Source organism: Pandoraea sp. E26 (assembly GCF_000681415.1).
Taxonomy (GTDB): domain Bacteria; phylum Pseudomonadota; class Gammaproteobacteria; order Burkholderiales; family Burkholderiaceae; genus Pandoraea; species Pandoraea pnomenusa.
In genome coordinates, this window is record NZ_AYXJ01000032.1 from 113,839 (window position 1) to 169,762 (window position 55,924).

56 protein-coding genes (2 of these 56 running past the window's edge) are annotated in these 55,924 nt (G+C 66.9%); 19 read left to right on the forward strand and 37 right to left on the reverse strand.

Going from position 1 to position 55,924, the window contains the following annotated elements; translation table 11 throughout:
- The 5 genes in view from W930_RS0120605 to W930_RS0120625 are tightly spaced (at most 50 nt apart) and all read left to right on the forward strand, a layout consistent with a single transcriptional unit that may run on beyond the window.
- Nucleotides 1-572 carry the 3' portion of an ABC transporter permease subunit gene (locus tag W930_RS0120605; RefSeq protein ID WP_023598030.1) on the forward strand. Its footprint begins 433 nt before the window's first position, so the window shows 572 of its 1,005 coding nt (coding positions 434-1,005); its start codon lies beyond the left edge, outside the window; it ends in the stop codon at nt 570-572.
- Nucleotides 573-584: 12 nt separating this feature from the next.
- A complete protein-coding gene (locus W930_RS0120610; protein ID WP_023598029.1) occupies nt 585-1,505 on the forward strand; it encodes an ABC transporter permease subunit in 921 nt (306 codons plus the stop codon).
- Complete coding sequence (locus tag W930_RS0120615) at nt 1,502-2,533, forward strand: ABC transporter ATP-binding protein (protein ID WP_023598028.1); 1,032 nt, start codon at nt 1,502-1,504, stop codon at nt 2,531-2,533. Before W930_RS0120610 ends, W930_RS0120615 begins: the two co-directional genes overlap by 4 nt.
- Nucleotides 2,530-3,558 (forward strand): peptide ABC transporter ATP-binding protein, encoded by a 1,029-nt coding sequence (locus W930_RS0120620; protein WP_024788408.1) that lies wholly within the window; start codon nt 2,530-2,532, stop codon nt 3,556-3,558. The genes W930_RS0120615 and W930_RS0120620 overlap by 4 nt, the downstream gene beginning before the upstream one ends.
- 50 nt (nt 3,559-3,608) lie before the next feature.
- Nucleotides 3,609-4,556: a TraB/GumN family protein gene (locus W930_RS0120625; protein WP_023598026.1), complete on the forward strand. Its 948-nt coding sequence runs from the start codon at nt 3,609-3,611 to the stop codon at nt 4,554-4,556.
- A gap of 57 nt (nt 4,557-4,613) precedes the next feature.
- Here W930_RS0120625 and ureG read toward each other — a convergent pair whose 3' ends face one another.
- The 17 genes from ureG to urtA form a co-directional block, all read right to left on the reverse strand.
- Nucleotides 4,614-5,252 carry an urease accessory protein UreG gene (gene ureG, locus W930_RS0120630; RefSeq protein ID WP_023598025.1) on the reverse strand — a complete coding sequence of 213 codons (639 nt, stop codon included), beginning with the start codon at nt 5,250-5,252 and terminating at the stop codon, nt 4,614-4,616.
- A gap of 187 nt (nt 5,253-5,439) precedes the next feature.
- Nucleotides 5,440-6,165 carry an urease accessory protein UreF gene (locus tag W930_RS0120635; RefSeq protein ID WP_023598024.1) on the reverse strand — a complete coding sequence of 242 codons (726 nt, stop codon included), beginning with the start codon at nt 6,163-6,165 and terminating at the stop codon, nt 5,440-5,442.
- Nucleotides 6,134-6,907 carry an urease accessory protein UreE gene (gene ureE / locus W930_RS28295; RefSeq protein WP_023872821.1) on the reverse strand — a complete coding sequence of 258 codons (774 nt, stop codon included), beginning with the start codon at nt 6,905-6,907 and terminating at the stop codon, nt 6,134-6,136. Before ureE ends, W930_RS0120635 begins: the two co-directional genes overlap by 32 nt.
- 64 nt (nt 6,908-6,971) lie before the next feature.
- Nucleotides 6,972-8,672, reverse strand: coding sequence for an urease subunit alpha (gene ureC / locus W930_RS0120645; protein ID WP_023598022.1), 1,701 nt, complete (start codon nt 8,670-8,672; stop codon nt 6,972-6,974).
- Nucleotides 8,669-8,974 carry an urease subunit beta gene (locus W930_RS0120650; RefSeq protein WP_023872822.1) on the reverse strand — a complete coding sequence of 102 codons (306 nt, stop codon included), beginning with the start codon at nt 8,972-8,974 and terminating at the stop codon, nt 8,669-8,671. Before W930_RS0120650 ends, ureC begins: the two co-directional genes overlap by 4 nt.
- A 41-nt stretch (nt 8,975-9,015) precedes the next feature.
- Nucleotides 9,016-9,666 carry a HupE/UreJ family protein gene (locus tag W930_RS0120655; protein WP_023872823.1) on the reverse strand — a complete coding sequence of 217 codons (651 nt, stop codon included), beginning with the start codon at nt 9,664-9,666 and terminating at the stop codon, nt 9,016-9,018.
- Between the two features lie 161 nt (nt 9,667-9,827).
- Nucleotides 9,828-10,130 carry an urease subunit gamma gene (locus W930_RS0120660; RefSeq protein ID WP_023598019.1) on the reverse strand — a complete coding sequence of 101 codons (303 nt, stop codon included), beginning with the start codon at nt 10,128-10,130 and terminating at the stop codon, nt 9,828-9,830.
- Between the two features lie 175 nt (nt 10,131-10,305).
- A complete protein-coding gene (locus W930_RS0120665) occupies nt 10,306-11,028 on the reverse strand; it encodes an amino acid ABC transporter ATP-binding protein (RefSeq protein ID WP_023598018.1) in 723 nt (240 codons plus the stop codon).
- Nucleotides 11,015-11,665, reverse strand: a complete 651-nt coding sequence (locus W930_RS0120670) for an amino acid ABC transporter permease (protein WP_023598017.1) — start codon at nt 11,663-11,665, stop codon at nt 11,015-11,017. Before W930_RS0120670 ends, W930_RS0120665 begins: the two co-directional genes overlap by 14 nt.
- Nucleotides 11,662-12,342, reverse strand: a complete 681-nt coding sequence (locus W930_RS0120675; protein WP_023598016.1) for an amino acid ABC transporter permease — start codon at nt 12,340-12,342, stop codon at nt 11,662-11,664. The genes W930_RS0120670 and W930_RS0120675 overlap by 4 nt, the downstream gene beginning before the upstream one ends.
- 40 nt (nt 12,343-12,382) lie before the next feature.
- A complete protein-coding gene (locus W930_RS0120680; protein ID WP_029754434.1) occupies nt 12,383-13,153 on the reverse strand; it encodes a transporter substrate-binding domain-containing protein in 771 nt (256 codons plus the stop codon).
- A 465-nt stretch (nt 13,154-13,618) separates the two neighbouring features.
- Nucleotides 13,619-14,476 carry an urease accessory protein UreD gene (locus W930_RS0120685; protein WP_024788409.1) on the reverse strand — a complete coding sequence of 286 codons (858 nt, stop codon included), beginning with the start codon at nt 14,474-14,476 and terminating at the stop codon, nt 13,619-13,621.
- A 142-nt stretch (nt 14,477-14,618) separates the two neighbouring features.
- On the reverse strand, nt 14,619-15,320 hold the full coding sequence (gene urtE, locus W930_RS0120690) for an urea ABC transporter ATP-binding subunit UrtE (RefSeq protein ID WP_023598013.1): 702 nt from the start codon (nt 15,318-15,320) through the stop codon (nt 14,619-14,621).
- Between the two features lie 2 nt (nt 15,321-15,322).
- Entirely contained in the window at nt 15,323-16,159 is an 837-nt protein-coding gene (gene urtD, locus W930_RS0120695) for an urea ABC transporter ATP-binding protein UrtD (RefSeq protein WP_028731276.1), read from the reverse strand.
- A 26-nt stretch (nt 16,160-16,185) separates the two neighbouring features.
- A complete protein-coding gene (urtC, locus tag W930_RS0120700) occupies nt 16,186-17,370 on the reverse strand; it encodes an urea ABC transporter permease subunit UrtC (RefSeq protein ID WP_023598011.1) in 1,185 nt (394 codons plus the stop codon).
- The gene (gene urtB / locus W930_RS0120705) at nt 17,371-18,993 is read right to left on the reverse strand and encodes an urea ABC transporter permease subunit UrtB (RefSeq protein ID WP_028731277.1); all 1,623 of its coding nucleotides are present in this window, start codon (nt 18,991-18,993) and stop codon (nt 17,371-17,373) included.
- 64 nt (nt 18,994-19,057) lie between these two features.
- Nucleotides 19,058-20,254, reverse strand: a complete 1,197-nt coding sequence (gene urtA / locus W930_RS0120710; protein WP_369798687.1) for an urea ABC transporter substrate-binding protein — start codon at nt 20,252-20,254, stop codon at nt 19,058-19,060.
- Between the two features lie 449 nt (nt 20,255-20,703).
- Here urtA and W930_RS0120715 point away from each other — a divergent pair, with 449 nt between their 5' ends.
- On the forward strand, nt 20,704-21,987 hold the full coding sequence (locus W930_RS0120715; protein ID WP_072619073.1) for an MFS transporter: 1,284 nt from the start codon (nt 20,704-20,706) through the stop codon (nt 21,985-21,987).
- A gap of 38 nt (nt 21,988-22,025) precedes the next feature.
- A complete protein-coding gene (locus W930_RS0120720; RefSeq protein WP_023598007.1) occupies nt 22,026-23,015 on the forward strand; it encodes a GlxA family transcriptional regulator in 990 nt (329 codons plus the stop codon).
- Between the two features lie 9 nt (nt 23,016-23,024).
- Here W930_RS0120720 and W930_RS0120725 read toward each other — a convergent pair whose 3' ends face one another.
- Complete coding sequence (locus W930_RS0120725; RefSeq protein ID WP_023598006.1) at nt 23,025-24,473, reverse strand: PLP-dependent aminotransferase family protein; 1,449 nt, start codon at nt 24,471-24,473, stop codon at nt 23,025-23,027.
- A gap of 179 nt (nt 24,474-24,652) precedes the next feature.
- Here W930_RS0120725 and W930_RS0120730 point away from each other — a divergent pair, with 179 nt between their 5' ends.
- Both W930_RS0120730 and W930_RS0120735 read left to right on the forward strand, forming a co-directional pair.
- The gene (locus tag W930_RS0120730) at nt 24,653-25,981 is read left to right on the forward strand and encodes an aspartate aminotransferase family protein (protein ID WP_023872831.1); all 1,329 of its coding nucleotides are present in this window, start codon (nt 24,653-24,655) and stop codon (nt 25,979-25,981) included.
- Nucleotides 25,982-26,106: 125 nt separating this feature from the next.
- On the forward strand, nt 26,107-27,633 hold the full coding sequence (locus W930_RS0120735; RefSeq protein WP_023598004.1) for a CoA-acylating methylmalonate-semialdehyde dehydrogenase: 1,527 nt from the start codon (nt 26,107-26,109) through the stop codon (nt 27,631-27,633).
- Between the two features lie 109 nt (nt 27,634-27,742).
- Here the strand turns inward: W930_RS0120735 and pxpA are convergent, their stop codons facing one another.
- Genes pxpA through W930_RS0120760 form a run of 4 tightly spaced genes read right to left on the reverse strand, consistent with a single transcriptional unit; the run spans nt 27,743 to nt 30,763 of the window.
- Nucleotides 27,743-28,483 carry a 5-oxoprolinase subunit PxpA gene (pxpA, locus tag W930_RS0120745; protein WP_023598003.1) on the reverse strand — a complete coding sequence of 247 codons (741 nt, stop codon included), beginning with the start codon at nt 28,481-28,483 and terminating at the stop codon, nt 27,743-27,745.
- A 58-nt stretch (nt 28,484-28,541) separates the two neighbouring features.
- The gene (locus tag W930_RS0120750) at nt 28,542-29,552 is read right to left on the reverse strand and encodes a biotin-dependent carboxyltransferase family protein (RefSeq protein ID WP_023598002.1); all 1,011 of its coding nucleotides are present in this window, start codon (nt 29,550-29,552) and stop codon (nt 28,542-28,544) included.
- Nucleotides 29,549-30,202, reverse strand: a complete 654-nt coding sequence (gene pxpB, locus W930_RS0120755; RefSeq protein ID WP_023872833.1) for a 5-oxoprolinase subunit PxpB — start codon at nt 30,200-30,202, stop codon at nt 29,549-29,551. The genes W930_RS0120750 and pxpB overlap by 4 nt, the downstream gene beginning before the upstream one ends.
- 3 nt (nt 30,203-30,205) lie before the next feature.
- Nucleotides 30,206-30,763, reverse strand: coding sequence for a 5-formyltetrahydrofolate cyclo-ligase (locus W930_RS0120760; protein ID WP_028731281.1), 558 nt, complete (start codon nt 30,761-30,763; stop codon nt 30,206-30,208).
- A gap of 110 nt (nt 30,764-30,873) precedes the next feature.
- On the opposite strand from W930_RS0120760, the gene W930_RS0120765 reads away from it, so the two are divergent.
- The 4 genes from W930_RS0120765 to W930_RS0120780 are packed head-to-tail and all read left to right on the forward strand — an operon-like array spanning nt 30,874 to nt 35,830.
- Entirely contained in the window at nt 30,874-32,880 is a 2,007-nt protein-coding gene (locus W930_RS0120765) for a lytic transglycosylase domain-containing protein (protein ID WP_023597999.1), read from the forward strand.
- Between the two features lie 51 nt (nt 32,881-32,931).
- Nucleotides 32,932-33,882 (forward strand): complex I NDUFA9 subunit family protein, encoded by a 951-nt coding sequence (locus tag W930_RS0120770; protein WP_023597998.1) that lies wholly within the window; start codon nt 32,932-32,934, stop codon nt 33,880-33,882.
- 56 nt (nt 33,883-33,938) lie between these two features.
- Entirely contained in the window at nt 33,939-34,583 is a 645-nt protein-coding gene (locus tag W930_RS0120775; protein WP_023597997.1) for a glutathione S-transferase family protein, read from the forward strand.
- Nucleotides 34,580-35,830: a multifunctional CCA addition/repair protein gene (locus W930_RS0120780; protein ID WP_023872835.1), complete on the forward strand. Its 1,251-nt coding sequence runs from the start codon at nt 34,580-34,582 to the stop codon at nt 35,828-35,830. Before W930_RS0120775 ends, W930_RS0120780 begins: the two co-directional genes overlap by 4 nt.
- Before the next feature lie 97 nt (nt 35,831-35,927).
- Here the strand turns inward: W930_RS0120780 and W930_RS0120785 are convergent, their stop codons facing one another.
- The 3 genes from W930_RS0120785 to W930_RS0120795 all read right to left on the reverse strand — a co-directional run bounded on the left by W930_RS0120785 (nt 35,928) and on the right by W930_RS0120795 (nt 38,573).
- Nucleotides 35,928-36,833, reverse strand: a complete 906-nt coding sequence (locus W930_RS0120785; RefSeq protein WP_023872836.1) for a glutamate/aspartate ABC transporter substrate-binding protein — start codon at nt 36,831-36,833, stop codon at nt 35,928-35,930.
- 277 nt (nt 36,834-37,110) lie between these two features.
- Complete coding sequence (locus tag W930_RS0120790) at nt 37,111-37,305, reverse strand: DUF2905 domain-containing protein (protein ID WP_023872838.1); 195 nt, start codon at nt 37,303-37,305, stop codon at nt 37,111-37,113.
- A 53-nt stretch (nt 37,306-37,358) separates the two neighbouring features.
- A complete protein-coding gene (locus W930_RS0120795) occupies nt 37,359-38,573 on the reverse strand; it encodes a class I SAM-dependent methyltransferase (RefSeq protein WP_023872839.1) in 1,215 nt (404 codons plus the stop codon).
- Nucleotides 38,574-38,831: 258 nt separating this feature from the next.
- Between W930_RS0120795 and W930_RS0120800 the strand changes: the two genes are divergently transcribed.
- From W930_RS0120800 to glmS, 5 genes are all read left to right on the forward strand, one after another.
- Nucleotides 38,832-39,671, forward strand: coding sequence for an SDR family oxidoreductase (locus W930_RS0120800; RefSeq protein ID WP_023597992.1), 840 nt, complete (start codon nt 38,832-38,834; stop codon nt 39,669-39,671).
- 21 nt (nt 39,672-39,692) lie between these two features.
- Complete coding sequence (locus tag W930_RS0120805; protein WP_023597991.1) at nt 39,693-40,088, forward strand: dihydroneopterin aldolase; 396 nt, start codon at nt 39,693-39,695, stop codon at nt 40,086-40,088.
- 13 nt (nt 40,089-40,101) lie between these two features.
- Nucleotides 40,102-41,046 carry a tRNA 2-thiocytidine(32) synthetase TtcA gene (gene ttcA, locus W930_RS0120810; protein ID WP_115344608.1) on the forward strand — a complete coding sequence of 315 codons (945 nt, stop codon included), beginning with the start codon at nt 40,102-40,104 and terminating at the stop codon, nt 41,044-41,046.
- A gap of 153 nt (nt 41,047-41,199) precedes the next feature.
- Nucleotides 41,200-42,561 carry a bifunctional UDP-N-acetylglucosamine diphosphorylase/glucosamine-1-phosphate N-acetyltransferase GlmU gene (gene glmU / locus W930_RS0120815; RefSeq protein WP_023597989.1) on the forward strand — a complete coding sequence of 454 codons (1,362 nt, stop codon included), beginning with the start codon at nt 41,200-41,202 and terminating at the stop codon, nt 42,559-42,561.
- Nucleotides 42,562-42,678: 117 nt separating this feature from the next.
- Entirely contained in the window at nt 42,679-44,508 is a 1,830-nt protein-coding gene (glmS, locus tag W930_RS0120820) for a glutamine--fructose-6-phosphate transaminase (isomerizing) (protein WP_023597988.1), read from the forward strand.
- Nucleotides 44,509-44,605: 97 nt separating this feature from the next.
- Here the strand turns inward: glmS and W930_RS0120825 are convergent, their stop codons facing one another.
- The 12 genes from W930_RS0120825 to gspG form a co-directional block, all read right to left on the reverse strand.
- Nucleotides 44,606-45,109: a type II secretion system protein gene (locus W930_RS0120825; RefSeq protein WP_023597987.1), complete on the reverse strand. Its 504-nt coding sequence runs from the start codon at nt 45,107-45,109 to the stop codon at nt 44,606-44,608.
- Nucleotides 45,096-45,506, reverse strand: coding sequence for a type II secretion system protein (locus W930_RS0120830; protein WP_023872843.1), 411 nt, complete (start codon nt 45,504-45,506; stop codon nt 45,096-45,098). Before W930_RS0120830 ends, W930_RS0120825 begins: the two co-directional genes overlap by 14 nt.
- Nucleotides 45,481-45,948, reverse strand: a complete 468-nt coding sequence (locus W930_RS0120835; RefSeq protein ID WP_023872844.1) for a type II secretion system protein — start codon at nt 45,946-45,948, stop codon at nt 45,481-45,483. The genes W930_RS0120830 and W930_RS0120835 overlap by 26 nt, the downstream gene beginning before the upstream one ends.
- Before the next feature lie 41 nt (nt 45,949-45,989).
- Nucleotides 45,990-48,134, reverse strand: a complete 2,145-nt coding sequence (locus tag W930_RS28300; protein ID WP_024788412.1) for a secretin N-terminal domain-containing protein — start codon at nt 48,132-48,134, stop codon at nt 45,990-45,992.
- Entirely contained in the window at nt 48,115-48,702 is a 588-nt protein-coding gene (locus W930_RS30225) for a hypothetical protein (protein WP_145929413.1), read from the reverse strand. The genes W930_RS28300 and W930_RS30225 overlap by 20 nt, the downstream gene beginning before the upstream one ends.
- A complete protein-coding gene (locus tag W930_RS0120850; RefSeq protein WP_023597984.1) occupies nt 48,699-49,274 on the reverse strand; it encodes a hypothetical protein in 576 nt (191 codons plus the stop codon). Before W930_RS0120850 ends, W930_RS30225 begins: the two co-directional genes overlap by 4 nt.
- Entirely contained in the window at nt 49,271-49,864 is a 594-nt protein-coding gene (locus W930_RS28305; protein WP_023597983.1) for a hypothetical protein, read from the reverse strand. The genes W930_RS0120850 and W930_RS28305 overlap by 4 nt, the downstream gene beginning before the upstream one ends.
- Nucleotides 49,861-50,640: a hypothetical protein gene (locus W930_RS0120860; protein ID WP_145929414.1), complete on the reverse strand. Its 780-nt coding sequence runs from the start codon at nt 50,638-50,640 to the stop codon at nt 49,861-49,863. Before W930_RS0120860 ends, W930_RS28305 begins: the two co-directional genes overlap by 4 nt.
- A complete protein-coding gene (locus W930_RS0120865) occupies nt 50,621-52,276 on the reverse strand; it encodes a GspE/PulE family protein (protein ID WP_023872851.1) in 1,656 nt (551 codons plus the stop codon). The genes W930_RS0120860 and W930_RS0120865 overlap by 20 nt, the downstream gene beginning before the upstream one ends.
- Nucleotides 52,277-52,280: 4 nt before the next feature.
- Nucleotides 52,281-53,468: a type II secretion system F family protein gene (locus W930_RS0120870; protein ID WP_023872852.1), complete on the reverse strand. Its 1,188-nt coding sequence runs from the start codon at nt 53,466-53,468 to the stop codon at nt 52,281-52,283.
- On the reverse strand, nt 53,465-53,956 hold the full coding sequence (locus W930_RS0120875; RefSeq protein WP_023872853.1) for a transglycosylase SLT domain-containing protein: 492 nt from the start codon (nt 53,954-53,956) through the stop codon (nt 53,465-53,467). Before W930_RS0120875 ends, W930_RS0120870 begins: the two co-directional genes overlap by 4 nt.
- A gap of 96 nt (nt 53,957-54,052) precedes the next feature.
- Nucleotides 54,053-54,496: a type II secretion system major pseudopilin GspG gene (gene gspG / locus W930_RS0120880; protein WP_023597978.1), complete on the reverse strand. Its 444-nt coding sequence runs from the start codon at nt 54,494-54,496 to the stop codon at nt 54,053-54,055.
- Nucleotides 54,497-55,021: 525 nt separating this feature from the next.
- Here gspG and W930_RS0120890 point away from each other — a divergent pair.
- Nucleotides 55,022-55,924: the 5' portion of a saccharopine dehydrogenase family protein gene (locus W930_RS0120890; protein WP_023597977.1), read on the forward strand. Its footprint extends 195 nt past the window's final position; 903 of the gene's 1,098 nt are visible here — the first part of the coding sequence; its start codon is at nt 55,022-55,024; its stop codon lies beyond the right edge, outside the window.

The following is a 55,924-nucleotide window of genomic DNA, read 5'->3' on the forward strand; positions in this document are numbered from 1 at the left end:
TCTTCTGGTGGGGGTTGCTGCTCATCATGCTGTTCTCCGTCAATCTGCAATGGACGCCGGTGTCCGGGCGCATCGGGGTCGAGTACGACGTGCCGAGCGTGACCGGCTTCATGCTGATCGACACGCTGCTCTCCGGCGACGAGGGGGCATTCTCCTCGGCGCTCAGCCACCTGATCCTGCCGACCATCGTGCTCGGCACGGTGCCGCTGGCCGTGATTGCGCGCATGACGCGCTCGGCCATGCTCGAAGTGCTGCGCGAAGACTACATCCGTACGGCGCGGGCCAAGGGGCTGTCGCCCTGGCGCGTGATCGTCGTGCATGCGTTGCGCAATGCGCTGATCCCGGTCATCACGGTGATCGGACTGCAGGTCGGCGCGTTGCTCGCCGGCGCGGTGCTCACCGAGAACGTGTTCTCGTGGCCCGGCATCGGCAAATGGCTGATCGACGCGATTCTTCGTCGCGACTATCCGGTGGTGCAGGGCGGCATCCTGCTCATCGCGACGGGCGTGATTCTGGTCAATCTGCTGGTCGACGTGCTCTACGGCGTCGTCAACCCGCGCATTCGGCACTGAAGGAGGTCAACGATGAGTGACACCCCTGCCACGCTGCCGCCTCCCGCCGCCGTGACCGCGACGCCTCGCGCACGCCTGCTCCGGGAGTTTCTGCGCAGCTTTACCGCGAACCGCGGCGCCACGGCTGCGGCCGTGGTGCTGCTGCTGATGTTCGCGGCTGCCATTCTGGCGCCGCTGATCGCGCCGCACAGCCCGATCGAGCAATATCGCGACTACGTCAAGATTCCGCCCGTGTGGTTCGAGGGCGGTAACGCCCGGTTCCTCCTGGGTACGGACGAGGCCGGTCGGGACATCCTTTCGCGCCTGATCTTTGGCGCGCGCCTGTCGTTCTGGATCGGTCTGTCGTCCGTGGTGCTCTCGCTGATTCCGGGCATTCTGCTCGGGCTGTTTGCGGCGTTTTTCCAGCGCTGGCTCGACACGCCGATCATGCGGTTGATGGACATGATGATGGCGCTGCCGTCGCTGCTGCTGGCGGTGGCGGTGGTGGCCGTGATCGGGCCGGGCCTAGCCAATACGACGATCGCCATCGCGATCGTGACATTGCCCGCATACGTGCGACTCACGCGCGCCGCGGCGCTCGGCGAGTTGCAGCGCGAGTACGTCGTGGCCTCGCGCATGGCCGGGGCGGGAACGCTGCGGTTGATGTTCTCGACGGTGCTGCCGAACTGCGCGGCACCGCTGATCGTGCAGGCCACGCTGAGCTTCTCGGTGGCCATTCTCGACGCCGCGGCGCTGGGCTTTCTCGGTCTGGGCGTGCAGCCGCCGCTTGCCGAGTGGGGCTCGATGCTCGCGTCGGCACGCGACTATATGGAAAGTGCCTGGTGGATTGTCACCCTGCCGGGACTTGCGATCGTCATCTCGGTGCTCGCCATCAACCTGGTCGGCGACGGCCTGCGCGATGCACTCGACCCCAAACTGAAGCGAATCGCATGAATCTGCTCTCCATTCGAAATCTGTCGGTCGACTTCGACGGCGCGCGCGCCGTCGATGCTATCGACCTTGACGTCGCCCAGGGCGAGATCCTCGGCGTGGTCGGCGAATCCGGCTCGGGCAAGAGCGTGACGATGCTCGCGCTCATGGGACTGATCGACGCGCCGGGGCGCGTCCTTGCCGACGAAGTGCGCTTCGACGGCCGCGACCTGCTGCATGCGTCGGCGCGCGAGCGCCGCAACATCGTCGGGCGCGACGTGTCGATGATTTTCCAGGACGCGCTCACCAGCCTGAACCCGAGCTACACCATCGGCTATCAGATCGGCGAAGTGTTGCGCCGTCACATGGGGTTGCGCGGCCGCGCCCTTCGAGCGCGCGTCGTCGAGTTGCTCGAGCAGGTCGAGATTCCCGACGCGGCCAACCGGCTGGGGGCTTATCCACACCAGTTGTCCGGCGGGATGAACCAGCGGGTGATGATTGCCATGGCGATCGCCTGCCGACCGAAACTGCTGATCGCCGACGAGCCGACCACGGCCCTCGACGTGACGATCCAGGCCCAGATCATGGCGTTGCTGCTCCAGTTGCAGAAGGATCACGGCATGTCGCTCGTGCTGATTTCCCACGATCTGGCGGTGGTGGCCGAAGTCGCGCACCGCGTGGCGGTGATGTATGCAGGCCAGGTGATCGAAGTCCAGCAGGTACCGGCACTCTTCGATACCCCGCATCACCCCTACACCGAAGCGCTGCTCTCGGCGATTCCCGAGCACAACCGGGGCGTGCGTCGACTGCGTACCTTGCCGGGCGTGGTGCCCGGGCGCGATGACCGCCCGGCGGGCTGTCTGCTCTCGCCGCGCTGTCCGTACGCGGACGATCGTTGCCGCGCGGTGCAGCCGGCGCTCGAACCGTACGCGGCGCCGGGCATGGCGGGCGTGGCGGGCATGACGGGCGGAATGGGCTCGCCCACGGTGCGGTGCTTCAAGCCTTTGCCGCACGCGGTGGCGGGCGATCGAGTGGCAGGGGGGGTGCGATGAGTGAAACCGTTTTCGCGACGCCTCAGGAAACCCCGCGGGCGCTGGCCGGGCAGGGGCGTGTCGTGCTGTCCGCGCACGACCTGACGCGCTTCTATACCGTGAACCGCGGGTTGCTGCGCGGGCCGGCGACGCTCAGGGCGCTCAATGGCGTGTCGTTCGAGCTCGCGGCGGGGCGCACGCTGGCGGTGGTCGGCGAGTCCGGGTGCGGCAAATCGACGCTGGCCAGGGTCTTGACGTTGATCGAACCGCCCACGTCGGGCAGACTCGTCGTCGACGCGACCGAGACCACGTCCGCATCGGCTGGCGAAGTGGCGCCGCTGCGCACGCGGGTGCAGATGGTGTTCCAGAACCCGTACGCGTCGCTCAACCCGCGCAAGACGGTGGGGCAGGCGCTCGACGAGCCGCTGGCCATCAACACGTCGCTCGGCCGCGCGGAGCGCGGGGAGAAGATTGCCGAGATGATGCGCACGGTTGGCTTGCGCCCGGAACATGTGGCGCGGTATCCGCACATGTTCTCGGGTGGGCAGCGGCAGCGGGTGGCGATCGCGCGGGCGATGATCCTGTCGCCGGCCATCGTGGTCGCCGACGAGCCCGTTTCGGCCCTGGATGTCTCAATTCAGGCACAGATCCTGAATCTTTTCATGGATTTGCAGGACCGATACGCGACGAGTTACGTATTCGTGTCGCATAATCTCGCGGTGGTCGAGCATGTGGCCGACGATGTCATGGTGATGTACCTCGGCCGCGCGGTCGAACACGGTCCCAAGGCCGCCGTGTTCGGCAAGCCGCTGCATCCGTACACCAAGGCGCTGATGTCGGCCACGCCGGCGATCAAGGCGGCCGAGCGGCGGGTCAAGATCCCGTTGATCGGCGAGTTGCCGTCGCCCTTGCGACCGCCGCCCGGGTGTGCGTTCGCGCCACGCTGCCCGTACGCAGTCGACCACTGCCGCGAAGAAGTGCCGCAACTGCGCAAGCTCGAAGGACGTCTGGTGGCGTGCCATCGGGTCGAAGACATTGAGGGATGACGAGATTGGGTGGACCACCACGCGCGACGCACGTTCGTCGGGGCGTTGCATTGACCGGCTGGCTGCTCGGTTGCCTGTTGATGGCGCTCGCCGTCACGCTGGATGCGGCGTCGACCGGCACGCCCCGCGCGATCGCGCCGCGCACGCTGCCGCTGGTGGTCCCGGAGCCGGGCGAGGCGCCGCCGGGCGCCAATCTCCCGTTCTACGAAGCCCGCAAGGGCGACATGACCATCTACGTGATGGGTACCCTGCATGTCGGCAAGCCCGACGACTATCCGTTCCGCAAGGTCGTGGTCGATGCGCTGCGCGTGTCGAAGACGGTGGCGTTCGAGCTCTCGCCTGACGACCTGACGATGTCGCAGGACGACGTGCAGAAGTACGGCATGTGCGCGCGGTCGTGTCTGCCCCGGCTGATTCCGGCGCCGCTCTGGCGCAAGCTGCGCGCGCGTCTCAAGGGCAATCCGGCAATGCTTGCCGAGATCCGTCACATGCGGCCGTGGCTGGCGGCGCTACTCGTCGAGACACTCGATTCGATGGGGGCCGACCTGCAAACGGAGTACGGTACCGAGAACCAGTTGGAGAATATCTATCGCGGCCGCATTGTCGGCCTCGAGTCGCTGGCGGAACAGATGGACGCGTTCACCGGCCTCACGCCCGCGCAGCAGAACGAGTTGCTGGCACAGGAGCTGGTGCTCACTCCGAAGAAGGCGACGGCGCAGGTCGAGGAGTTGCACCGCCTGTGGCGGGCGGGCGACGCGGAACTGGTCTTCGACTGGTCGCAGGGCAAGGCGGCGCAGGTGCGGCGCAACGCGGCCCTGGCCGACGCCATCGACGAGCGCATCCTGTATTCGCGCAACCGGCGCTTTCTGGCGCGCATGCTGTTCCTCGCCGACCCGGGCAAGCCGGTCTTCGTAGCGGTCGGCACGCTGCATCTCGGCGGTCCGCACGGCGTGTTGCAACTGCTGCGCGAACACGGGTTTTCGGTGGCGCAGCGCTAGCGCGCGCCGGGTGCCGCGAAGCCGGCGGTCGAACGAACCGCCGGGTCTGACGCTCACTTACGCCAACATCCCCCGGGCTTCGATGAAGCGGATGATCTCCTGAAGGCCCTTGCCTTCCTTCATGTTTCCCATCACGAATGGACGCATGCCGCGCATTTTCTGCGTGTCCGAGCGCATGATGTCGAGCGAGGCGCCGACGTATGGGGCGAGATCGGTCTTGTTGATGACGAGCAGATCCGACTTCGTGATGCCGGGGCCGCCCTTGCGCGGAATCTTCTCGCCGCCTGCGACATCGATCACATAGATCGTGAGATCCGAGAGCTCCGGGCTGAAGGTGGCCGCGAGGTTGTCGCCGCCGGACTCGATGAAAACGACGTCCGCGTCGGGGAAGCGGTCCAGCATCCGGTCGACGGCTTCGAGGTTGATCGAGGCGTCCTCGCGGATCGCCGTGTGCGGACATCCGCCGGTCTCCACGCCAAGAATGCGTTCCGGTGCCAATGCACCTGCAACGGTCAGCAGACGCTGATCCTCCTTGGTATAGATGTCGTTGGTGATCACGACGAGATCGTAGCGCTCGCGCATGGCTTTGCAGAGCATCTCGGTCAGGGTGGTCTTGCCGGAGCCGACGGGGCCTCCGATGCCGACACGCAGCGGCGGATTCTTCTTGGTACGACGGGCGTTGGCAGTGGTCGTCATGGCGAATGTCGTGGTGGCGGTGAAAGTAGCGGATTCGTGAAAAACGGCCAGGTGCTGGTCAATAGCGAATCAATTGCGAGTCAGTCGCGAGTCAATCATGTGATGCCGTGGAACGCATTCGCGCGAGAACGCGCGATGCACGGGGACACGGTCGCGCCCGCTGCGATCCCGATGCCGCGCTCGCGTCTCATGAGCGGAACAGCCGCGAGTACTGTGTTTCATGGCGCGAAGCGAGAATCGCGAGCGCGGGGGAGAACGTGTTGATTCGATCATCCGGCAATGCCATGGCCCGACGCGCGGCCGCCACGATGCGGGGCCGCAACGCCACGATCACGCGCTGTGCGGCGAGTTGTCCGAGCGGTACGGCCTTGAGTGCGCCGGCCACCTGATTCTCCAGCCAACTGAAGGCGTAGGCGACCAGCGTGTCGGCGAGCGTGGCGCCGTGCGCCAGCGCGGCAAGCGAAAATGCCGTCGGGAGGGCGATCGGACGCAGCGCCGAAAGACGATCGCGCTGCGTGGGGGTGCCCCATTCGAGCGAGACGATCAATTGCGTGAGCGACCAGCCCATCTGCTCGGTCTCCGCGCGCAGCTCGGCCGCTTCGCGCGTGGCCAGCAGCCAGTCGTTCACGCGAATGAGCGCCGCGTCGTCGTCCGTCTGCCAGTGACGCCACTGCCGCGCGAGCAGCGCCAGTTCGCCCGTGGCGAATACGCCATCGAGCTGACTGGCGATCCAGCGCCCGGCGCTGGCAGCGTCGTGAACGATGCCATGTTCGACGGCGGCTTCCAGGCCTTGCGAATAGCTGAACGCCCCGATCGGCAGTGCCGGCGACGCAAGGTGCAACAGCGCGGCAAGCGACTGGAGCGACGCGTCGGCGACGGGCTCAGTGAGTGGACTGGGGAGACTTGCCGTCATCGGAGAGACTCACTTGGGAAGCCGGTTCGTCGGTCGAGCCCGGCGGCATGTGGGAATGATCGTGCCCGCATGCGGCACCGTGCACATGCGCGTGAGCATGCGAGGCGTCTTCCGTGTGCGCGCAGCCGGGGCCATGCGTGTGATCGTGCTGGCATGCCGAGCCGTGCGAATGTCCATGATCGTGACCATGATCGTGCGAATGCCCATGCGGGTGGTCGTGATCGTGTCCGTGATGCTCGTGGAAGACGCGCTGTGCGAGCGCGAAGTCCTCGGCGAAGGTGGCATCGTGCCCGTGCTTGTGACCGCCGCCGTAGGCGCCCGCTTCGGGCTCGAACGGCATCAGCGCCTCGGCGACGTCGACGCCGAGCCGCAGCAGCATATCGCGCAGCACCGGGTCGTGTTCGAGCTTGAGATACCCGTCGCCCACTTCCACCGGCGTATGCCGGTTGCCGAGATGGTACGCCGCGCGCGTGAGCGCCAGCGGCGTGGCAGCCGTCACGAGCAGCACCGTTTCGGGGGCGGCTTCCACGCGGATGAACCCGCCGTCGTCGGCCACGAGCACGTCGCCGCCGCGCAGCACGGTGCCACGCGGCAGGAACAGTGCAACGTCCTCGCCCGTCGCCAGCGTGGCGCGCAAGCGGCTCTTGCTGCGCGCGTCGAACGGCAGCACGAGGGCCGGTGCGCGGCGGGCGAGCGGTGCGGCGATGCGCCCGGCGGCAAAGTACTTCTCCACGCGGCGCAGCGCCGTGGACGACGTTGCCGGATCCGGCGAGGAGGGCGATTCGGGAGCTTGCGCCATGGTTCGTTCAGAAAAGGAAGTAGCGTTGCGCCATGGGCAACACGGTCGCCGGCTCGCACGTCAGCAGCTGTCCGTCGGCGATGACCTGATAGGTCTCGGGGTCGACGCTGATGTGCGGCAGCCAGGCGTTGTTCACCATGTCGGCCTTGGTGACCTGCCGGATATTGCGCACCGGCACCACGCGCTTGGACAGACCGTAACGTCCGGCCACGCCGCCATCGTACGCCGCCTGCGACACGAACGTGAGCGAAGTGCGCGCCATGGCCCCGGCGCGCGCACCGAACATCTCGCGATAGTGCACCGGCTGGGGCGTCGGGATCGACGCGTTCGGGTCGCCCATGAGCGCCGTCGTGATCATGCCGCCCTTGAGAATCAGCGACGGCTTCACGCCGAAGAATGCCGGCTCCCACAGGACCAGGTCGGCCCATTTGCCCACTTCGACCGAGCCGATCTCGTGCGCCATGCCGTGCGTGATGGCCGGGTTGATCGTGTACTTCGCGACGTAACGCTTTACGCGGAAGTTGTCCGCCTCGCCGGTGTCCGGACCGAGCGCGCCGCGCTGCACCTTCATCTTGTGCGCCGTCTGCCAGGTGCGCATGACCACTTCACCCACGCGCCCCATGGCTTGCGAGTCGGACGAGATCATCGACAGTGCGCCCAGATCGTGAAGGATGTCCTCGGCCGCGATCGTCTCGCGCCGGATGCGCGACTCCGCGAAGGCGATGTCCTCGGCGATGGCCGGGTCGAGGTGATGGCAGACCATCAGCATGTCGAGATGTTCGTCGAGCGTGTTGATGGTGTAGGGCCGCGTCGGGTTGGTCGACGACGGCAGTACGTTCGCCTCGCCGCAGACCTTGAGGATGTCCGGCGCGTGACCGCCGCCGGCGCCCTCGGTGTGATACGTGTGGATCGTGCGTCCCTTGATCGCGGCCACGGTCGCTTCGACGAAGCCGCCCTCGTTGAGCGTGTCGGTATGAATCGCGACCTGGGTATCGGTGGCGTCGGCGACCGACAGGCAGGCGTCGATGGCCGCGGGCGTGGAGCCCCAGTCCTCGTGCAGCTTCAGCCCGATGGCGCCGGCCTCGATCTGCTCCATCAACGGCTCGGGCTGGCTCACGTTGCCCTTGCCGAGAAAGCCGAGATTGATCGGCCAGCCGTCGGCGGCCTGGAGCATGCGTTCCAGATGCCACGGCCCCGGCGTGCAGGTCGTGGCGTTGGTGCCGGTCGCCGGGCCCGTGCCGCCGCCGAGCAGCGTGGTCACGCCCGAGGACAGCGCCTCTTCGATCTGTTGCGGACAAATGAAGTGAATGTGCGAATCGATGCCGCCGGCCGTGACGATCATGCCCTCGCCGGCGATCACTTCGGTGGCGCCGCCCAGCGGAATCGTCACGCCGGGCTGGATGTCCGGATTGCCCGCCTTGCCGATGCCCCAGATGCGCCCGTCCTTGAGGCCGATGTCGGCCTTCACGATGCCCCAGTGATCGATGATCACGGCGTTGGTGATGACGGTGTCCACCACGTCGGCGCGGGGACGTTGCGATTGCCCCATGCCGTCGCGAATCACCTTGCCGCCGCCGAATTTCACTTCTTCGCCGTAGATCGTGAAGTCGCGCTCGATTTCGACGATGAGTTCCGTGTCGGCCAGTCGCAGCCGGTCGCCGGTCGTGGGCCCGAACATTTCCGCGTACGCGCGGCGAGAGATTTTCATAGCGCCCCCATGACGCGACCTGCGAAACCGAATACGCGCCGCTCGCCCGCGAGCGCGACCAATTCCACCGTCCGCTGCTGGCCGGGTTCGAAGCGCACCGCGGTGCCGGCCGCGATGTTCAGGCGAAAGCCGCGCGTGGACTCACGGTCGAACCGCAGTGCGTCGTTGACCTCGTAGAAGTGGAAGTGCGAGCCGATCTGGACCGGCCGGTCGCCGGTGTTGGCCACGGTGACGCGGATCGTCGGGCGGTCCGCGTTCAACGTGATCTCGCCGGCGGCGGGCAAGAGTTCTCCGGGAATCATGTGAGTCTCCGAGATGATGGCGAGAGCCGATGTCCGCGACATCAGGCCACGGCCGCGAGCAGCGTCGCGCCGTAGGCCAGCACGCCCGCGCCCAGCACGCGCGGCAGCCATGCCGAGCGACGACGCAGCGCTACGCCGGCAGCGATGCCCACACTGTGCAGCACGCCGGTGGCCAGCACGAAGCCGGCGAGGTAATGCATGGCGCTGGCCTGCGCCGGCAACTCGACGCCGTGCGCGAAGCCATGGAAGATCGCGAACGCGCCCACGATGGCCGCGCCCGCCCAGCCGGGCAACTGTGCGCGCGTGGCGAGCAGCAGGCCGAGCACCAGCAGCGAGACGGCGATCATCGGCTCCACCCCGGGCAGCGCGAGCGCGTGCGACATGCCGAGCAGGCCGCCTGCGGCCAGCATCGCCACGAAGGCGAGCGGGGCGAGCCAGACGCGTCGGGCGGTGAGCGAGCTCCACAAGCCCACGACGATCATCGCGCAAAGGTGATCGGCACCGGTGAGCGGGTGCAGGAAGCCCGCCGCGAAACTGGTCGCCGCGTCGTGGCCGGGATGACCCGGGTGCGCGAGTGCGGCGCCCGACGCGGCGAGCAGGGCCAGGCCGGCGAGACCACGCGCGAGGCGTTGGCGCGAGACGGCGAAGGTGCCGGAGTCGGCGATGACGAGCGGGGGGCGGACCAGTGACATGAGACGTCCTTTCGAGAGAGTGGTTGACGACACGGCGTCGGTTATCGGATGTTGTCCGGCCTTATCGGGTGCGGTCGTGCGCGTCGCGTGCGAGCGCCTCGAATGGCCGGGCGTGGTCGGCGCATGCGAACCGATGGCGCCGGTTCGCGCGCCGACGGGCTTCAGGGAATCGGGTGATGCACGGTGACAAGCTTGGTCCCGTCGGGAAACGTGGCCTCGACCTGGATGTCCGGGATCATCTCGGGCACGCCGTCCATCACGTCGTCGCGAGTGAGCAGCGTGGTGCCGTAGTGCATCAGGTCGGCGACGGTGCGCCCGTCGCGGGCGGCTTCCATGAGCGCGGCGCTGATGAAGGCCACGGCTTCCGGATAGTTCAGCTTCAGGCCGCGTGCGCGTCGACGCTCCGCGAGCAGCGCGGCGGTGAAGATCAGCAACTTGTCTTTTTCTCGTGGGGTGAGCTTCATCTTGACGTGAAATTCAATGCGAAAGGGTCATGGGAGCAACGCTGCTGCCGCTCATCATAAGCACGAGTCGGGCGGCGCGCCATATCGATCGCGCACGCGCGGTTCGCGCACCAAAACCGTGCCGGACAAGGGCGGTGGGGCGGTGGGGCGGTGCGTGCCATGCCGCGCGACGTCGTCATTGGCAGATGAACCGCTGCAGCTCCGGCGTCGCCGGCTGCGTGAAAAGCGTCTCGGGCGCGCCGGACTCCCAGATCTTGCCCTGGTGCATGAACACCACGCGATCCGAAACATGGCGGGCGAACCGCATTTCGTGTGTCACCAGAATCAGCGTCATGCCTTCGGTGGCGAGGTCTTCAAGCACCTTGAGCACTTCGGCGACCAACTCAGGATCGAGCGCCGAGGTGATTTCGTCGCAAAGCAGCACCGATGGGCGCATGGCCAGCGAGCGGGCAATGGCCACGCGCTGCTGCTGCCCGCCCGACAATTGCGACGGATAGCTGTCGAACTTGTCGGCCAGGCCCACCTTGGCAAGCATGGCGCGGGCGATCTCGCGCGCCTCGGCTCCGGCGGTCTTCTTCACGACCTTCTGCGCGAGCATGACGTTCTCTCCGGCCGAGAGGTGGGGAAAGAGGTTGTACTGCTGGAACACCATGCCGACCTTCAGGCGCAGCGCGCGCAGGTCGGTGTCGCGCGCGCCGACGTGCACGCCGTCCACGGCGACGCTTCCCGCATCGAATCGCTCCAGGCCGTTGAGGGTGCGCAGCAGCGTGCTCTTGCCCGAGCCGCTCTTGCCGATGATCGAGACGACCTGGCCGCGCTCGACGTCCATGTCGATCCCCTTGAGCACGGGGGTCTCGCCGAAGCGCTTTTGCATGCCCCTGACTTCAATGAGCGACATGGAGTTTCCTTTCGAGATGACGCGCCCACAGCGACAACGGATAGCAGGCGGCGAAGTAGAACATGGCGACGAGGCCGTACACGGTGAACGGCTGGAACGTCGCGTTGGTGAGCATGGTGCCCGTCTTGGTGAGTTCGTCGAAACCGATGATCGACGCGAGCGCGGTGCTCTTGACGACCTGCACCGAGAACCCGACCGTCGGCGCGATGGCGATGCGCAGCGCCTGCGGCAGAATCACGTGACGCAACTGCTCGCCGTATCGCATGGCAAGGCTCGACGATGCCTCCCACTGGCCGTGCGGCACGGCGTCGACGCAGCCGCGCCAGATTTCCGTGAGATAGGCGCTCGTGTAGAGCGTAAGGCAGACCGCGGCGGCGACCCACGGCGAGACGTTCAGGCCGAGCAGCGGCAGGCCGAAGAACACCAGGAACAGCTGCATGAGCAGTGGCGTGCCCTGGAACACCTCGATATACAGCGCCACGGCGCGAGCGGCCCACGAGACGCGACCCACGCGCACCACCAGCAGTGCCAGTGCGACCAGTCCTCCGCACACGAAGGCGATGGCCGAGAGTGCGAGCGTCCAGCGCGCGGCAAGCAGCAAGCCGCGCAGCATGTCCCAGATCGAGAACTCGATCATCGTGCGCCTCCCTGGGTCGTGCCTCGGAACAAGCGACGCGCGCAGCGCATGAGCACCCGACGCAGCACGATGGCCAGCACGAGATAGAGCGCGGTGACGATCAGGTAGCTCTCGAACGCGCGGAAGGTGCGCGACTGCACGAAGTTGGCGGCGTAGGAGAGGTCGGGGACCGAGATCTGCGAGACGACGGCGGACCCGAGCATCACGATGACGATCTGGCTGGCGAGCGCGGGAAACACCTTCGCGAACGCCTGCGGCAGGATCACGTGACGCAGGATCTGTCCCCGCGTCATCGCGAGCGACAGACCGGCTTCGGAAAGACCGCGCGGCACGGCACGCATGCCCGCGCGGATGATTTCGGTGGCATAGGCCCCGAGGTTCACGCTCATGGCGAGGATCGCGGCCGTGGTCTCGTCGATGTGAATACCGAGACTCGGCAGGCCGAAGAAGATGAAGAACAGCTGAACGATGAACGGCGTGTTGCGGATGAGTTCGACGTACAGCCCCGCGATCGCCCTGAGCCACACCGTGCCCGTCTCGCGGGCGACGGCGCACAGGGCGCCGATGATCACGCCCACGACCGTGGAAACGGCCGTGAGCGCCATCGTGAGCGCGGCGCCGCGCACGAACAGCATCAGGTATTGCCGCAGATCGGCAAAGTCGAGAACGTAATGCATGGGGAACCGGAGACCTGTCGCGAGACGCGTCGTACTGCGATCAGAGATCGGCGGGCAGCGGCATGCCGAGCCACTTCTGCGAGATCTTGCCGAGCGAGCCGTCCTTCTTCGACGCGGTGAGAATGGCGTTGACCTTCGCGAGCAGGCGCGGCTCGTTCTTGTTCAGTCCCACGAAGCAGGGCGAGTTCTTGATGAGGAACTTCGGCTCCGGCAGCTTGGGCGGATGCTTGGCAACGATCGCCGCCGCCACCACATTGCCGGTGGCGACCAACTGCACCTGGCCCGAGAGGAAGGCGGAGATGGTGCCGTTGTTGTCTTCGAAGCGTTTGATCGTGACGTCGGGCGGCGCGACCTTCGAGAGTTCGAGATCCTCGACCGCGCCGCGCGTCACGCCGATGGTCTTGCCCGAGAGATCGGCGGGCTTCGACACGGCGAGGTCCTTCGGCCCGAATACGCCGTTGTAGAACGGCGCGTAGGCTTCCGAGAAATCGATCACCTTCTCGCGCTCGGCATTCTTGCCGAGGCTGGAAATCACGAGGTCGGCCTTGTTCGTCGTGAGGTAGGGAATCCGGTTGGCGCTCGTGACAGGTACCAGCTCGAGCTTTACGCCCATGCCCTTGGCCAGCAGTGCGGCTGTGTCGATGTCGTAGCCGACCGGCTTCATGTCGGGGCCGATGGCGCCGAACGGCGGGAAGTCCTGCGGCACGGCCACGCGCAGGGTGCCGCGCTTCGCGATGTCGTCCAGCCCGTCGGCGTGGGCGGTGCGCGGCGCCAGGGTGGAAACGGCAGCCAGCGCGCTCACGGCGAGCATCAAGGTGGTGAAGGCTCGGCGTGCGCGGGTGCGCGCGCCGAGCGTGGCGACAACGGCTTCATGAGAGACGGCGGTGCGGGAAAACGGCAGCATATCGGCAACCTCGGATTCAGGGGGCAAGCGTTCCGGCAACGGGAGTGTTCCGGCGGCCGGCGCATCTGGTCTGACCGGTCGATACAGTGACGTAGCAGGAATCATGCCCGGGCGAGCGGAACACCGCCGCGCCTCGGTTTCGGGCGCGACCCGGCGGGGAAATGGGGCCGCGAGGCGGCCAGTCTGGCCGTGGGGGGGGCGCGAGCGTGCGCCGAGTTGGTGCGAAATCCGGCGGGCGCGCAATGGGTGACGCCGTTCGTCACCGAAGTGGTGCGTTCGGGACGGGCCGCGCCGACACGGAAGGTGGCCGACTTCCGTGATCGGCCGGTGTCGACGAGATCGCGCGTGCGGCGCTCGCCGTTCAGTGCCGGATCACGTCGCCCAAAGACGCAGCGGCTCGGCAGGGACGCCGTGCACGAGGGGCCGCAGCGCGAGCCAATGCGCGATCAGCAACTGACGCACCGCTTCCATGTCGCGTCCGAGCACGCGCAGCACGAGCACATTGCCGGGCAGACAGGTGATGCCTGCGCGCAAGTCATCGTCGAACGGCAGGTCCTGCGCGAGCGATTCCGCGAGCTCCCGCGTGCAGGCGTCACCCACGGCCCACAGGGCCGCGAAGACGGGAAAGCCCGCGAGGCCGGTTGCGCCGGAGCGCTGCGCGTCGTCGGCGCCGAGCACGGCCTGTTCGGCCCACAGCAGACGGTCGGCGGCGTCGCGCAATTCGAACGTCGAGCGCCATTGGCCCTGCGTCCATTGCTCGCCGGCCGCCTGGCGCCCGAGCAGTGTCGCGTCCCAACCGATCACGCTGGCGCCGGCGCCGAGCCGGACCGTGATGCGCTGACGCGCGTCGGCGTGCTCGAACACGATGTTCTCGAGCGGCAGCCAGTCGAGCTTCGCGCCGTCGTGCACGGCGAGGGTGATGTCCTGTGTGCCGAAACGGCCCTGCGACTTGTACCACTTCGTGGCGCCGGGTGTCGTCAATACCGCGTGCGCTCCGGCACCGACGTCGACGTCGATCGACAGCGCGTCGCCGCCCGCGATGCCGCCCGGCGGATGCACGACGACGGCGTGACAGATGCCCGGCCCCTCCGGATGCAGAGACTTCTGGACGACCAGCGGCCCCTGGTGCCGCCGTGTGGCGAGCACCGTGCGGGTGTCATGTCGCGCGAAGCCGAGCGACAACTCGGCGTGCCAGCCGGTGGGCACGGGAGCGGCGTGTGGTGAATGCATGAGCGATGGTAACGACAGCGGCAATGACGGCGGCGATGGCAACGACGGCGACGTGCCGTCGCGCGCGGGACGATGGCGCGAATCTAGCACGGGCTGCCGCCTCCTGACATCGGTGCGCGACATTGCGCGCTCGTGGCCGCGCTCATACGGCGACCATGTGACGCACGCCGTCGCGCTCCATATCCTTGCCGAGACCGCTTGCAACGATCGCGCCACGGCTCATCACGCGATAGTGATCGGCCAGTTCCAGCGCGAAGTCGTAATACTGCTCGACGAGCAGCACGGTCATGCCGCGCTCGTCGACCAGGCGTCGCAGCGTTCTGCCGATGTCCTTGATGATCGAGGGCTGGATGCCTTCGGTCGGCTCGTCCAGAATCAGCAATTGCGGCTCGCTCATGAGCGCGCGTCCGATGGCGAGTTGCTGCTGTTGCCCGCCGGACAGGTCGCCGCCGCGCCGTTGTTTCATGTCGCGCAGCACGGGAAACAGTTCGTAGATGTGATCGGGCACGCCGCGCTTGGCCTCGCGTGCGGGACGGCTGGCCGCCCCGATCAGCAGGTTCTCCTCGACGCTCAGGCGCGGGAAGATCTCGCGGCCCTGCGGCACGTATGCGAGCCCGTCGGCCACGCGCGCATAGGGCGGCGAGGACGTGAGCGCCTTGCCGCGCCAGGCGATGCTGCCCGACTTCACGGGCACTACGCCCATGAGGCACTTGAGCAGTGTGGTCTTGCCCACGCCATTGCGCCCGAGCAGCACCGTGAGCTGGGCGTCGGGCACCGTGAACTCCACGTTGCGCAGGATGTGACTGCCACTGTAGTACTGGTTGAGGGCGTGAATTTCCAGCATGGTCAGCGTCCCAGATACGATTCGATCACACGTTCGTCGCGCTGCACGGCGTCGAGCGTGCCTTCGGCGAGCACGCGACCTTCGGCCATGACCGTGACGAGGCCCGTGTCGCCCGCGAGCGAGGCGACGAACGCCATGTCGTGTTCGACCACCATCATCGAGCAGTGGCCGCGCAAGCGGTTGAGCAATTCGGCGAGCTGCGCCGTTTCTTCGTCGGTCATGCCGGCTGCGGGCTCGTCGAGCAGCAGCAGTTGCGGTTGTTGCATGAGCAGCATGCCGATCTCGAGCCGCTGCTTCTGGCCGTGCGAGAGCTGCCCGGCAAGAACGCGTGCCTGACGTTCCAGGTGCGTGAGCGCCAGCACTTCCTCGATGCGACGGCGCATCGCGGGCGTGAGGATTGCCCACAGCGCGCGAAACCAGCGCTTGTCGCCCGCGCAGGCCAGCTCGAGGTTCTCCCAGACGCTGTGATGCTCGAACACCGTTGGCTTCTGGAACTTGCGCCCGACGCCGGCCTGCGCGATCGCCGGCTCGTCCAGGCGCGTGAGGTCGAGCGTCTGGCCGAGGAACGCGCGGCCCGTGTCGGGGCGTGTCTTGCCGGTCACGACATCCATCATCGTGGTCTTGCCCGCGCCGTTGGGACCGATGATGCAGCGCAGTTCATCGGTCTTGATCGACAGCGACAGATCGTTGAGTGCGCGAAAGCCATCGAACGAAACGGAGATGTTCTCGAGGTAGAGGATCAGGCCGTGCGACGTGTCGATCTCGCCGGGCACCACGAGGTGCGACATGCCCGTGGTGTCGCCGCTGACGGTGACGCTCGCGTCCGGCGCGTCCGTCATTTGCCAGGCGATGTCGTAGTCGGGTCTCATGCGCGGTCTCCGGTGAGCGGGTGGGGCGCGTCGCCTTCGGCTTGCGCGGGGGCCTGCTGGGCAGGCTTGCGCGAGCGCCGCGTGACGAGGCCGATCACGCCCTGCGGCAGCAGCAGCGGCACGAGGACGAACATGGCGCCGAGAAAGAACAGCCAGTACTCGGCGAAGTACGCGGTGAAGAAGCTCTTCGCGCCATTGACGAGGAAGGCACCGACGATCGCGCCGACGAGCGAGCCGCGTCCGCCGATGGCGACCCAGATCGCCATTTCGATGGAGTTGACCGGGGCCATCTCGCTCGGGTTGATGATGCCGACCTGCGGCACATACAACGCACCCGCCACACCGCACAGCATCGCCGACAGCGTCCAGACGAACAGCTTGTAGCCGAGCGGGCGGTAGCCCAGGAACATGGCGCGCGACTCGCCGTCGCGCATCGCCGTGACCACCCGGCCGAACTTCGACATGACCAGCGCGCGGCACAGCAGGAAGGCGCCGACGAGCACCGCGAACGTCACGAGAAACAGCACCGTGCGCGTATTGGCCGACGTGATCGGGTAGCCCAGGATGCGCTTGAAGTCGGTGAAGCCGTTGTTGCCGCCAAAGCCGGTCTCGTTGCGGTAGAACAGCAGCATGGCGGCGAAGGTCAGGGCCTGCGTGATGATCGACAGATACACGCCCTTCACGCGTGAGCGGAAGGCCAGGTAGCCGAAGATCCACGCCACCGCGCCCGGCAGTGCCACCACGAGGAACATCGCCCAGGCGAAGTGCTCGGTGCCTGTCCAGTACCAGGGCAGCGATTTCCAGTCGAGGAACACCATGAAGTCCGGCAGGTCGCTGTGGTACACACCGTCGCGGCCGATGCCGCGCATCAGGTACATGCCCATTGCATAGCCGCCGAGCGCGAAGAACAGGCCGTGCCCGAGGCTCAGGATGCCGCAGTAGCCCCACACCAGATCGAGCGCGAGCGCCGCGATGGCGTAGCACATGATCTTGCCGACGAGCGTCATGGCGTAGGCGGACAGATGCAGCGGATGCGACGGCGGGAGCACCAATGCACAGACCGGCACCAGAATCGCCACGGCAAGCACGAAAGCGAGCAGCACCGGTGCGACGTGCCTGGGCAGGAGCCGGGCGCGCGGCGGCGCCTGCACCGGGATCGGAGACGAGTTAGCGGTCGACATTCAGGCCTCCGCGCTGCGCCCTTTGAGCGCAAACATGCCTTGCGGGCGTTTCTGGATGAACAGCACGATCAGGATCAGCACGGCGATCTTGGCGAGCACCGCGCCCCACACGGGCTCGAGCAGCTTGTTGGCAACGCCCAGACCGAACGCGCCCACGATGGTGCCGGCGAGTTGTCCCACGCCACCGAGTACCACGGCCATGAACGAGTCGATGATGTAGCTCTGTCCGAGATCCGGGCCGACGTTGCCGATCTGCGAGAGCGCGCAGCCGCCCAGCCCGGCGATGCCCGCGCCGAAGGCGAAGGCGTAGCTGTCGACGCGCCCGGTCTTCACACCGACGCATGCGGCCATCGACCGGTTCTGCGTGACCGCGCGAATGAAGAGCCCCAGGCGCGTGAGATTGAGCACGGACCAGGTGAGCCCCACGACCACCAGCGCGAAGATCAGGATGGCGATGCGGTTGTACGGCAGCATCAGGTTCGGCAGTACGGCCACGCCGCCGCTCATCCACGACGGATTGATGACTTCGACGTTCTGCGCGCCAAACAGCGTGCGCACGCCCTGGATGAGCAACAGGCTGATACCGAAGGTCGTGAGCAGCGTTTCGAGCGGGCGGCCGTAAAGGTGTTTGATGACGGTGCGCTCGAGGACGAAGCCTAGGGCGGCGGCCACGAGAAATGCGGCGGGCACGGCGGCCACGAGGTAGGCATCGAACGCCCCGGGCAGGAAGCGCTGGAACAGCGTCTGCACGACATAGGTCGCATACGCGCCGACCATCAGGAACTCGCCGTGCGCCATGTTGATCACGCCGATGAGCCCGTAGGTGATCGCCAGACCCAGCGCCGCGAGCAGCAGCACGCTGCCGAGCGACAGACCCGCGAACACCGTGCCGAAGAACTCGCTGCGACGCTGCGCCGAGGCCAGTTTCGTGAGCGCAATGTCCGCGGCGCTGCGTACGGTGGCGTCGGGTTCGGCGTAGCTGCCGTCGGCCTGTCGGGCGACGATGGGCAGCAACAGATCGCGCATCTGCGGGTCGCCGGCGGCGGCGATCAGATCGATCGCCTCGCGACGCCTGGCGGGATCGGCGTCGTGCAACGCCGACTGTGCCCAGAGTTGATCGAGGCGCTTGCGCAGCGCGGGGTCGGTCTCCTTGCGGCGCGCCTGTTCGATGCGTGTCTTGAAGGCGGGTGACGGGTCTTGCAGCATCGTGTCGATCGCCTTCGCCCGGGCGTCGCGATCGGTCGAGAGCAGGGCGCCGGCCGCGGCGGCGGTGGCGACCTTCGCGCGCAGCACGTTGTTGAGGGTGAGCGAGCCGGCGTCGTCGGCCTTGACCGGCGCGCCCGTGATGGGATCGACGTACTTGTCGCCGTCCTGAATCGCGAGGCGATCGCCGATCGTCACGGCCGAATCGTCGGCCAGTGCACGCAACAACGCGGCGGCTTGCGGCGAGGCGTCGGCCGCGAGGTGGTCGATGGCTTGCGACTTGGCGTCGAAGTCGTCGCCGGCGAGCGCGGTGAGATCGGCGTCGGTGACCGCGGCCTGCGCGGCGGAGGACATCGTGAGGGTGCCACCCAGGCAAAGCAGGACAAGGGCGGCAGCGGACCAGCGTCTTATCGTTATCATTTGCAACCTCGGCATGCGTCCGGCGCCCGTTGGCCGGGCGCCGGTGCAAGAGATGGAAGGAGCGTCAGACCTTGTCGGGTTTGCCTTCGTTACCCGAGATGTACGGGCTCCAGGGCTGCGCGCGCACCGTGGTCTTGGTCTTCCACACGACGTTGAACTGACCGTCCGGGCGGATTTCGCCGATCATCACCGGCTTGTGGAGATGGTGGTTGCCGTCCATGACCATATCGAAGCCGTCCGGCGACTTGAACGACTGGCCGATCATCGCCGTGCGCACCTTGTCGACGTCGACGCTGCCCGCCTTCTCCACGGCCTGCTTCCACATGTGCATGCCGACGAAGGTCGCTTCCATTGGATCGTTCGTCACGCGCTTGTCGCCGCCGGGCAGGCCCTTTGCCTTCACGTAGGCGAACCATTCCTTCTTGAAGGCGTCGTTGGTCGGGTTCTTGATCGACATGAAGTAGTTCCACGCGGCCAGGTGCCCCACGAGCGGCCTGGTGTCGATGCCGCGCAGTTCCTCTTCGCCGACCGAGAACGCCACGACCGGCACGTCGGTGGCCTTGAGCCCCTGGTTGCCGAGTTCCTTGTAGAACGGCACGTTCGAGTCGCCGTTGATGGTCGAGACCACGGTGGTCTTGCCGCCCTGCGCGAACTGCTTGATGTTGGCGACGATGGTCTGGTAGTCGCTGTGCCCGAACGGCGTGTAGACCTCCTGAATATCCTTGTCGGCCACGCCCTTCGAATGCAGGAAGGCGCGCAGGATCTTGTTGGTCGTGCGCGGATAGACGTAGTCGGTGCCGAGCAGGAAGAAGCGCTTCGCGCCGCCGCCTTCCTTGCTCATCAGATACTCGACGGCGGGAATGGCTTGCTGGTTCGGTGCGGCGCCGGTATAGAAGACGTTCTTCGACATCTCCTCGCCTTCGTACTGCACCGGGTAGTACAGCAGACCGTTGAGCTCCTCGAAGACCGGCAGCACCGACTTGCGCGACACCGACGTCCAGCAGCCGAACACGGCGGCGACCTTGTCCTTGGTGAGGAGCTGGCGGGCCTTTTCGGCGAAGAGCGGCCAGTTCGATGCAGGGTCGACGACCACGGCCTCGAGCGGGCGCCCCATCACGCCGCCCTTGGCGTTGATGTCCGCGATGGTCATGAGCGCGACATCCTTGAGCGACGTCTCCGAGATGGCCATGGTGCCCGAGAGCGAGTGCAGAATGCCGACCTTGATCGGCGTCTTGCTCTGCGCGAACAGGTTCGGCGCCATGCCGGTGAGGGATGCGGCGCCCGAGAGGGCCGCCATCTGGAGTAGCGTGCGTCGTTTCATGGTACGTCTTCCCCTTTTTTCCTGGTTAGACCGGTCGTTCCGGTATGCGAGGGGCTCACGCAAGGGCCGTGCCAGGCACGTCGTGGGGCGAAAGTGCCTGATGCCGGTGCAATGCGCGCGGCCCGGCGCACCGATTGGCCGCGTTTCGCGCCCCGGGGTGAGGCATGCCGGCGCGATGGCGTGCCGAGATGGTGCGCACCGAAATGGCGCCGGGCGTGGCTTCAGGGTACCGAAGGGAAAGCGTGCGCCCGTAAGGCGCTTCGCGTGCGCGCAGGTCGATGGCGAGAAATGACGACGTGGCATTTTTTGATGCATGATTGGCATTCGTGCCAACGTGGTCGACGGCAAGATGAGTGCTCCCTACGACTCCCCGGTTCGACCTCCTGACCATGACCGATGCCATTGCCGGGCGCGCCACGCCCCCATCCCCACCGGAACCCGCCGGGCCCGCGGAGCGTCGCCGCCGCATGGGCCGGCGCTACGCGGCCGTGCTCGCCGCCTGTCAGGCGCTCTATACCGCGGCGTTGTCCGTCGATCTGACACTGACCGGTCTGGTCGGCTACATGCTGGCTTCGGACAAGGGGTATGCAACGCTGCCGTTCTCGCTGATCACCGTCGCTTCGGCGATCACGACGATCTTCGCGTCGATGCTGATCCAGCGCTTCGGCCAGCGCATCGGCTTTGCGCTGGGCGCGCTGTTCGGCACGGTCGGTGGTCTGGTGTCGGTCATGGCGATCTACGAGCGTCACTTCGCAATGTTCTGTGCGGGTACGGCGTGCGTGGGCGTATTCCAGGCGTTCGCCCGCTATTACCGTCTCGCGGCGGCCGATGTGGTGCCCGTCGAGGACAAGCCCCGCGCGATCTCGGTCGTGCTCACGGGCGGCGTGCTGGCGGCGGTCATCGGTCCGGCACTCGCGGCCGGCAGCAAGGACTGGCTCGCCCCGGTGACGTTCGCGGGATCGTATCTGGTCGTCACGCTGCTCTCCGGCATTTCGCTGTTGCTGCTCGTGGGCTTCCTGCGCGACCTGCCGGTGCATGCGGCAGTCGGCGCGGCCGGCAATGCCGACGCGTTGCCCGCGCGCCCGCTCGGCGAGATCATGCGTCAGCCGATCTACGTGGCCGCGCTGGCCAACAACCTGATCGGTTTCATGGTGATGATGTTCGTGATGACCGCCACGCCGATTGCCGCCGTGGCCTGCGGCCACAGCATCGACGATGGCGCGCACATCATCGAATGGCATCTGGTGGGGATGTATGCGCCGTCGTTCTTCTCGGGGCATCTCGTCAAGCGCTGGGGGGTGGTGCCGGTGCTGCTCGCGGGCATCGCGATGAGCGCGCTGTGCGGCGTGCTCGCCCTGACGTCGACGAGCCTGCCGTACTTCTATGCCGCGCTGGCGTTCCTCGGCGTGGGCTGGAACTTCATGTTCGTGGGCGGCACGACGTTGCTCACGATGTCGTATCGTCCGGCCGAGCGCGCGCGTGCGCAGGCGGCCAACGAGTTCATCACCTTCGCCGGTACCGCGCTGGCGAGCCTGTTCGCGGGGCAACTGCTGGCGCGCTTCGGCTGGGCCACGATCAACCAGGCGACCTTCCCGTTGCTCGCGCTCGCCGCGTTGGCCACCGTCTGGTATGCGCTCGACGCCCGGCGCCGTCCGGCACAGGCGACAGCCTGAAGACCTAGCGCGCACGCCCTCCCATTCCCTCGTACACCATGAGCCAACCCCCACGTCTCATCGCTTTCCTGATCGTGCCGCCCTTCGTGCTGCTCGATCTCGCCGGGCCGCTCGACGCCTTCCATGCCGTGATCCGCAACTTCGGGGAGACGGGACAGACCGAACCCTATCGCACGATCGTGGTGTCGGAACATGGCGGTCCGGTGGAGACGGGCTCGGGTATCACGCTGCACACGGAGCCGATGCGCGTGCTCGACGCGATGCAAGTCGACACACTGATCGCCGTGGGCGGTGCGGTGGCGCATCGGCCGGCGGTGCCGGCCGAGGTGAGCGAGTGGTTGCGTGCGTACGCTCCGCGCGTGCGACGCGTGTGTTCGGTGTGCGTGGGGGCGTTCATTCTCGGCTCGGCGGGGCTGCTCGACGGGCGTCGCGCGACGACGCACTGGCTCGATACCGCCATGCTGCAGACCTGCTTCCCGGCGGCCATCGTGGAATCGGACCCGATCTATGTGCGTCAGGACCCGGTGTGGACGTCGGCCGGCATCACGGCGGGCATCGACCTCGGGCTCGCGCTGGTGGAGGACGACTGCGGCAAGGACGTGGCCTTGCACGCCGCGAGGCGCCTTGTGGTGTTTCTCAAGCGCGCGGGCGGCCAATCGCAATTCAGCCCGCCCTTGCAGGCGCAAGTCGCGGCGGGCACGCCGTTCGGTGATCTGCACGCGTGGATGTCCGCGCGGCTCGATGGCGATCTGTCGGTGGTGCGTCTCGCGGAGCAGGCCAACATGAGCCCGCGCACGTTTGCGCGCAGCTATCTGGCGCGCACCGGATCGACGCCCGCGAAGGCGGTCGAGCGCATGCGTCTGGAGGCCGCCCGTTTCGCCCTGCTCGATTCGGAGGCCCCGCTCAAGCGCATTGCCGCCCGGGTGGGCTTTGGCGATGAACAGAACCTGCGTCGCGCCTTTCAGCGTCAGTACGGCGTAACACCCGCGGCGTACCGCGAGCGGTTCGGGGTGGGGGAAAGCGCGTAGGCCTTCATTTCACGCGGCCAACTTCCCCGCGGCTGCGCGATCCAGGAAGCGGAACAGGCGGGCGTCGTCGGAGTACGCCACGTTGAAGCGGAACCAATGGCAAGGATCGTTGTGCGCGAGGAAGAACTCGCCCGGGGCCAGCATGATGCTCTCGAGCAGGGCCGCCTCGGCCAGCTCGCGCGCCGGCTGCGCCGTCGCCGGCAGGCTGCCGCACACGAACATGCCGCCTTCGGGCTGCGCCAGCAATGTCACGCCGTGCGATTGCAACTGCGTGATGAGACGCGCCCGCGAGCGCGTGAGGCGATCGGAGAGCCGTTCGATGTGTTTGCGGTGACGCCCTTCGGTGAGGATCGCGTGCACGATGCGCTCGTTGATCTCCGAGGACGTGAGTCCCGCCACCATCTTGCTACGCGCGATTTCGTGCGCCAGATCGCGCGAACACGCGAGATAGCCCACCCGCACCGACGGCGAGATCGTCTTCGAGAAGCTCGAGACGTAGATCACGCGCGAGAGGCCGTCCATGGCCGCGAGCGATGGCGTGCCGGCCGGGGCCAGCTCGCGGTAGATGTCGTCCTCGACGATCCAGAAGCCGTGCTGCTCGGCGCATTGCAGGATGCGATGCGCCGACGCAGGCGTGAGCGACGTGCCCAGCGGATTTTGCAAAGCGGGATTGACGAACAGCGCGCGCGGGCGATGTGTCTGCGCCGCCTGCTCCAGTGCCGCGAGATCGAGTCCCGCTTCGGTTCGGGCAATGCCCACCACGTTCAGTCCCGCCAGCCGCAACACCGCCAGCAGGTTGCAGTACGCGGGCGCCTCGACCAGTACGGTGTCGCCCGGTTTGAGCAGCGTGCGCACCACGAGATCGAGCGCCTGTGTCGCGCCGTGCGTGAGCACGATGTGCTCGGGCGGCGCGTCGATGGACAGTTCGCCCAGGCGCCGCGCCAGCCATTGCCGCAACGGCCCATAGCCGTGCGGATGCCCGTAGTGCGCGAAATGGGCGCCCGGGCCCTTGGAGAGCGTGCGAAGCGCGCCGTGCAGGCCGTCCTCGTCGAGCCAGCTGTCGGGCAACCAGCCGCAACCGCTCTTCACGGCGATGGTGTCGTCGGCAAAGATCTCCGAGAGCAGCCACGCGTTCGTGACTTCGCTGGCGGCGGCGCTCATCGTCATCGCCCCACCGGGGTTTGCCGCGCCCGCCTCGCGCGCGTCGGCCGCACCGGCCACGAAGAACCCGGCGCCGCGCCGCGCGACGAGTGTGCCATGCGCCACCAGCCGGTCGTACGCCTCCACCACCGTGAAGGTGCTGATGCCGTGTGCCTTGGCCAGCGACCGGATCGACGGCATGCGCATGCCTGCATGCAGTGTCTGGCGCTGCAAAGCGCGCTCCACCTCGCGCACGATCTGGTCGACGAGGGCTTCGGGCTGGGCGCGGTTCAGGGAAAAGGCGAGGGGCTGGACCATGGTGTTTTGGCTGTTGCCAATACAGTTTGAGCAATTGACCGATACAGAATATACATTTTCCAGATAACTGTACATGTCTGTACCGGTCGGCCTCTCGTAGCATCGATCCCGTCCACCCGTGACGGCCTTGCCGTTCCCGGGACGTCCTGATCGATCCCAAGACCTGGGGAGCCCCCGCGATGAACATGAAAGACCTGAATCTCGACATGACGGCATTCTGGATGCCGTTCACCAACAACCGTCAGTTCAAGCACTCGCCGCGCCTGCTGGTGGGGGCCGAGGGCATGTACTACACGTCGTCGGACAACCGCCGGATTCTCGACGGCACGGCCGGGCTGTGGTGCGTGAATGCCGGTCACTGCCGCACCGAGATCGTCGAGGCGATCCGCAAGCAGGCGGGCGAGATGGATTTCGCGCCGACGTTCCAGATGGGGCATCCGCTGGCATTCGAGGCCGCGAGCAAGATTGCCGCCATTACCCCGCAGGGGCTCGATCGCATCTTCTTCACCAACTCGGGGTCGGAGTCGGTCGACACCGCGCTGAAGATGGCACTGGCCTACCATCGCGCGCGCGGCGAAGGTCAGCGCACGCGCCTGATCGGACGCGAGCGCGGCTATCACGGCGTGGGCTTCGGTGGCATTTCGGTCGGTGGCATCTCGCCGAACCGCAAGGCGTACTCGGGCCAGTTGCTGCCCGCGGTCGACCACCTGCCGCATACGCTCAACATCAAGGAAGCCGCGTTCACCAAGGGGCAGCCGACCTGGGGCGCGCATCTGGCCGATGAACTCGAGCGCATCGTCACGTTGCACGACGCCTCGACCATCGCCGCGGTGATCGTCGAGCCGCTCGCCGGTTCCACGGGTGTGCTGGTGCCGCCGAAGGGCTACCTCCAGAAGCTGCGCGAGATCTGCGACAAGCATGGCATCCTGCTCATTTTCGACGAGGTGATCACCGGTCTCGGCCGTCTGGGCGCACCGTTCGCCGCGCAGTACTTCGGCGTGACGCCGGACATCATGACGATGGCCAAGGGCGTGAACAACGCGGCCGTACCGATGGGTGCCGTGGCGGTGAAGACGAGCGTGCACGACGCCATCGTCGACGCCGGCAACGCGGGCGCCATCGAGTTCTTCCACGGCTATACGTATTCGGGGCATCCGCTGGCCGCGGCAGCCGCATGCGCCGCGCTCGATCTCTACAAGAGCGACGGCTTGTTTGAACGCGCCGCGAAGCTCGCGCCGCACTTCGAGAAGGCCATCCACGGTCTGCGCGACCTGCCCAACGTCATCGACATTCGCAATCTCGGCATGGTGGGCGGCATCGAGCTGTCGACCCGCGACGGCAAGCCGGGTGCCCGCGCGCACGAAGTTTTCGTCAAGTGCTTCGAAAAGGGCGCGCTGGTCCGCTACACCGGCGACATTCTCGCGTTCTCGCCGCCGCTGATCGTAAGCGAAGCGCAAATCGACGAATTGTTCGGCATCGTGGCCGAAGCCATTCGCGAAACCGCCTGAGTCGCGGCATTCCTCATCGGGACCGGGCGGCCGCGCGCCGCCCGGGCACGCTCATCACACGGGCTCCGACCGGAGCCAACCCGGGACAGACGTCTGGCCCGGACACGGAATTCACGGACATCGACATGAATCAGCGAGTCAACATCGAACGTATCGAGCATTGGATCGGCGGCGCGAGCGTGGCGTCGGGCGAGACGGAACTGCGCTTTGGCGAAGTGACGAACCCGGCCACCGGCGAGGTGATCCGCCAGGTGGCGCTGGGCGGCGAGAAGGACGTGGCGACAGCCGTGGCCGCGGCACGCGCCGCGCTGCCGGCATGGCGCGCCACGCCGCCGATGAAGCGCGCGCGCGTGATGATGAAGTACCGCGAGCTGCTCGAGGCGAATCGCGAAGCGCTCGTGCAACTCATTACGCAAGAGCACGGCAAGACGCTCGACGACGCGCGCGGCGAAGTCACGCGCGGCATCGAAGTGGTGGAATTCGCCATCGGCATTCCGCACCTGCTCAAGGGCGAGATCGCACCGCAGGTGGGTACGGGCGTCGATACGTATTCGATCCACCAGCCTGTCGGCGTCTGCGCGGGCATCACGCCGTTCAATTTCCCGTCGATGGTGCCGCTGTGGATGTTCCCGATGGCGGTGGCGTGCGGTAACACGTTCGTGCTCAAGCCGTCGGAGAAGGTGCCGTCGGCCGCGCTGCTGCTCGCTCGGCTGGCCAAGGATGCCGGCCTGCCCGACGGCGTGCTCAACGTCGTGAACGGCGACAAGGCGGCCGTCGACGCGCTGCTCACGCATCCGGACGTCAATGCGGTGTCGTTCGTCGGTTCGACGCCGATCGCGCAGTACATCTACAGCACGGCGTCGGCCCACGGCAAGCGTGTGCAGGCACTCGGCGGCGCGAAGAACCACGGCGTGGTGATGCCCGACGCCGATCTCGACTTCACCGTCGATGCGCTGATCGGCGCAGCCTACGGCTCGGCCGGCGAGCGCTGCATGGCGATCTCGGTGGCCGTGGCGGTGGGCGAGGTGGCCGATCAACTGGTGGCGCGACTGGCCCAGGCCGCGAAGGCGTTGCCCGTGGGCGACGGCACCGATCCCGTCGCGCAGATGGGACCGCTGATCACGCGCGTGCATTGCGACAAGGTCAAGGGGTTTGTCGATGCCGGGCTCGACGAAGGCGCAGCGCTGGTGGTCGACGGCCGCGGCCTGAAGGTCGCCCAGCGCGACAATGGCTTCTTCATCGGCCCGTGCCTGTTCGACAAGGTCACGCCGGAAATGTCGATCTATCGCAACGAGATCTTCGGCCCGGTGCTCTCGGTGGTGCGCGTGAATACGCTGGAAGAAGCGATTGCGCTCATCAACCGCAATCCTTACGCCAACGGAACGGCGGTGTTCACCACCTCGGGCGGTGCGGCGCGTCGTTTCGAAGACGAGATCGAAGTGGGGATGGTCGGTGTGAACGTGCCGATCCCGGTGCCGGTGTCGTACTTCTCGTTCGGTGGCTGGCGCAATTCGCTGTTCGGCGATCAGCACATCTACGGGCCGGAGTCGGTGCGCTTCTATACGCGCTCGAAGGTCGTGACGCGCCGCTGGTCGGAGGGCCGCGCGGCCAACGCCACGTCGTCGCTCGTGATGCCGACGCTCGGCCAGTAAGCGGGCAACTTCCGGCGGGAGCGCGTGCGGGCATCGCCCGCGCCACCGCCGCCGATGCCATGAAAAAGCCGTCCCGGGGAATCCGCGGACGGTTTTTTTGCGAATGCCGTCACCGGACCGGCGCGATCTCGATGCCCTCGTCGAGCAGGAAGCTGCGAATGCGCCGCGCGAATTCGAGGGCATGTTCGCCGTCGCCGTGCAGACAGACCGTTTGCGCCTGGATCGGGACGAAGGTGCCGTCGATCGCACGCACGCGTTGTTCGCGCACCATCGTCAGCGTCTGGGCGAGCGCGTCTTCCTCGCGTTCGATCAGCGCCCCAGGCGTGCCGCGTTTGACCAGCGAGCCGTCGGCGGTGTAGCCGCGGTCGGCGAACACTTCCTCTACCGCCTGCATGCCCGCCGCGCGCGCCGCTTTCACCAGCTCGCCGCCCGCCAGGCCGAAGATCGCGAGGTCGGTGTCGAATGCGCGGATCGCTTCGACGAGCGTCTCGGCCAGTGCCGGGTCGCGCGCGGCCTGATTGTAGAGCGCCCCGTGCGGCTTGACGTGCGAGAGCCAGCCGCCCTGCGCACGCACCATCGCGGCGAGCGCGCCGATCTGATACAGCATGCCTGCGCGAACCTCGTCGAGCGGGAGCTGCATTTCGGTGCGGCCGAAATGCTCGCGGTCAGGGAAACTGGGATGCGCGCCAATGGCCACGCCGTGTGCCAGCGCCCAGCGCACCACCTGCTGCATGGTGCCCGCGTCACCCGCGTGCCAGCCGCAGGCGACATTGGCGGAGCTCACGAGTGCGAGCAGTGCCTCGTCGTTGTCGCACCCCTCTCCGAGGTCGACGTTGAGATCGATTTTCATGCGATGTGTCTCCTGCGGGGCCGCGGCCTTGCCGGCGTGCCCCTGCGAATGACGCGCTTCAGCGCTTGCGTGTGATGGCCGCCACGCGCGGCGTCGCGAGCACGCCGCTGTCGTGCCACGCGAGCGCGCGCTCGATCTGGGCAAGATAGCGCAGCTGTTCTCGCCATGCTTCGCGCGCCTCGGCGGCGCTGCACTCGGAAAAATACAGCGTACTGCCGAGCCGCGCCTGGCCGAGCCGCCACAGATCGGCGCTGATCACCGTGCCGATCTTCGGGTAGCCGCCGGTGGTCTGCGCGTCCGCCAGCAGGATGATCGGCTGGCCCGACGGCGGCACCTGGATCACGCCCGGCAGCACGCCGTGAGAGAGCAGGTCCTGGCTGCGGTTCTTCTTGCGCGCGAGAGGCTCCGGCCCCGACAGGCGGTAGCCCATGCGGTTGCTGTTGGGCGTGACCTGCCACGGATTCTCCCAAAAGTGCTTTTGCGCGGCGGCGGTGAAGTCGTCGTATTCCGGGCCGGGCAGCACGCGCACGCGCTGCACCAGCGGGTCCGACAGCCACAAGGGTGGGCGCACACCCAACGGCGCGGCGTGGCGGGCGGCGGCGCCCGGATGCGCGATGGCGATACGGTCGCCGTCGCGCAACGCGCGGCCCGCGAAGCCGCCGAAGCCCGCGGCCAGATCGGTGCTGCGCGAGCCAAGCGTCTCGGGCACGTCGATGCCACCGGCCACCGCGAGATAGGTGCGCATGCCGACGCGCGACGGGCGCAGCGTGAGCGTCTGTCCGCGTGAGACGGGGAAGCGCCACCATGACCACACGGGCGTGCCGTCAAGATCCGCATGGCAGTCGGCGCCGGTCAATGACACGAGGGTGGCGGACGTGAAGCGCAGCACACACGCGCCCATGGTGATTTCGAGCGTGGCGGCGTTCAGCGGATTGCCGACGAGGCGGTTGGCCACGGCGCAGGCCAGCGGATCGACGGCGCCGCCGCCGGCCACGCCGAACGCACGCATTCCGGTACGGCCCAGATCCTGAACCGTGGTGAGCAGGCCGGCACGATGGATATCGATCACAGGTCGAGACTCGCGATGGTGAAGCGCACGCGATCGCCCGGCGCCAGCAGGGCGGGCGGCGATGCGGCAGGGTCGAACAGGGCGCGCTCGGTATGGCCGATGATCTGCCAGCCCCCGGGCGAGGTAAGCGGGTACACGCCGGTCTGATTGCCGCCGATGCCGACGGCGCCGGCCGGCACCGACAGCCGCGGCTCGGCGCGGCGCGGCGTGGCAATCGACTCGTCCAGCCCCCCGAGGTAAGCGAAGCCGGGTTGGAAACCCAGGAAGTAGACGATGTATTCCGGGGCCGTGTGACGCTGCACCACCGTCTTCGGTTGCAGGCGTGCGTGCCTGGCGACGTCGGACAGGTCCGGGCCGTGTTGCCCGCCGTAATGCACGGGGATCTCGATGTCGCGCCCGACTTCCCCGGCCGCCGGCTGTGTTTGCCAGGCGTCGCGCAGCCGCTCGGCAAGGCCGTCGATATCGGTGGCGAGCGGGTCGAACAGCAGTGTGAGGTTGTTCATGCCCGGCACGACTTCGCGCACGTCGGGCCAGTCGCGTGCGAGGGCCGCCACATGCCAGACGCGGCGTTGCGTGGCGAGCGTGGGCGTGGTACCTGCCTCGCACACCAGGGCACTGTCGCCGACCGGCAGGATCTTGAGCGTTGTCATGAATTAGCGGGAAGGGTCGCCGGAGCGCGGGTAAATGGCCGATTCCGTGACGATCGCGTCGAGCGCCAGATCATGCGCTTCGGCATCGAGTCGCTCGATCTCCAGGGCGTCGTAGGCAATGCCCAGCGTGTGGGGTGCGGGGACGAGCGAATGCAGCGTGCGGTCGTAAAAGCCGCCGCCGTAGCCAAGCCGCAGGCCGCTGCGCGTGAAGCCCACGCATGGCACGAGCAGCAGGTCGGGCACGACGACCTCGGTGTCGCGCGGCACCGCAATCCCGTAGCGCCCCTCGGTCATGGGCGTGTCGGGGGTCCAGCGATGGAAGACGAGCGGCGCCGACGGTGCGGTCACGATCGGCAGGGCGGCCAGCGAGGCTGCCGGCGCCTGCGCGAGCCAGGCCGAGACAACGTCGCGGGCGTCGAATTCGGCCCGGATCGGCCAATAGAACCCGACACAGCGCGGCGCCCTGGCGCGCAACTCGGCGGCAAGCCGGGCGGCGAGCGCGGCGTCGCGCGCGGCGCGTCCGGCGAGCGTGCTGCGCGCCGCGAGCAGCGCCTTGCGCAGCGCGGCCTTCGCGGCGCCTGCCGGTGCCCCGTTTTCAGACGTCTGGGCCGCCGTTTGGGCGGGGTCCCGTGCTATGCTTGAATCCACTTTTTACCCGACGCTCCACGAAGATGTCCGAACGTTTGACCCGAGTATATCGCGCCGCCGCGCTTGTCCTGACCGCAGCCGCGCTCGTCGCCTGCAGCACGACCGAGGCGACTGGACGTCCCAAGGCGCATGCGGCAGCCGGCCGCTCGGCGCCCTCGGCCGATACCCTGTCCCAGCGGTCGCCGGACGACATCTTCGTGCAACTGCGTGAGGCCGCCCGCAGCAACGACGCGCCACGCGCCACCGCGCTTGCCGCCATGCTCACCGACTACGACGTGCCGTCGTACGTCCAGTACTTCCAGATCAAGCCGCGCATGTTCGACCGGTCGGGCAAGGCGCTCATCGATGCGCCGGACGACGAAGTCCGGGCCTTCCTGCGCACGTACGACGGTCAGGCCATCGCCGATCGCATGCGCAACGACTGGCTGCTGGTGCTCGGCAAGCGTCACGACTGGCAGACGTTCGACGCCGAGTATCCAAAATTCGTGCTCGACGACGACACGCAGGTCAAGTGCTACGCGCTCATGTCGCGGGCGTCGCGAGGCGAGAATGTCACGCAGGCCGCCATGGATCTGCTGACCACGCCGAAGCACTACGGCGAGGGTTGCGTCGACATGATCAACACGCTCGCCGCGAGCGGTCAGTTGCCGCGCAAGGAAGTCTGGCATCAGATCCGTCTGGCGTACGAGGAAAACTATACGTCGCTGGGCAAGCAGATCGCCGACGCCCTTGGCGCCACACGCCCGGACGACACGCTGCTCGACATGGCGGCCACGCGCCCGGCGCAGATCCTCGCGCGCGGCATCGACGGCACGGAAACCTCGCGACAGCTGGCGCTGCTCGCCACGGTGCGCATGGCGCGCTCCGATGCCATGCTCGCCGCCAGCAGCTTCTCCGGCATCGCCGGCAACCTGTCGGCCGACGAGCGTGCCATCGGGTGGGGGGCGATCGGCATGCGCGGGGCGCTGTCGCAGAATCCGATGGCGATCAACTGGTACCGCCAGGCCGGATCGGCCAAGCTCTCCAATACCGCGCAGGAATGGAAGATCCGCGCCGCGCTGCGCGCCGGCGACTGGAACCTCGTTCGCTCGGGCATCGAGGCCATGCCCGCATCGCTGCGCGACGACGGCGTGTGGACCTACTGGTACGGCCGAGCGCTGCGCGAAGCCGGCCAGGGCGACGCCGCACGTGCGCAATTCCAGAAGATCGCCATGCAACCGAATTTCTACGGTCAACTGGCGAACGAGGAACTGGGCAACAAGACCGCGTTGCCGCCGCGCACTTCCGTCACCAGGGCGGAAATCGACGCCAACCGCTCGAACCCCGGCTTCATCCGCGCCGCCAAGTTCTACGACCTCGGCCTGCGCTTCGAAGGCAATCGCGAGTGGAACTGGGAGTTGCGCAACATGACCGACCGCCAGTTGCTCGCCGCCGCGCAGTACGCCAACAACATCGAGTTGTTCGACCGCGCCGTCAACACGGCCGATCGCACGAAGGTGGAGCACGATTTCACGTTGCGCTACCTGATGCCGTTCCGTGCCAAGGTCGAGCCGCTGGCCGCTGCCGTCGATCTCGATGAGGCGTGGGCCTACGGCCTGATTCGCCAGGAGTCGCGCTTCATCATCAATGCACGCTCGTCGGCAGGCGCCGGCGGTCTGATGCAGATCATGCCCGCGACCGCGAAGATGGTGGCCCGCCAGATCGGCATGGATTACACGCCGGGCATGATGCACGACATCGACACCAATATCCGGCTGGGCACGAGCTATCTCTCGGACATCTACAACAAGTTCGACGGCTCGGCCGTGCTCGCATCGGCCGGCTACAACGCCGGACCGGGACGCCCGCGCACGTGGCGTTCCACGCTCGATCGTCCGGTCGAGGGCGCGATCTTCGCGGAGACGATTCCGTTCAACGAGACGCGTACCTACGTCGAGAACGTGTTGTCCAACACCACGTATTACTCGGCGCTCATCACGGGGCGTCCGCAATCGCTCAAGGAGCGGCTTGGCGTCATCCTGCCCCAGTGAAATACCGGGGACAGGGCTTACGCGCCCGATGTCATGAAACGGAGGTGGCGCATGCGCTATAACGTTTGTGTCGTCGGTGGCACCGGATTCATCGGTGGCCATCTGGTGGCCCGGCTGGTGACGATGGGGCATGCCGTGCGGCTGCCCACGCGTCGGGTCGAAGCGTCCAAGGCCCTTGGGGTGCTGCCTGGCGTCGAGCTTGTCGAGTGCGACGTGCACGACCCGCGGGCGTTGGAGCGCGTGATCGCGGGCAGCGACGTCGTGATCAACCTCGTAGGCATTCTGCATGGCGAGCGTGGCACGCCCTATGGCCGCGCTTTCGCCCGCGCACACGTGGAGCTGCCGCGCAAGATCGCGCAGGCTTGCAGCGACCGGGGCATCGGGCGCCTCATCCACATGAGCGCGCTGGGCGCCGACGCCAACGGCCCGAGCATGTATCTGCGCTCCAAGGGCGATGGCGAGACGGCGATTCGCTCGACCGGGATTGCCGCCACGATCTTCCGTCCCTCGGTCGTGTTCGGTCCGGGCGACCATTTCCTGAATACCTTCGCGAAGCTGCAACGTCGCCTGCCGATTGTGCCGCTTGCCTGTGCGCACGCGCGCTTCCAGCCGGTCTTCGTGATGGATGTCGCACAAGCGTTCGCCGAAGCCATCGACAACGACGCCACCGTCGGCAAGACCTATGAACTCGGCGGGCCGGACATCTACACGCTCGAAGCGCTCGTGCGTTTCGCCGGTGCGGCATGCGGCTGCGAGCGGCCGGTGGTGCCGCTGCCGGACGGCGCCGCGCGGCTTCAGGCGGCGTTTTTCGAAAGGCTGCCGGGCGAGCCGATCATCACGCGCGACAATCTCGACTCGATGCGTGTCGACAACGTCATGACCGGACCGCTCGCGCCCGAACTGGGGCTCACGCCGAACGGCCTGGAAATCGCTGTCGATTACCTCGACGGCGACAACTGGGAACGGCGTCTGTCCGATTACCGGCGTTACGCCGGGCGCTGACGCCTGCCACGTGCCAATCGAAGCGGGCCTGTGCGGCCCGCGCAAGGAAGGTTCTCATGCAACTGATCGTCGCCAACAAGCGTTATTCGTCGTGGTCCATGCGGCCGTGGGTGCTGCTCAAGCATTTCGACATCGCGTTCGAAGAGCGCAACGTGTGGCTTGCACAGCCGGACTCGCGCGAGCAGATTCTGCGTTACTCGCCCACGGGCAAGGTGCCGTGTCTCATCGACAACGGGATCACGGTGTGGGACTCGCTGGCCATTTGCGAATACCTCGCCGAAAGCTACCCTCACCTGCCGCTCTGGCCGAAGTCCCGCGAAGCCCGCGCGCATGCGCGCAGCGTGTGTGCCGAGATGCACAGTGGCTTTACCGCGCTGCGCACGAACATGTGGATGAACGTGGCGGCACATTGGCCGGGGGCCGGCGCCACGCCCGAGGCACTTGCCGACATTCGTCGCGTGGAGGCCATCTGGGAAGACTGCCTGGCGCGCTATCAGGGGCCGTTCCTGTTCGGCGATTTCTCGATCGCCGACGCGTTCTATGCGCCCGTCGTGATGCGCTTTGCGACGTTCGAACCCAAGCTCTCGGCGCACGCGCAGGCGTATGCCGATCGCGTTCGCGAGGTGGCGGCGGTGCAGGCATGGGTGGCGGCCGGACGGGCCGAGACGCAGACCGTGACTTTCTACGAAGTGCGTCCATGAAGATTTATGCTGTGGGCGGCGCGATTCGCGACGCCATGCTGGGGTTGCCCGTCAAGGACCGCGACTACGTCGTGGTCGGCGCCACCCCCGAGGAGATGGTGCGCCAGGGTTTCAAGCCGGTCGGTCGCGACTTTCCGGTGTTCCTGCATCCGCACACGCATGCCGAATACGCGCTGGCGCGCACCGAACGCAAGACCGCTCGCGGCTATCACGGCTTCTCGTTCTACTTCGCGCCGGAGGTCACGCTGGAGGAAGACCTGGTGCGGCGCGATTTCACCATCAACGCGATGGCCCGCGAGGTGTTGCCCGACGGCGGTCTGTCCGACGTGCTGATCGACCCCTATGGCGGCAAGCGTGATCTCGACGCGCGACAGTTTCGCCATGTCGGCGAGGCCTTCGCGGAAGACCCGGTGCGAATTCTGCGCTGCGCGCGTTTCGCGGCACGCTTCACCGACTTCACGGTGGCGGACGAGACGCTGGCGCTGATGCGCCGCATGACCGCCGACGGCGAGGTCGACGCGCTGGTCGCCGAACGGGTGTGGCAGGAACTCTCGCGCGGCCTGATGGAGCAACGGCCGTCGCGCATGTTCGACGTGTTGCGCCGGACCGGCGCGCTTGCGCGCATCCTGCCGGAAGTGGACCAGTTGTGGGGCGTGCCGCAGCGCGCCGATTATCATCCCGAAGTCGACACCGGCGTTCACGTGATGATGGTGCTCGACTACGCGGCGTCGCAGGGTTATTCGCTGCCGGTGCGCTTCGCGGCGCTCACCCATGATCTCGGCAAGGGCACGACACCCGAGGACGTGCTGCCGCGCCACCTCGGCCACGAGGGGCGCGGTGTCGGTCTGCTCGGCCCGCTGTGCGCGCGCTTGCGCGTGCCGGTCGAGTGCCGCGAGCTGGCGCAGGTCGTGGCCCGCGAGCATGGCAACATCCACGCCAGTCAGAAGTTCGGTGCTGCGGCGCTGGTGCGTCTGCTGGAACGTTGCGATGCGCTTCGCAAGCCCGAGCGCTTCGTGGAAGTGTTGCAGGCCTGCGAAGCCGATGCGCGGGGGCGTGGGGGAGATTTCGCCGGTGCGCCGTATCCGCAGCGCGAGCGTTTGATGGGGGCGTTGGCTGCGGCGCGTGGCATCGATGCGGGCGCCGTGGCGCGTCAGTATGCCGATCATCCGCAGAAGATTCGCGACGCGGTGCAGGCGGCGCGCATCGAGGCCGTCGAGGCGGCGGGCTTTCACGCGCCGACGGCGTGAATTCCCGCGCCGCGGCGCGGCGCTCCCGATCGACGCAAAGGCCGCCCATGGGGCGGCCTGCTTCATGCGTCATGGAACGGCTTCCGCCCCCGGCGGCTTAATCGAACGCCTTGTCGTTCGGGTTTGCGTAGAGCTGCTTGAGTTGCTCGCTCATCGGGAAGTTGAAGTTGATGTGCTTCGGCGGCACCGGCGATTCGAACCACTTCTTGTACATCGCGTTGATTTCGCCGCTCTTCATCACGCCGGCGAGCGTGTCGTCGACGAGCTTTTTGAACTCGGTGTCGCCGTGCTTCATCATGAAGCCGTAGGCCTCGAACGACTGCGGCGTGCCCGTGACGACCCAGTCGTCAGGATTGCGGCCCATGGTGCGCGCGCCGGCGAGCAGCACGTCGTCCATCATGAACGCCTGCACACGACCGCCCTGGAGCATGGTGAACGACTCGCCGTAGTCCTTGCCCGAGATGACGCTCATGTTCATCTTCTTGTCGTTGTTCATCTTGTTGAGGATGCGCTCCGACGTCGTGCCCGCATTGGTGACCACCGGCTTGCCCGCCAGATCCGGGAAGTCTTTGATGCCGGACTGCTTGTTCACCAGCAGGCGCGTACCCGCGACGAAGAACGTGTTCGAGAAATTCACCTGCGCCTGACGCGACTTGAGGTTCGTCGTCACGCCGCACTCGATGTCCACCGTGCCGTTCTGCACGAGCGCGATGCGGTTCTGGGACGTCACGGGAATGAAGCGCACTTGCAGGTCGGGCTTCTTCAGACGCGTCTTCACCACCTCGACGATCTTGTTGCAAAGGTCCTGCGAATAGCCGATGACGTTGTGATTGTTGTCGTAGTACGAGAACGGAATCGACGATTCGCGATGGCCGATCGAGATCACTCCGCTGCTCTCGATCTTCTGCAAGGTCTCCGATGCGGGCTGGGCCTGCGCCACGCCCGCCGCGACATACATCGTCACGCCCAGCACCGCACCCAACGCTCCCCCGGTCAATCGCATCTTCATCATGTCCTGCTCCTGAAATGGTCTCACCCTGATCCACGATTGAATCATTTGTTTCATATTAATTTTTTTGCAACAAACGATCAAATCATTGTTAACCCTAGCGCTTGCAGGGACGTTGTCGACACGTCGCGTTCAACGACGCGCGATGGCCTGCCGGCCGGCGCTGGATGGCGATTCGGAGGTGGGCGCGGCGGTCAGGCCGGTCCGTGGAGGGGGCGGGCGCGGGATGCAACAGGTGTTGCGGGCTGCCCCGGGGCATTACCGCAAAGCGTTACAGCAAGCGGATCAGCAGGTTGAAGACGAGCGAGAGCACGACCGTCGATGCGAAGGGAAACACCATCTCGCGTCCGCGCCAGCGCAGGCGCAGATCGCCGGGCAGGCGACCGATGCCGAGCTTGGCGAGCCACGGGGAGGCCGCGGAGAGGATGCAGATCGCAAAGAAGATCGTCAACATCCAGCGAAACATCGGCATGGGGCCTCGGGGCAGGGTGGGTGGGCGGAAGGCGTGAGGCGGCGGGGTCAGAGCGCGTGGCTGCGGTCGCCGGTGGCGAAGCCGAGCAGTCCGGCCCACTCGTCCATGCCGCGTCCGAAGGCGATCACCTTGAAGAGCTCGCCCATTTCCGCTTCCGAGAGCAGCTTCTGCGCGGCGGACGTTGCCGGCAGGAAGGTTTTCGGATCGGTCGGATCGAGCGCGCTCATGAGATCGACGATGCCCGCGTTCATCAGGAATCGCGCCTGCGACGTGAAGCCGAGCAGATCGAGGCCGGCCTCGACGCCCGCATCGGCGATGCCCGAGAACTCGACGTGAGCCGTGATGTCCTGCAGGCCCGGATAATAGAACGGATCGTCGTGGGCGTGATGGCGGTAATGGCACATCAGCGTGCCGTGGGCGCGCTGCGGGTGATAGTACTCGCGCGCTGGGAAACCGTAGTCGATGAGCAGCAGCACACCGCGCGCCAGCAGCGGCGCCACGCTGCGCACGAAGGCCGCGCCGGCTTCGTGCGTTTCGGTCAGGTATTCCTGCATCGGCGGCAGGCTGTCGAGCGACGCCGGAGCCTCGGGCAGCGGGCCGGCATGGCGGCGGGCTTCCCACGCGAAGCCGCTGGCGGTTCGCACGACGCCGCGCTCGAACCAGGCGGGGTGCCCCGTCTCGTCCGGACGCCTCGCCCACAGACGTACGGGCATGGCGTCGAGCACCTCGTTGCCGAGCATCACGCCGTGGAAGGCGTCGGGCAGACGATCGAGCCAGGTGACGCGATCGAGCAGATGCGGCGCCGCGCCGGCGATGGTGTCTCGCTGGCGGGCGCGCAATTCGCCGGACAGTTCCATGATCGAGTAGTGTTCGCACGGCGTGCCCTGTGCCTCGAGTGCGAGCAACAGGTCGGCTGCGAGGCGTCCGGATCCGGCGCCGAATTCCAGCACGCTGGCGTCGCCCGTCTGTTCGAAGATCTCGCCGAGCTGGCGCGCCAGCGTGCCGGCGAACAGCGGGGTGAGTTCCGGCGCGGTGACGAAGTCGCTGCCGTCGGCAGCGAGCCGGCCGAATTTCGCGGCGCCGGCGGCGTAATAGCCGAGGCCCGGCGCGTAGAGAGCCAGTTCCATGAAGCGATCGAACGGCAACCAGCCGCCGGCGGCGTCGATGGCATCGGCGAGGTAAGCCGTGAGGCGACGCGAGTGTTCGAGCGCGTCTGCCTCCGGAACAGGTAAACTATGGGGTTTCGGTGCGGCCTGATTCATGCGGGCATTGTAACGGAGACGGTGCCGGCTGGCTGCTTTCGCCGATAAGGACCGCAGAAGCTCGGAATCGCCTTGATTCGAGAGGGTTTTCGTCGAATTTTGGCTGTTTTTTGCGTGTAATTCGCCAATTTTTGCCGCCCCCGACCGCCGTTGGCATTCCCTTGGCAGCACGCGCATCGTCCGACGTGTCGCATGGGCGCGAGCGAATCGCCGCATCGACGACGCCCACTCACTCGTTCATAGACAGGAATTCGCCGCATGACCGTTGCATCGACGCCACGCTCCACGCCCGCCCGTGACCTCGCCGCCACGCCCGTCGTGTCGCGCGTGGCGTTGGTGACGGGCGGCGCGCGCCGCATCGGGCGCGCGATCGCACTGCGCCTGGCCGGCGCGGGCTGGGATGTGGCCGTGCATTATGAGCGCTCGCACGACGAGGCGCTCGAGACCGTGGCGGCCATCGAGTCGCTGGGACGCCGCGCGGTGGCGCTGCAAGCGTCACTGGCCGACGAAGCGGCCACGGCCGGACTGGTCGCCCAATGCGCTGACGCGCTGGGGGTACCCCGCTGTCTGGTCAATAACGCGTCGCGCTTCGAGTACGATAGCGCGAGCGATTTCGGCTACCGGGCGCTCGAGCGTCACATGCGCGTGAACGCGGGGGCGCCGCTCGTGCTGGCGCGCGAGATGTACGCGGCGCTGGGCGAGGCGGGGCGCGGTGTCGTCGTCAATCTGCTCGATCAGAAGCTGGCGAATCCGAACCCTGATTACCTGTCGTACACGTTGTCCAAGGCGGCGCTGGATGTGGCGACGACCTTGCTGGCTCAAGCCTTTGCGCCGCGGCTGCGCGTGGTCGGCGTGGCCCCGGGGGTGACGTTGCTGTCCGTCGACCAGACGCCCGCGGGGTTTGCGGCCGCGCACGCATCCACGCCGCTGGGTGCCTCGTCGACGCCCGACGACATCGCACAGGCCGTGGCCTATCTGGCCGAAGCGCCTGCCGTGACCGGCACGGTGCTTTATGTCGACGGTGGGCAACACCTCGCGAGTTCATCGCGCGACGTGAAATTTCTGACCGAGCCGGCCGACGCCGACCGGTCTCGTTGATTGTCATTACGAGCTTTCAAAATGCATAGCGCTCTCTCCCACCCTCGCCTGATGGACTGCCGTCGCATGTTCCTGCGCGACTACGAAGTGTTCATCAACATCGGCGTGCACGATTATGAAAAGCGTGGCGAACAGCGCGTGCTGATCAACGTGCAGCTCTTCGTGCCGCTCTCGGACAGCACGCCGGTGGCGGACAAACTTGAAGAAGTGGTGGACTACGACTTCATGCGCGAGACCATCGCCAGGCGCGTGGGGCAGGGCCACATCCACTTGCAGGAAACGCTCTGCGACGACGTTGCGGCTGCGCTGCTGGCACATCCGCGCGTGCGAGCCGTGGGCGTGTCGACCGAGAAGCCCGACGTTTATCCCGATTGCCACTCGGTGGGCATCGAAGTGTTCAAGATGAAGGATGCCTGACATGAGTGCCGTGATGCCCGAGACCGGTGCGCCGCTGGCCGCGACCGGCGGCGTTGCCGCCGACAGCGTGAAGAAAGCGCAGAAGCTCGCGTTTGAAAACAACAAGCTCGAAAAGCGCCTGTTCCGTCTGACGGGGCAGGCCATCGGCGACTACAACATGATCGAGCACGGCGATCGCGTGATGGTGTGCATGTCCGGTGGCAAGGACAGCTACGCCATGCTCGACATTCTGCTCAAGCTGCGCGAGCGCGCCCCGATCGATTTCTCGATCGTCGCGGTCAATCTCGATCAGAAGCAGCCCGGCTTTCCCGAGCATGTGCTGCCGGATTACTTCCGCGCGATCGGCGTGGATTTCCACATCGAGAATCAGGACACGTATTCGATCGTCAAGCGCGTGGTGCCCGAGGGCAAGACAACGTGTTCGCTGTGTTCGCGTCTGCGTCGCGGCATTCTGTACCGCGTGGCGGGCGAGCTGGGCGCGACCAAGATCGCGCTCGGCCATCATCGCGACGACATCATCGAGACGGTTTTCCTGAACCTGTTCTACGGGGGCAAGCTCAAGGGCATGCCGCCCAAGCTTCAGTCGGACGACGGCAAGAACGTGGTGATCCGGCCGCTCGCGTATGTGCGCGAAATGGACCTGGAGCGCTACGCCGAATACAAGCAGTTCCCGATCATTCCGTGCACGCTTTGCGGCAGCCAGCCGAACCTGAAGCGCGCCGAGATGAAGACGCTGATTCGCCAGTGGGAGAAGCAGCATCCGGGGCGCATCAAATCGATCTTCAGTGCGCTGTCGAACGTGATTCCGTCGCATTTGATGGACACGAATCTTCACGACTTCAAGAACCTGCGCGCCACGGGCCAGCCCGACCCGCTCGGCGACATTGCGTTCGATGAGGCGCCGTGCGGCGACGAGAGCGACGCCGGCATCATCCGTATCGCGCAGTTCGACGATTGACTGGCCGCGTACGGGCGGCGCGCGGCCGGTTTTGTGGCCGGCCGCGGCGCATCGACCGACGCGGCATATGACACGACACGACGCGGCCCGCCGGATTTCCCGGTGCCGCCCAATTCCGACACCCGCATTTCACTTTCTGATCGTCACGACGCCATGAATATTGTGATTCTCGCCGCCGGCATGGGTAAGCGCATGCGCTCGAAGCTGCCCAAGGTATTGCAGCCCCTGGCCGGCCGGCCACTCCTGTCGCACGTGATTGCGACCGCTCGCACGCTCGCCCCGGGCAAGCTCATCGTCGTGATCGGGCATGGTGGCGAGGCCGTTCGCGAAGCCGTGGCCGGCGACGGCGTGCTGTTCGCCGAGCAGGCCCAGCAACTGGGCACGGGTCACGCCGTTCAGCAGGCGGCACCGTTGCTCGACGAATCGGTGCCCACGCTCGTGCTCTATGGCGACGTGCCGCTCACGCGCGCCGAAACGCTGCAAGCACTGCTCGACGCGGCGGGGGGCGACAAGCTGGGCGTACTGACGGTCGACCTCGACAACCCGACCGGCTACGGCCGTATCGTGCGCGACGGCGCGGGCAACGTGCTGCGTATCGTCGAGCAGAAAGACGCCAACGAGGCCGAACTCGCCATTCGCGAAATCAACACCGGCATCGTGGTGGCGCCCACGCGAGCGCTCAAGGGCTGGCTGGGCGGGCTGAAGAACCAGAATGCGCAGGGCGAGTACTACCTGACGGACGTGATTGCCTGTGCGGTGGCCGACGGCGTGCCGGTGGTGACCACACAGCCGGCGTTCGCATGGGAGCCCAACGGCGTGAACGACAAGGCGCAACTGGCCGAACTGGAGCGCGACTATCAGCGTAATGCGGCCGGGGCCCTGCTTGCCGCGGGGGTGACCCTGATCGACCCGTCGCGTTTCGACATGCGCGGTGAGGTCGCGTGCGGCACCGATGTCACCATCGACGTGAACTGCGTCTTCGAAGGCAAGGTGACGATCGGCGACGGTGCGACCATCGGCCCGAACTGCGTGATTCGCAACAGTGTCATCGGTGCCGGCACGCATATCGAGGCGTTCAGCCATCTCGACGGCGCGGTGGTCGGTGCCGACGCGCACATCGGCCCCTATGCGCGACTGCGTCCGGGGGCGGACCTGGCCGACGAAGTGCACATCGGCAATTTCGTCGAAGTGAAGAATGCGTCGCTCGGCAAGGGTTCGAAGGCGAACCATCTGGCCTACGTGGGCGATTCGACCGTTGGCACGCGCGTGAATATCGGGGCGGGCACCATTACGTGCAACTACGACGGTGCGAACAAGCACCGCACGGTCATTGAGGACGATGTGTTCATCGGATCGGACACGCAACTCGTGGCGCCGGTGACGGTCCGTCGGGGGACCACCATCGCGGCGGGCACGACCGTCTGGAAGGACACGCCGGAAGACTCGCTGGTGCTCAACGGCAAGACGCAGGAAGCGAAGACCGGTTACGTTCGCCCGCGCAAGCAGAAGCAGTAAAATCCTCGGTTATGGACCGGTGTGCGGTGTGCCAGGGCGCACGGTGCACGCCGGGCGAGTCAAATCCGATCGAATCCGATCGAAAGAGCCAGGACCTCTGGCGTAAAGGGAAGGAATATGTGCGGCATTGTCGGCGCGGTAGCGCGACGTAATGTAGTACCGGTACTGGTCGAGGGCCTGCGCCGGCTGGAGTACCGCGGCTATGACTCGTGCGGCGTGGCGGTCCTGAAGGACGGTGCACCGCAGCGCGCGCGCAGCGTATCGCGTGTGGCCGATCTCGACGAGCAGCTTGCGCAGACGCATCTGGCCGGCGAGACCGGCATTGCGCACACGCGCTGGGCAACGCACGGCGCGCCGGTCACCGACAACGCGCATCCGATCTTCTCGCGCGACGAAGTGGCGCTGGTGCACAACGGCATCATCGAGAATCACGAGAGCCTGCGCGACGAGCTGCGCGGCCTGGGTTACACGTTCGTGTCGCAGACCGACACGGAGGTCATCGCTCACCTCATCCATCACCTGCTGTCGAACGGCGCGGCGGGCGATCTGTTCCACGCGGTGCGTCTGGCGACGCGTCGTTTGCACGGCGCTTACGCGATTGCGGTGTTCCGCAAGCAGGAGCCGCATCGGGTGGTGGGCGCGCGCGCCGGATCGCCGCTGGTGGTCGGTGTGGGCGAGGGCGAGAACTTCCTGGCTTCGGACGCACTGGCGCTGGCGGGCACGACGGACCAGTTCATCTATCTGGAAGAGGGCGATATCGTCGAACTCACGCTCGATGGCGTGAAGATCGTGGATCGCAACGATGGGGCCGTCGAGCGCGAAGTGCGCACGGTGCAGGCTTATACGGGCGCGGTCGAGCTGGGTCCGTATCGCCACTACATGCAGAAGGAAATCTTCGAGCAGCCGCGCGCGATCGGCGACACGATGGAAGGCGTCGAGGGCATTTCGCCGACGTTGTTCGGCGAGAAGGCGCAGGAGGTGTTGAGCAACGTCGATTCGATCCTGATTCTGGCGTGCGGCACGAGTTACTACTCGGGCATGACCGCCAAATATTGGTTGGAGTCCTTGGCGCAGATTCCGACGCAGGTGGAAGTGGCGAGCGAGTATCGCTATCGCGACAGCGTGCCGAATCCGAAGACGCTGGTCGTGACGATTTCGCAGTCGGGTGAGACGGCCGACACGATGGCGGCGCTGCAGCATGCGCAATCGCTGGGCATGACGCATACGCTGGCGATCTGCAACGTGGGCACCAGCGCGATGGTGCGCCAGACGGCCCTGCATTACCTCACGCGCGCGGGCACGGAAATCGGCGTGGCGTCGACGAAGGCGTTCACGACGCAGCTCACGGCGCTGTTCCTGCTCACGCTGACGTTGGCGAAGCTGCGCGGTCGTCTGACGGCGGCACAGGAGGCCGACTATCTGACGCAGTTGCGCCACTTGCCGGCGGCGCTGCACAGCGTGCTGGCGCTGGAGCCGCAGATCATTGCCTGGGCGGAGGAATTTGCCCGTCGCGAGAATGCGCTGTTCCTCGGCCGCGGCCTGCATTACCCGATCGCGCTCGAAGGTGCGCTCAAGCTCAAGGAGATCTCGTACATCCACGCCGAGGCCTATCCGGCGGGCGAGTTGAAGCATGGGCCGCTGGCACTGGTGACCGAGGAGATGCCGGTGGTGACGGTGGCTCCGCGAGACGCACTGGTCGAAAAACTGAAGTCGAACATGCAGGAAGTGCGGGCGCGCGGCGGTCAGTTGTACGTCTTCGCCGATGCCGATACGGAGATCTCGAATGCCGAGGGCATCCACGTGATTCGCATGCCGGAGCATTACGGCCAACTGTCGCCGATCCTGCACGTCGTGCCGCTGCAACTGCTGGCATATCACACCGCCTGCGCCCGCGGTACCGATGTCGACAAGCCGCGAAATCTGGCGAAGTCGGTGACGGTGGAATAACGGCGAGGCGTCTGACGTACCATAGACTTCGGTGCGTCCCTGGCCGGCTGCGCGGATCGCGAGCCGGCCTTTTTCATGCGACTGGGCATGCATCGGGCTAGCGTGGCGTGTACAGGAACACCCATCCCGCATAGCTGTCCTGTCCGGCGAATGTCTTGTCGGCTTCGTCGAATCCGGTCTGTCTGAGCGGCGTGCCCTTCGCGCCGCTGAAGACGCCCCTGATGCCCCCGTCAGGGGCGCGAACGATATTCCAGCCGGCACCGGTCATCGGGTCGGCATAGGCGCGTCGAAGGTGATGGGCCGGGCGTGCGAGCCGGGTGTCCACCACCAGATCGTCGAGCGACCTCGGATAGCGTCCCGGCGCCGGCCCCGACGCGTGGTAACGCGCAATGGCGCGCCGGATCTCGTCTCCCTTCGCCAGCAAGTCCGCTTCGCGCTCGCGTCGCCGCTGCGCCGACCACAACGTCGACGTCTGCATGAGCAGAACACCGACGATCGTCACCGCCACGATCATGCCGAAATAGACGCTGCCCCGGTGCGTCGCGCAGGCGCGCGGACATCGTGACCGGACGGGCCGCTCGCCAGCATTACCAGGACGCATAGGCGCTCCCGTCAAGCGCCCGCCCCGTCGCGCCGCTGTGGACGTCGGCCGGACGGCTGTCGTCGCCCGGCGCGAGCCGCCACGTGTCGTTGCGCCCGGTTACCGGATCGAGCGGCAGCGTCTTGAGATAGTGCGCCGTGACCAGCACGTCGAGCGTCGCCGGCGATTCACCTCGGTCGTCGCGATAGTCGTCGAGCGCCTGACGAAGTGTCTCCAGGTTGTGCCGTAACACGGTCTCGCGTGCCTTGTCGTACTGCCGGAAGTAGCGCGGCGCGGCGATGGAGAGCAGCAACGCCACGATGGCGAGCACCACCAGCAGCTCGATCAACGTGAATCCGCAACACCGCCGAGCGCCTGCCCGGGGTTCCGGCTTACCAGTCGCGATAGAACGTACCATCGAGTGCCTCGTCGTCGCTGGAGGAGTAGACATCGAACACGTCGGCCCCTTCGGCCGGCGCATCGGGCGGGCTGTCGTAGCTGCGCGATCGCCACGTCGACGCGGCGTCCCGCTCTGCGCAGTGACACATCGGGTCGCGCGGCAGCCGCCGCAGGAAATAGCGCCTGCGCGTCCCGCTCGGATCGCGTGCGTCGCGCACGCCGTCCACGAGCGACGCGAGATTCGGTGGGTAGCCGCTCTCGTCGCTCCCGCGCGCCACCTCCCCCTTCTGTGCCGCGTCGTAGTACGCGTCGATGGCGTGACGAATGTCGCGCAGCGCCCGCCGCAGTTCGATTTCCTCGCTGCGGCGCCGGACCATCTGCGTCAACGGAGCGGCCGCGCTCGCGAGTAATGCCAGCAACGCCAGCGTCACGCTCATTTCGATCAACGTGAAGCCCGACATCCGGGCAGGCGACGCGCTTCGCGCGTGTCGACGACGCCCGCTCACTTGCCGTCCACCTTGGGGCCGACGACCTTTCCCCCGAAAACGCGTGGCGGGTCGTCGCGATCTTCGGGCGACGACGGAAAGCCGCTGTCGGCGGGGTCCTGCGCGGCCGATTCTGGCGATGACTCCCGTGGGGACCGCGCGGGCTCCGACCCGCCCGACGAGGACGCCGCCGGCATCTGCCGCCAGGCGTGCGGTGACGAACGGGAGGGAAATGCATCCGACAGCGCATCCGACAGCGCATCCGCCGCCACGTCAGGCGGCGCGATGCGTGCCGGGCGCCCGGATGAAGCCGCCGCGTCCGACGGTAAGTTGGAGATCACCATGTGCGTCGTTGGGCCGAGTCGCAGCGCGTCGCCCGGATGTTGCTCCGTGCCGCTGTCGAAGCGGCTCACGCGAGACGCCGGCACGGCCAGGCTGCGTTCGACGTGCGGGGTGATGAGCAGCACCACCTCCGTCTTGGCATGATCCTCGGATTGCGAACCGAAAAGCCGACCCAGCAGCGGCACCCGGCTCAGTCCGGGTATGCCGGACATCTTCTCGCGTGTCTCGCGATTGATCAGTCCGGCAAGCACCTGTGTCTCATTGTTGCGGGCGGAAAGCGTGGTTTTCGCCGTACGCGCGCTCAGGTTGTAGGCGATGAGCCCGGTCTTCGTCTGCACCTGCCGGGTGATGTTGCTCACATCCAGCGCGACCTTGATCACGATTTCGTCGTTCAGACTGATGCTGGGCTCCACGTCGAGCTTCAGACCGACGTCCTGATATGTCAGCGATTCCGTGACCGCGCCGTTCAGGTTGGTCGTACTCACGACGGGTACGCGTTCGCCAATGCTGATCGTCGCTTTCTCGCGATTGCGCACCCGAATGCGCGGGTTGGCAAGGATCTGCGCCTTGTTCGCCTCCTGCAGCAGATTCAGGCGTGCCAGCGGCGCCGTAACGTCGAGATCGACGGCGTCGCCGCTCAGTCGCCCGAACCGGCTCAGCGTGACGCCGCCGCCGGCGTCCCGGACAGCGTCGGAGAAGCGCAGCGACACGCTCTCCGGATAACGGATGCCGAGATCGAGCAGACCATCGTTGGAGACTTCGAGCACCTGCACGTCGAGCGTCACCTCGGAGGTCGGCAGATCGATCACGTCGATCATGCGGGAGATCGCGTCGAGCGCCTCGGCACTGTCGCGCACCGTGATCGCGCCCAGACGCTCGTCCACGAACAGGTTGCGCGGGCGCATGAGTTGCCTGATCTGCGCGGCGGCCTTCTTGACGTCGGCATAGCTGAGGAAGAATGTCTGCACCGCGAGCGACCGGTACCGGGCGAGCTTCTCGGCGGTCGCCGGGAAAATGAGCAGTGTGTTGGCATTGAGAAACTGCTTTTCCAGACGGTTTGTCGAGAGCAACAGATCGATGACGTCCCCGGCGGTGGTTTGTGTCGCGTCGAGGCTCGCGCGTGCTGCACGAGCGAGGTCGCTGTCGAGCACGAAGTTGATCCCCGTGACCTGCGAAATCATCTCGAAAATCGCGGGCAACGGACGCGATTTGATACTGAGCGAGACCGGCTTGCGCAGCACGGGGGCGGCCGACGCCGGTGCGGGAGGCGGTGCGCGGTCGAGGATGCTTCGAATCCGCTCCGCCAACGCGATGGCTTCCCCCCAGTCGGGCAGTTGGCGCAGCACGCGAGACACGATGCGCAGCGCCGCGCGCGGATCGCTCGATGCCCTGGCTTGCGCATCGGCCAACGATCCTCGAAGGCGGTCGCGAATCCGCAGCCGGTCGAGCCACTGTGCCGCCGCCTGATTGGCGGGGTCGAAGCGCAGCGTTTGCGTCAGCCAGTGCCTGGCCTGCGCTTCGTCGCCGCGCGTAAGGGCGTCGCTCGCGTTGCGCAGGTACTGCGCCGCGAGCTGCTCGCGTACGAGCAGATAGCGTGTTCGCAGAGCGATGCTTTGCGGGTCGTTGCGCAGGTGTTCGGCAAGCCGCGTGACGGCGCCGGCGAGATCTCCCTTGCGGACGGCCGCGTCGCTCTCGGACAACGCATTCGGCACGGCGCAGCCCCCGAGCGCCGCAAACAGGCAGAGCACGCCGAGTCGCGCGAGTAATCGGGCCACGGGGCGAGGCTGCGCGCCGCCCGCACTACCGGTCGCGATGGACATCGGGTTCAGTCCCGGCGAGGCCCCGCATGGGGTTTGGCAGCGGCAATGTCATGCGGCGGGCGTCGGTCCGGCGCGTGTAGGTCAGCGATGTTGCGTCGATGCGATCGAGCCGAAACGCGCCGGCAAAAGTGTCGCCCGGCGCAACGCGGCCCGGCGCGTCGCAAGCCTCGCACAGTAACCACGTCTGCCCGCGTCGCTCCAGTACGACGACAGGCGGGCGGCTGTCGAAGCGCCACACCGCCGCCACGTCGAACACGGGTGACGGCGCCTCTCTCGGCCCGGTTGGCGCACGAGGGGGCGTGAGGCTCGATGCGGCTTGTGCGCGTGGTTCGCCCGGCGATGGGCCCCAGTGCCGGGCGGCGAACAGATCGACGTCTGGCAGGGCACCGTCCTTTGCGGGGGCGGAGGGCGGCTGCTTTCGATGGGCCACGGTGCGGGCGCGATGCGTGGACGCGTCGCGCTGCGCGGGCGCTGCGGCGCTCCGTGCCCGGCGGTCCTGCCACGCCAGCCACGCACTGGCGCAGAGGGTCGCGGCCAGCAACCCACCGACGATACGAGACGTGTTCATCGGCCGTCCTCCCGGAGGGTGAGCCGCACGTGCGCGACGACGTGGGCGTCGGCGATGTCCTGGCGTTCGATGGCGACCGTCTCGAGTTCGGCGCCCCGCAACGCACCCAATTCGCCCAGTGCCTTGCGCAGGTCCGGATACTCGCCGGTGAGCGGCAACATCACGGCCAGGTGCTCGCCGCCGGCCTTCAGACGAGTCAGTTGGTACTGCACGTCGCCCGCGAATAACCCGTTGGTGCGAACGATGTCGAAGATGCGGCCCAGATCGGCCGAGTATCCTTGTGGCCCGTCCCGTGACGCCGCGCTTTGCGGCAGGGCAGCCGCGCGTGGCGCGAGGCGTCGCAATTCAGCACCGCAGCCGGCGATACGGCGCTCGGCGTCACGCAGTGCGGGCGCGATCCAGATGACCTTCATCGCGAGCACGACGATGGCCACGGGAGCGAGCAGCGCAAGGCCGGCGAGGGCGGCGACAGCCCCCGAAACGCCAGGGGTGCCGACACGTTGCACGACAGCCGCGCAGCCCCATCGGAGGCGGGCGACCGACACGCGGAGGCGATCTCGGGCGATGCTCATGAAGCCACCTGCGCGCGCAGCGTGAGCGTCATCGATGCCTCGACGACGGGTGCGTCGGACGCTGCCTTGCGGGCACTGTGGTGCCACTGGATGTCGAACGTCGGTTCCAGCCGCGTGGCGAACGCGATCATGCCGTCGACGTCACGCGCCTCGAAGCCGAGACGCGCGGTGCCGGCGTCGGCCGTCACCTCGATTCGACGCAAGGCGATATCGGGCGAGAGCGCGGGGCCCAGGCGGTCGAGCAGTGCCAGTGCGCGCGCGGTGTCCGCCCCGACGTGTGCTGACGGCACGGCAGGTGTCGGGGCACCGGTGCCGTGGGCGCCATCACAGCGACGCTGCGCATTCGCGACCTCGCGCGCGAGTACGACGGCTTCGGCCTGCGTGGCCCGAACGCGCTGCGCGTCGTGCCAGACGATCCACGCCAACCCGGTGAGCGCGATCGCCGTCGCGGCGCATGATGGGCCCAGGTGGCGTGTGGTTCGCGCTCGAAGATCCAGAGGCGCGGCGGCGCGGTGCCACCGTGTCAGGCGCCACACGTCCCGTGCAACCTTTGCAATGCCTGCCGTCGCGCAACGAAATCGATGTGTCATGCGCTCTCCCACAGCCAGGGGTGCGGCGCGGCGGCGCTGCACGCTTCACGCCCCACGCAGATCCGGTCGTCATTGGGCGACGGTGCCCGACCGTGCGCACGCGCAAGCCACAACGGTGCGTCGTCGACACCGCACAACGTCTGCAGGGTGTCCAGCGTCTGAGCCACGCATCGCTGCGCGAGCGGCAGCGCACAGACGTCGTGCCACCGCCCGCCACGTCGCAACAGGCATGACAACCCGCCGGTGTGATGTACCGCAATCGATGCATCGGCACTCGCATCGAGCGGCGTGCGTCGCACGACTTCGTGCAGTACGTCGCGGCAGGTTACCCAGCGCAGACGCGCTTGCGCCACGAGGCGATGGACATGGTCGAGCCAATCGCCGTCGACGGCCACCGCGAGGTGGGGGCAGCCGAAGGCCGCGTGCGTCATCGCGATCTTCCATCCGCGCGACATGCCTCCGAAGCGGCGTGCGAACCGACCTGCGGCAAGCGCTTCGAGGTCGCGCAGCGATCGCGCGCCATCGGGCCATGGCACGACCTGATAGTGCGCCAGACCGAAACCCGCCAACACATGCAGGCGATCCATGCGACACAGTCGCCCGCGCGGCAGCGATGCCATGGCTTGCGCGCAGCCCTCGACGCCGCCGGTGTCCAGGCGCAGGCGCCAAATGTCGTCTGTGCGCCGGCGGACGTTCGAAATTCCCACCGGTCGCGACGCCGCAAATACCACGTCGCGCTCGACAAGCACGACATGCTCACGAAATCCCAAAGACACGGATGACCTCCTGCAGGGTGGTGGCCCCGGCGCGTGCGGCGGCCACGGCGGCGTCGTTCATGAAAACGTGCCCGCCTTCGCGCGCGATCCGGCGCAACTCGGTAGCCGGCGCGCGATGCCGCAAGGCTGCCGCGATCGCGTCGTCGATCTTCAACCACTCGGCCACCGCGATCCGACCGGCATATCCGGTGTCGCGACATGCTTCGCAGCCGACGCCGCGACGCCACCGCCCGTGCCGGATCGATGCCGCATCCAGCCGCATCGCCGCCGTGGCGTCGCGCGGGGGGGCGTCGTGCACGGCGCACGCCTCGCATACGCGGCGCACCAGGCGCTGTGCCACGATGGCCCGCAGCGCTTCGGTCACGCTCACGGGGTCGAGACCCATGTGCAGCAAGCGCTCGAGTACGCCAAATGCCGAATTGGCGTGCAGCGACGACAGCACCAGATGTCCTGTGAGGGCCGCTTGCACTGCGATGGTCGCCGTCTCGCCATCGCGAATCTCGCCGACGAGGATGGTGTCTGGGTCGTGACGCAGAATCGAGCGCAGGCCGCGAGCGAACGTCAGTCCCTTCTTCTCGTTGACGGGAATCTGCAAAACGCCGGGCAGTTCATACTCGATCGGATCCTCGATGGTGATGAGCTTGCGTTCGCCGCTGTCGGACTCAGCCAGCGCGGTGTGAAGCGTGGTCGACTTGCCGCTTCCTGTCGGGCCGGTGACGAGCAGCATGCCGTGCGGCTCGGCCAGCGCGGCACGAATGCCGGTCACCGTGCGCGTGTCGAGGCCGAGCGTGGTGAATGAGCGCGCGGCGTTGCGATGGCGCTTGTCGAGAATGCGCAGCACCGCATCCTCGCCGTGAATGCTCGGCATGACCGATACGCGAAAATCGACATCGCCGCCCTCGATGCGCGCCCTGAACCGCCCGTCCTGCGGCACGCGCCGCTCGCCGATATCCAGCCCGGCCAGCACCTTCAGACGCGAGATCGCCTGCCCGGCATCGTCCTGCCCCGGCCAGCGGCCAGCCAGGTGCAGGACACCGTCGATGCGGTAGCGAATGGCAAGACCGTCCGCAGCCGTCTCCACGTGGATGTCGCTGGCGCGCGCGCGCAACGCGTCGAGCAGCGCGGCATCGACCAGACGAACCACGGCATCGCTCTGCCCGTCGATGCTCGTCCGCGAGATCTCCGTGACGCGGCGCGCCGTGCCGCCGGCGTCGTCGCCGACGCCGGTCGTATCGAGTACACGTTCATGGCGTTCGGCGTCTTCGAGCGTGCGCATCACTACGCCGGGCATTGTCATGGCGGCGCGCATCCGGCTCGCGGCCCGGTGCGCGACACACCAACTGCGTACGGCCAGATCGAAGGGATCTTCGAGGACCACATAGCGCATGCCGTCGACATGCACGGGCAGCACTCGGTGACGCACGGCATCCGACAGCGGCAGGTGGGCGAAGTCCGTCGCCGCCACGAGCGACGCGGGCGCGAGCGCCTCGAGTCCGGCCGCGCGCGCGACGGCTGGAAGCAGCGACGCGTCGGCGACGAGTCGCCGGGCAATGTGTTCGCCCAGTGGCTCGCCCGCGGCCCGCGCATCGTGCTGCCAAAGGCGCAGCGTGTCGTGACGGCGGGAGGACGATGTCATCGCGTCACCCCTGAAGACTGCCGGCGAGCTCGAAGATCGGCATGTAAAGCAGAAACACCACCAGTCCGATCACCCCGCCGACGATGAGCATCAGCACCGGTTCGAACACCCTGCTGAACGTGTCGAGCGCGCGCGCGAGCGACGCATCGTGAAACTGGGCAATGCGCTCGCACATCGCGTCGATGCCGCCGCCGCGCTCGGCGACACGCAAAAGGCGCACCGCGATGGGGGTCGTCAGGCCATGGGCGAGGAAGGCGTCCGACATCGGCACACCGGCGCGAATCTGCGCCAGCGCACCGACGCTGGCGTGTGCGTAACTCGCGGGCAACAGACGGCTCGCGAGGCCGATGGCGTCCACTGCGGGCATGCCGCCGCCCAGCAACATGCCAAGCGTGCGGTAAAAGCGCGTGAGCACGAATCGCTCGTGGTGCTCCCGCAGTCGCGGCAGTCGCCATACGGCGGCGAGCAGGCGCGATCGCACGTCCGGAGACCGGCCGGCGAAAAGCAGCGCCGTTGCCATCGCGCCGAGTCCGGCGAGCAGCGCCACGCGGTGCGCGTCGACCAGGGCGCCCCACCCGACAAGCAGGCGGCCGGTGGCGGGGAGGTGCGGCGCGGACTGCAGGACGGCAGCGAAGCGCGGCACGACGTAGAACAGCAGGAAGGTGAGAATCGCCACGCCGGCGGCGATCACGACCGCGGGATAAGTCATCGCGGACTGGACCCGCTTGCGCAGCGTCTCGACGTGCTGCTCGTACTGGCGATAGCGCAGGAGGGCGGCGGCGAGGTGTCCGGTGTGCTCGGCGGCCGCGACGCTTGCCACGAACAACGGCGGGAAAGTGGACGGCAGGCGGCCTAGCGCGACGGAGCACGGCAGGCCATCGTACATCGCGTTCAGCAGATCCCCGAAGATCCTGCCATCCGCGGCACGCGGCGCCTTCTCTCGCAGCGCTTCGATGGCCTCGACGACGGTCAGCCCCGCATCGAGCAGTGCGCCGAGTTCGTGGGCGAAGAGCGGTACATCGAAGCGCGGGGAGCGTGACGGCACGGCGAGCGGGCGCCCTGCGCGTCGGATCGACACCACCTGGCAGTCGTCCTCGGCGAGGCGCGCTCGCGCATGGGCGGCGTCGCTCGCCTCGATGCACTCGACGCAGATTCGGGCGTCGCGAACCACGCGTGCTTCGAAGGTCGTCATGGCCGGTGTGCCACGGCAGACTGCGCGAGGCGCCGGTTTCGCTCGGCCACGAGGATCGCATAACGCTTGCGGACCTTGTCGGCATAGCGCTTGCGCAGCGACGCGCGCGTCTGGCCCGTGCCGGCGTTGTACGCGCCGACCGCTTCCCACCCGTAGCCGAACTGTTGCACGAAGCCCGCCAGAATCCATGCCCCCGTAATGATGGAGGTGCAGGCGTCTTCGCGCAGGCGGCGTTCCGTGACGCCGTATTTCGCCAGATGCGGCAGATGGATGCTGTTGATCTGCATCAGGCCGATGTCGCGCGTGCCGTTGCGGTTGACATTGCGAGCCGCCAGATCGAGGTTCGATTCGACTTGTGCGATGGCATACAGCAACAGTGGATCGAGGCGGTAGCGATTCGCGGCGACGTCCCAGCAATCGGCGCGGGCGCGGGGCGCGAATGCCGCACCGACCGTCGCGATGAAGAGGGCCGCCGCCACGCGTGCCATGACCAAACGCACGCGGAGGAGGGGGACGTGCCGGCGCACTGGCGCGCCGGTGCGAAGACGTGGTGTCACGCTAGGCGGCATGGCGGACCGCTCCCGTCAGAAGCCATACACGATGAGGCGTGCCATGTCGCCGTCGCCGCCGGGGCCGTACGACACGATTTCCACCTCGTGATCGGCGCCCGGGTTCTTCCACACATAAGGGCGGTCCCAGGGATCGTTCGGGAGGGACTTCGCGAGATACGGCCCCTGCCATCGCGTCACCCCGACGGGACCGACAACCAGCGCCTGAAGTCCCTGTTGCTCGGTGGGGTACTGACCCACGTCGAGCCGATACTGGCCGAGTGCGTCGGCGAGCGATTTCATCTGTGCCAAGGCAGTCTTTTCGCGGGCCCGATCGACCTGGGAGAAGAGCTTCGGGCCAACGTATCCCGCGAGCAAGGCGATGATGAGCAACACCACGAGCAGTTCGAGCAGGGTGAAGCCGCGCTGGCACGCCCGGGGGAGCGCCGGCATCGTGGTCAGGCGAATGCGTCCGTCCATGTTTTTCTCAAGATGCATAGTAATACGAATTAATGCGATGAGATCACCGAATCGCCGTGGAAGGATGCGCGCCATCGCATTGCGCTTTCCGGCGCGGAGGTGCGAAGTCGCTGTCGAAACGTGTGTCGCCCGCCCGCAGGGCGGCGAAGGTGCGCGAGTTCATCTTGACAGTTAACCCATGGGCTGCGTGTGGGATGTGCCCTAAAGTGTTCCGTTCGGGGCGGTGTCGAGATCGGCGGATGGCACGCCGAAGCCGCAAACGGCAAATCGACGGAAATTATCGGCGGCTTCGCGACATCGGACTTTCAAGAAGGGCTGCGGCGGCGCTGGCTGCACCGTTCAAAACGCGGGGCGAAGCAAGGACGGCATAATCCGTCATGAAGTTCGTCGTTATGACGATGAAAGCTTATTTTTCGACGATTTGACGCTACATTTCATCAGGCACTCTCCATAGAATTGGAGCGTCGGTGCATCGCAATGCGTGGCGGTGCGCGACATCGACCGACGTTCACGATGGGGGGAAATATGAAGAAGATTGCGTTGCTCGGTGCGGGGCACATCGGTCAGACCATTGCGCGGCTGTTGCACGACAGCGGCGATTACCAGGTGACGGTGTTCGACCGCAACGCCGCTGCCGCGGCATCGGTGCGCGACTATGCGCATGCCTTCGTGGTGCTGACCGAAACGGACGCGGGGGCGTTGCAGCAGGCGGTTGCGGGTCACGACGCCGTGGTCAACGCGCTGCCCTATACGATGGCCACCAGCGCGGCCACGGCCGCCGTCGCCGCCGGGTGCCACTATTTCGATCTCACCGAGGACGTTGCCGCGACGCATGCGATCCAGCAACTCGCCGAGGGCGCATCGACCGCGCTGATGCCGCAATGCGGATTGGCGCCGGGGTTCATTGCGATTGCCGCGCATCATCTCGCTGCCACATTCGACCAGGTGGATTCGGTGAAGATGCGCGTCGGGGCGCTGCCCGCGTTCCCGACGAATTCCCTGAAGTACAACCTGACGTGGAGTGTGGACGGTCTCATCAACGAATACTGCCAGCCATGCGAGGCGATCCGCGATGGTGCTCGCCTGACCGTGCAGCCGCTCGAGGACCTGGAGCACTTTTCGCTCGACGGCGTGGAGTACGAGGCGTTCAACACGTCGGGGGGGCTCGGTACGCTGTGCGAGACGCTCAGTGGGCGCGTGCGCGATCTGGACTACAAATCGGTGCGTTATCCGGGGCACGGCGCGTTGATGAAGGTGCTGCTCAACGAACTCCGGCTCAAGGACGATCAGGACACGATCAAGGCGATTCTCAAGCGTTCGGTGCCTAGCACGCTGCAGGACGTGGTACTGATTTTCGTCGTGGTCAATGGCTTGCGCGGCGGCGTGCTGACGCAGGAAGTCTTCGCGCGGAAGATCTTCGCGGAACGT

Bases quoted from the DNA above. Each gene is read 5' to 3' on its own strand.
- W930_RS0120800 (WP_023597992.1), top strand. From the start codon at position 38,832: ATGACCGTTGCATCGACGCCACGCTCCACGCCCGCCCGTGACCTCGCC.
- W930_RS0120830 (WP_023872843.1), bottom strand. From the start codon at position 45,506: ATGGTACGTTCTATCGCGACTGGTAAGCCGGAACCCCGGGCAGGCGCT.
- W930_RS0120610 (WP_023598029.1), top strand. From the start codon at position 585: ATGAGTGACACCCCTGCCACGCTGCCGCCTCCCGCCGCCGTGACCGCG.
- ureC (WP_023598022.1), bottom strand. From the start codon at position 8,672: ATGAAAATCTCTCGCCGCGCGTACGCGGAAATGTTCGGGCCCACGACC.
- W930_RS0120835 (WP_023872844.1), bottom strand. From the start codon at position 45,948: ATGTCGGGCTTCACGTTGATCGAAATGAGCGTGACGCTGGCGTTGCTG.
- W930_RS0120680 (WP_029754434.1), bottom strand. From the start codon at position 13,153: ATGCTCGCCGTGAGCGCGCTGGCTGCCGTTTCCACCCTGGCGCCGCGC.
- glmS (WP_023597988.1), top strand. From the start codon at position 42,679: ATGTGCGGCATTGTCGGCGCGGTAGCGCGACGTAATGTAGTACCGGTA.
- urtD (WP_028731276.1), bottom strand. From the start codon at position 16,159: ATGACGGACGCGCCGGACGCGAGCGTCACCGTCAGCGGCGACACCACG.
- W930_RS0120805 (WP_023597991.1), top strand. From the start codon at position 39,693: ATGCATAGCGCTCTCTCCCACCCTCGCCTGATGGACTGCCGTCGCATG.
- W930_RS0120785 (WP_023872836.1), bottom strand. From the start codon at position 36,833: ATGCGATTGACCGGGGGAGCGTTGGGTGCGGTGCTGGGCGTGACGATG.
- urtC (WP_023598011.1), bottom strand. From the start codon at position 17,370: ATGTCGACCGCTAACTCGTCTCCGATCCCGGTGCAGGCGCCGCCGCGC.
- urtA (WP_369798687.1), bottom strand. From the start codon at position 20,254: ATGGCGCCGAACCTGTTCGCGCAGAGCAAGACGCCGATCAAGGTCGGC.
- W930_RS0120730 (WP_023872831.1), top strand. From the start codon at position 24,653: ATGAACATGAAAGACCTGAATCTCGACATGACGGCATTCTGGATGCCG.
- W930_RS0120765 (WP_023597999.1), top strand. From the start codon at position 30,874: ATGTCCGAACGTTTGACCCGAGTATATCGCGCCGCCGCGCTTGTCCTG.
- W930_RS0120825 (WP_023597987.1), bottom strand. From the start codon at position 45,109: ATGCGTCCTGGTAATGCTGGCGAGCGGCCCGTCCGGTCACGATGTCCG.
- W930_RS0120865 (WP_023872851.1), bottom strand. From the start codon at position 52,276: ATGACATCGTCCTCCCGCCGTCACGACACGCTGCGCCTTTGGCAGCAC.
- W930_RS30225 (WP_145929413.1), bottom strand. From the start codon at position 48,702: ATGAACACGTCTCGTATCGTCGGTGGGTTGCTGGCCGCGACCCTCTGC.
- W930_RS0120720 (WP_023598007.1), top strand. From the start codon at position 22,026: ATGAGCCAACCCCCACGTCTCATCGCTTTCCTGATCGTGCCGCCCTTC.
- W930_RS0120780 (WP_023872835.1), top strand. From the start codon at position 34,580: ATGAAGATTTATGCTGTGGGCGGCGCGATTCGCGACGCCATGCTGGGG.
- urtE (WP_023598013.1), bottom strand. From the start codon at position 15,320: ATGCTGGAAATTCACGCCCTCAACCAGTACTACAGTGGCAGTCACATC.
- W930_RS0120850 (WP_023597984.1), bottom strand. From the start codon at position 49,274: ATGAGCATCGCCCGAGATCGCCTCCGCGTGTCGGTCGCCCGCCTCCGA.
- glmU (WP_023597989.1), top strand. From the start codon at position 41,200: ATGAATATTGTGATTCTCGCCGCCGGCATGGGTAAGCGCATGCGCTCG.
- W930_RS0120770 (WP_023597998.1), top strand. From the start codon at position 32,932: ATGCGCTATAACGTTTGTGTCGTCGGTGGCACCGGATTCATCGGTGGC.
- W930_RS0120775 (WP_023597997.1), top strand. From the start codon at position 33,939: ATGCAACTGATCGTCGCCAACAAGCGTTATTCGTCGTGGTCCATGCGG.
- W930_RS0120660 (WP_023598019.1), bottom strand. From the start codon at position 10,130: ATGAAGCTCACCCCACGAGAAAAAGACAAGTTGCTGATCTTCACCGCC.
- gspG (WP_023597978.1), bottom strand. From the start codon at position 54,496: ATGGACGGACGCATTCGCCTGACCACGATGCCGGCGCTCCCCCGGGCG.
- W930_RS0120685 (WP_024788409.1), bottom strand. From the start codon at position 14,476: ATGCATTCACCACACGCCGCTCCCGTGCCCACCGGCTGGCACGCCGAG.
- W930_RS0120615 (WP_023598028.1), top strand. From the start codon at position 1,502: ATGAATCTGCTCTCCATTCGAAATCTGTCGGTCGACTTCGACGGCGCG.
- ureG (WP_023598025.1), bottom strand. From the start codon at position 5,252: ATGACGACCACTGCCAACGCCCGTCGTACCAAGAAGAATCCGCCGCTG.
- W930_RS0120790 (WP_023872838.1), bottom strand. From the start codon at position 37,305: ATGTTTCGCTGGATGTTGACGATCTTCTTTGCGATCTGCATCCTCTCC.
- W930_RS0120715 (WP_072619073.1), top strand. From the start codon at position 20,704: ATGACCGATGCCATTGCCGGGCGCGCCACGCCCCCATCCCCACCGGAA.
- ttcA (WP_115344608.1), top strand. From the start codon at position 40,102: ATGCCCGAGACCGGTGCGCCGCTGGCCGCGACCGGCGGCGTTGCCGCC.
- W930_RS0120675 (WP_023598016.1), bottom strand. From the start codon at position 12,342: ATGCATTACGTTCTCGACTTTGCCGATCTGCGGCAATACCTGATGCTG.
- W930_RS0120670 (WP_023598017.1), bottom strand. From the start codon at position 11,665: ATGATCGAGTTCTCGATCTGGGACATGCTGCGCGGCTTGCTGCTTGCC.
- W930_RS0120665 (WP_023598018.1), bottom strand. From the start codon at position 11,028: ATGTCGCTCATTGAAGTCAGGGGCATGCAAAAGCGCTTCGGCGAGACC.
- W930_RS28300 (WP_024788412.1), bottom strand. From the start codon at position 48,134: ATGTCCATCGCGACCGGTAGTGCGGGCGGCGCGCAGCCTCGCCCCGTG.
- W930_RS0120795 (WP_023872839.1), bottom strand. From the start codon at position 38,573: ATGAATCAGGCCGCACCGAAACCCCATAGTTTACCTGTTCCGGAGGCA.
- W930_RS0120650 (WP_023872822.1), bottom strand. From the start codon at position 8,974: ATGATTCCCGGAGAACTCTTGCCCGCCGCCGGCGAGATCACGTTGAAC.
- pxpA (WP_023598003.1), bottom strand. From the start codon at position 28,483: ATGAAAATCGATCTCAACGTCGACCTCGGAGAGGGGTGCGACAACGAC.
- urtB (WP_028731277.1), bottom strand. From the start codon at position 18,993: ATGATAACGATAAGACGCTGGTCCGCTGCCGCCCTTGTCCTGCTTTGC.
- W930_RS0120635 (WP_023598024.1), bottom strand. From the start codon at position 6,165: ATGACGGCAAGTCTCCCCAGTCCACTCACTGAGCCCGTCGCCGACGCG.
- W930_RS0120870 (WP_023872852.1), bottom strand. From the start codon at position 53,468: ATGACGACCTTCGAAGCACGCGTGGTTCGCGACGCCCGAATCTGCGTC.
- W930_RS0120620 (WP_024788408.1), top strand. From the start codon at position 2,530: ATGAGTGAAACCGTTTTCGCGACGCCTCAGGAAACCCCGCGGGCGCTG.
- W930_RS0120875 (WP_023872853.1), bottom strand. From the start codon at position 53,956: ATGGCACGCGTGGCGGCGGCCCTCTTCATCGCGACGGTCGGTGCGGCA.
- W930_RS0120655 (WP_023872823.1), bottom strand. From the start codon at position 9,666: ATGTCACTGGTCCGCCCCCCGCTCGTCATCGCCGACTCCGGCACCTTC.
- W930_RS0120725 (WP_023598006.1), bottom strand. From the start codon at position 24,473: ATGGTCCAGCCCCTCGCCTTTTCCCTGAACCGCGCCCAGCCCGAAGCC.
- pxpB (WP_023872833.1), bottom strand. From the start codon at position 30,202: ATGACAACGCTCAAGATCCTGCCGGTCGGCGACAGTGCCCTGGTGTGC.
- W930_RS0120735 (WP_023598004.1), top strand. From the start codon at position 26,107: ATGAATCAGCGAGTCAACATCGAACGTATCGAGCATTGGATCGGCGGC.
- W930_RS28305 (WP_023597983.1), bottom strand. From the start codon at position 49,864: ATGACACATCGATTTCGTTGCGCGACGGCAGGCATTGCAAAGGTTGCA.